The following is a 57,671-nucleotide window of genomic DNA, read 5'->3' as shown; positions in this document are numbered from 1 at the left end:
AGCAGTTGCAGCGGCGCGAACCCCGACGCCTCGCGCAACCCGACGTGCAGCACCTGCGGCAGCGTGCGCATCAGCAGTTCGCCCGCGCCGCGCGCATAGACGAAACGTCCGCACAGCAGGTCCACGCTCGCGTTGCCCGGGTCGGCCGGATCGCGATTCGACTTGACCGGGACCACCGCGCCGCCGGCGGCATCCGGTTCGCGCAGCGGCGCGACCGGTCGCGACCGGCCGCCCCCCGCATCGAGCAGGTCGTGCGCGCCGCCCGCGGGCAGCAGCACGAAATCGCCGTCGGCGAGCTGCAGCGTGCGCCCGTCGGCGGTACGCAGCCGGCACGTGCCGGCCAGCAGCAGGTGGAACGCCGCCTCGCCGGGCGGCAACGGATCGTGCGGCATTGCGAACGGCCCGTCGAGCAGGCAGCGCACGTCGAGTTCGACATGGCTGCGGCCCAGCGACAACAGTTGACTCAATGCATCCATGAGACGATCGCGCTAAAAATTGACACTCTAGCGTATCGAAACCCTCAGCGCGAACGATCAGAATAGCCCTGCATCGCCCGAGATCGCGGCGCCCGCCGCCCTCCTCACCTCTACTCGAAAGGACGCATCATGCTGAACTGGAACGAATACCGGAAGGAACTCTCGACGCGCATCGGCGATATCGCCAAGCTGTCGCCCGATACGCTGGCCGGCTACCAGGCGCTGGCAGGGGCCGGCGCCAAGACGGGCCATCTCGACGCGAAGACGCGCGAACTGATCGCGCTCGCGGTGGCCGTCACGACGCGCTGCGACGGCTGTATCGCCGTGCACACGGCCGAAGCGACGAAGCATGGCGCGACCAGGGAGGAAGTGGCGGAAGCGCTCGGCGTCGCGATTGCACTGAATGCGGGCGCGGCACTCGTCTATTCGGCCCGCGTGATGGACGCGCTCGGCGACTGAGCGTGTCGGCCGAGGCGGCGCCATCGCGTGCCGCCTCGCTGCGTGGCGCCCGGCCGCCTGGCCGGGCGGTTGCGCATCGCGCGTACGGATGCGTTACGTACGAGTATTGGACAGCGCGCTCGCACGGACAACCGTGCCGGCAGGCCGCAGACGCAGCCGCGCGGTGAAGTCGGCTACCATGCGCGAACGATTCATCGTGAAGGAGCGCACCATGTGCCGCTGGCTCGCCTATACGGGCAATCCTATCCATCTCGAGACCGTGCTGTTCCGCGCGAAGCATTCGTTGATCGACCAGAGCCTGCATTCCGAGCTCGGCGCCACGACCACCAATGGCGACGGTTTCGGCATCGGCTGGTACGGGCACCCCGACGAACTGCCGTTCCGCTACCGCTCCGTGCATCCCGCGTGGAACGACCGCAACCTGCGCGAAGCCGCGCGCGCGATCCGCTCGCGGATGTTCATCGCGCATATCCGCGCGGCGACCGAAACGCCGGTGCAGGAAACCAACTGCCACCCGTTCCGCCACGGCCGCTGGCTGTTCGCGCACAACGGGCTGATCCGCGGCTTCCACAAGCTGCGCCGCGACCTGACGATGAAGGTCGATCCCGCGCTGTTCCCGACGCTCGAAGGCTCGACCGATTCCGAGCTGATGTTCCGCCTCGCGCTGACGTATGGTCTCGAGCAGACGCCGCTGCAAGCGCTCGAACGGATGGCCGGCGTGGTCGAGGAAACCGCTGCGCGGCATCGCGTGGCCGACCCGCTCAACATGACGGTCTGCGCGACCGACGGCGAACGGATCATCGCGGTGCGCTACTCGAGCGAACGGCAATCGCGTTCGCTGTTCCACAGCACGTCGTTCAAGCACCTGCACGAGCTGTATCCGCATGACCCGCGCATCGCCGAAGTCGGCAACGACGCGTTCATGGTCGTATCCGAGCCGCTCGTCGATCTGTGCGGCGCGTGGGAAGAAGTGCCGGAGAGCATGGCGATCGTCGCGCACGGGGCGGACGTGCAGCAGCGGCCGTTCGAGCCGCGGCAGAAGTAGCGGCCGGCACCGTTCGCGCCGTCACGCGCGGCGCATGAACCGCAAATGGAGAGAGGCAAAGAATCGTTGCGGATCGCGGTGTCCGGCGAGCGTTGACCAACGCGCCGACCGCCAGGCCCGTTGTCTCGTGGCGCCGTGTCGGCTATAAAGGGCCAATCGATCGAGCCCCCTTACGTTCGATCGTCACCCGCCCCCTTCCCACTCCCCGGAGACTCCATGCTCGATCTCGCCACCGCCCAGCAATTCCTGATGACCCGCGGCCTCGATTTCGGCCTCAACCTCCTCGCCGCGATCGCGTTGTGGTTCATCGGCCGCTGGGCGATCCGCATCGGCACCCGCCTGCTCGGCAAGGTCGTACGCCGCAGCGGCAAGGTCGACCCGACGCTCACCGACTACCTGACCTCCGTCGTCGGCGTGCTGCTGACGATCCTGCTGATCCTCGCGATCCTGCAGATCTTCGGCGTGCAGACGACCTCGTTCGCCGCATTGCTCGCCGGCCTCGGCCTCGCGATCGGCACGGCCTGGGGCGGCCTGCTCGCGCACTTCGCCGCCGGCGTGTTCATGCAGGTGCTGCGCCCGTTCAAGATCGGCGACGTGATCAACGCGGGCGGCGTCACGGGCACGGTCAAGGAGCTCGGCCTGTTCGGCACGACGATCATCACACCCGACAACATCGTGACGATCGTCGGCAACAACAAGATCTTTTCGGACAACATCGCGAACTACAGCGCAACGTCGCACCGTCGCGTCGACCTGACCGCGAAGATCGCGAACAGCGTCGATGCGGTCGATGCGATCAACCGCCTGAAGACGTCGATCCAGCAGATCCCGAACGTGCTGACCAACCCTGCGCCGGACGTCGGCGTGCTGCAGTTCACGCCGGAAGGCCCGCTGCTGTTCGTGCGCCCGTCCACGGCACCCGAGAACTACTGGCAGGTGTACTGCGACACGAACCGCGTGATCCTCGATACGTTCCGCGACGCGCAATACCCGACGCCCGAAACGCCGGTCTCGCATCGCAACGCTTAACCGCGTCGCCGGACGAAAAAAAAGCGTGGCAATTCAAATTGCCACGCTTTTTTCATTGCACCGAAAAGGAAGCGAAGCGCCCCGCTCAGCGCCCACCCGTCTTCTGCGCATGGTCCGACCGCCGCCCGCGCACGAGCTTCCAGACCGCGCCGAGCGCGACCGGCACGATCGCCGCGCCGATGCCGACCAGCACGATCACGTTCAGGTACTGGCGGATGAACGGGATGTTGCCGAAGAAATAGCCGAGCAGCACCAGCAGCAGCACCCAGACCAGCGCGCCGATCACGTTGAAGAGCTGAAAGCGCGTGGCGCTCATCGACGACGCGCCCGCGACGAACGGCGCGAACGTACGCACGACCGGGATGAAGCGTGCGAGCACGATCGTCTTGCCGCCGTGCTTGTCGTAGAACGAGTGGGTCTTCTGCAGCGCGGCGCGATCGAGGAAGCGCTCGAGCACCGGAATATGCGTATTGAACACCTTCGGGCCGACCCAGCGGCCGATCAGGTAGTTCACGGTGTTGCCCGAGATCGCCGCGACGAGCAGCAGCACGATCAGCGCGCCGACGTTCATTTCGCCTGTCGCCGCGAACGCGCCGCCGATGAACAGCAGCGAATCGCCGGGCAGGAACGGGAACACCACGAGCCCCGTCTCGCAGAACACGATCAGGAACAGGACGAGATAGACCCATGCGCCGTACTGCCGGATGAAATCGCCGAGGAATGCGTCGATATGCAGGACAAGGTTGACGAAATGAAGCAGCGTATCCAAATGCGATTCCTCGAAGGCGAAAGGGCGAAAGGGCCGGAATGGTCGGAAAAGGCGGAAGCACCCGCCGGCCAAGGCGGCGCGCGCGACGGAGCCATCATACCGAAACTACCTTAAGGCTCCGTGAAAAAACGTAACCGCCGGTCGCCCCGGCACGCATCCGCCGCCTCGCTATAATTCGGCCATGTCCGATATCACCGAAACGGCCGCGGGCGCCGCGCCCGCCCCCGCTCCGCGCCCGCTGCGCGCGATCCAGCCCCTGCCCGATCAGCTGATCAGCCAGATCGCCGCGGGCGAGGTCGTCGAACGTCCGGCGTCGGTCGTCAAGGAGCTGCTCGAGAACGCAATGGATGCCGGCGCGACGACGCTGCGCATCGTGCTGGAAGAAGGCGGCGTCAAGCGCATCTCGATCACCGACGACGGTTGCGGGATTCCGCCCGACGAGCTGGCGCTCGCGCTGATGCGCCATGCCACCAGCAAGATCCGCTCGCTCGAGGAGCTCGAGGCGGTCGCGACGCTCGGGTTCCGCGGCGAAGCGCTCGCGTCGATCGCGTCGGTCGCCGAGATGTCGATCACGAGCCGGACGACCGATGCCGCGCATGCGATGAAGATCGATGCGCAGACCGGCGTGCTGTCGCCCGCCGCCGGCTCGACCGGCACGACGATCGAGGTGCGCGAGCTGTACTTCAACACGCCCGCGCGGCGCAAGTTCCTGAAAAGCGAGCAGACCGAGTTCGGCCACTGCCTGGAAATGATCCGCCGCGCGGCGCTCGCGCGGCCGGACGTCGCGATCTCGGTGCTGCACAACGGCAAGGCCGTCGAGCACTGGAATGCGACCGAGCCCGCGCAGCGCGTCGCGAAGATCCTCGGCGACAGCTTCGCGACCGCGCACCTGCCGCTCGACGAACAGGCCGGCCCGCTCGCCGTCTACGGTTGCGCAGGCCTGCCGACCGCGAGCCGCGGGCGCGCCGACCAGCAGTATTTCTTCGTCAACGGCCGCTTCGTGCGCGACAAGCTGCTGACGCACGCGGTACGCGCGGCCTACGAGGACGTGCTGCACGGCGACCGCTACCCGTCGTACGTGCTGTTCCTCGACCTGCCGCCCGAAGCCGTCGACGTGAACGTGCATCCGTCGAAGATCGAGGTGCGCTTCCGCGATTCGCGCTCGATCCACCAGTACGTGTTCCACGCGGTCCAGCGCGCGCTCGCGCGCCACGCGGGCGCGTCGCCGGAAACCACCGCGGGCGGGCATGCCGCGCATATCGAACCCGCGCCGCGCGGGCCCGCGTCGTTCCTGGACACACCGCTCGGCCAGGGCCACGGCCCGGCCACCGGCGGCAGCGGCTTCTCGTCGCCGTCGTCGTCGGCGGCGGGCAACACCTGGATGCGCCAGGCACGGATGACGCAGGGCACGCTGCCCGTCGCGCAGCCGCTCGCCCTCTACGACGCGCTGTTCGGCCGCAAGGACAGCGGCGCGGGCACGCCGGACGGCACGACGACCGTTACCCGCGATTCGGCCGACGCGCCGGGCGCGCCGCTGCCGGGCTTCGCCGCATCGCCGATCGCCGCCACCGCGCACGACGAGCAGCCGCTCGGCTTCGCGCTCGGCCAGATTCACGGCATCTACGTGCTCGCGCAGAACGCGCACGGGCTCGTGATCGTCGACATGCACGCGGCGCACGAGCGGATCCTGTACGAACAGTTCAAGAACGCGCTCGCCGATCGCTCGGTCGCCGTGCAATCGCTGCTGCTGCCGGTGTCGATGACGGCCACGCCGATCGAGATCGGCACGGTCGAGGAGGAACGCGACACGCTCGAATCGCTCGGCTTCGATCTCGCGGTGCTGTCGCCGACGACGCTCGCGATCCGCGCGGTGCCGGCGCTGCTGAAGGATGCGGACCTGCAGTCGCTCGCGCGCGCGGTGCTCGCCGACCTGCACGCGTTCGGCGGCTCGCGCGTGCTCACCGAGCGCCAGCACGAACTGCTCGGCACGCTCGCGTGCCACCACGCGGTGCGCGCGAACCGGCGCCTGACGCTCGACGAGATGAACGCGCTGCTGCGCCAGATGGAGGCGACCGAACGCGCGGACCAATGCAATCATGGCCGGCCGACGTGGTATCAGCTCACGCTGAACGATCTCGACCGCCTGTTCATGCGCGGCCAATGAGCGCGGTACCGCCCTCCACCCCGACGACGATCGCCTGCCTGCTCGGCCCCACCGCTTCGGGCAAGACGGCCGCGGCGCTGGCGCTCGCCGCGCGCCGCCCGATCGAGATCGTCAGCGTCGATTCGGCGCTCGTCTACCGCGACATGGATATCGGCACCGCGAAGCCGACTCGCGAAGAGCGCGCGAGCGTGCCGCATCACCTGATCGACATCATCGACCCGGCCGATGCGTATTCGGCCGCGGAATTCCGCGCGGATGCGCTCCGCCTGATCGGCGAGATCGCCGCGCGCGGCCGCACGCCGCTGCTCGCGGGCGGCACGATGCTGTACTACAAGGCGCTGACGCAGGGGCTCAACGACCTGCCGGGCGCCGATCCGGACGTGCGCGCGCAGCTCGACGCCGACGCCGCGCGCGACGGCTGGCCCGCACTGCACGCGCGGCTCGCGCAGGTCGATCCCGACACGGCCGCGCGGCTCGCGCCGAACGATTCGCAGCGGATCCAGCGTGCGCTCGAAATCTTCATGCTGAGCGGGCAGCCGATGTCGGCGCTGCTTGCCGCGCCGCGCCGCGCGAACGATGCGGCCGCCGCTTACCGCTTCGTGCCGGTCGCACTCGAACCGTCGGATCGCGCGGTACTGCACGCACGGATCGCGCAGCGCTTCGACGCGATGCTCGACGCGGGCTTCATCGACGAAGTCGAACGGCTGCGCCGTCGCGACGACCTCCATCCCGACCTGCCGTCGATGCGCTGCGTCGGCTACCGGCAGGCGTGGGAATTCCTCGACGGCGACACCGACTACCGGACGATGCGCGACAAGGGCATCTTCGCGACGCGCCAGCTCTGCAAGCGCCAACTCACGTGGCTGCGCTCGATGCCGGAGCGGATCGTCGTCGACTGCATCGCGCCGGACTCGACGGCCCGCGCGCTCGACGCACTCGAACGCGTGCTCGACGGCCGCATGCCGGGCTGAGCGGCCCGCCGGCAGCCCGCGTCAGCCGTGCCGGCGCGCTGCCAGATGCGCGCGGGCGCCGTCGACGAACAGCGCGACGCCGCGCTCGAACGCTTCTTCGCCGCCGCGCTCGCGCAGCGCGGCCCAGCCCTTCGCAAGCAGCGGATACTCGGCCGCGTCCGGCAGCGGCGCATCGGCCTCGCCGTCCTGCTCCGCCTGTTCTTCCAGCACCCATCCGACCACGAAGCGGCCGAGCGCATACATCACGTCGACGGCTTCGTCCGGCGCGAAGCCCGCTTCGCCGAGCAGCGCGACCTTGCGTTCGATCGAACCGAAATGCAGCGCACGCGGCCGTGTACCGGCATGCAGGCGTGCACCGTCGCGATAAGCGAGCAGCGCGTGGCGGAAACTGCGCGCGTTGTCGGCAAGCCACGCATCCCACGCTTCGCCCGGCCGCGGCAGCGACGCGCCGTGGCGCTCGAGCATGATCGCTTCGGCCATCGCGTCGAGCAGTTCGGCCTTGTTCTTGAAATGCCAGTAAAGCGTTGGCGACTGCACGCCGAGCCGCTCGGCGAGCCGCCGCGTGGACAACCCGTCGATACCGACTTCATCAAGCAGTTCGAGCGCCGCGCGCAATACCGTGTCGCGCGTCAATCGCGCCCCTGTGTCCTTCATCTCTATCACCGATAGGGAAACCATGGAATAATCACCACTCTATCACCGATAGAGTCACCCTCTTGAATCCGTCCCTGATTGCCATCCTGGCAACGGTCCTGCTCGACGCGATCGGCGTCGGGATCGTGATGCCGATCCTGCCCGGCCTGCTGCACTCGCTCGCCGGCGCGGGCAGCACCGACACGCACTACGGCGTGCTGCTCGCGCTGTACGCGTTCGCGCAGTTCCTGTGCGCGCCGCTGCTTGGCGCGCTGAGCGACCGTTTCGGCCGCCGGCCGGTGCTGCTCGCGTCGCTCGCGGGCGCCGCGCTCGACTACCTGCTGATGGCGCTCGCGCCGACGCTCGCGTGGCTTTACGCGGGGCGGCTGATCGCCGGCATCACGGGCGCCAACGTCGCGGTCGCGACCGCGTACGTCACCGACGTCACGGCCGAACCCGACCGTGCACGGCGCTTCGGCCAGCTCGGCGCGATGATGGGTATCGGCTTCATCGCGGGCCCGTTGATCGGCGGGCTGCTGGGCGCGCTGCACCTGCGCGCGCCGTTCGTCGCGGCCGCGCTGCTCAATGCGCTGAATCTCGTGCTCGTATGGCGCGCGCTGCCGGAATCGCGGCCGCGTTCGGCCCTCGCAGGCCGCGCGGTCGCCGCGCTCAACCCCTTCGCGAGCCTGCGCCGGCTGAGCGGCGCACCCGCGCTCATGCCGCTGATCGGCATCTACGTGATCGTCGCGCTGGTGTCGCAAGCGCCCGCGACGCTGTGGATCCTGTACGGCCAGGAACATTTCGGCTGGTCGACGCCGATCGCGGGGCTGTCGCTCGCGGGCTACGGCGCGTGCCACGCGCTCGCGCAGGCGTTCGCGATCGGGCCGCTGATCGCGCGGCTCGGCGAGCGCCGCGCGCTCGCGCTGGGCCTCGCGGGCGACGCGCTCGGGCTCGCGGCGATCGCGTTCGCGACCGCCGTATGGGTGCCGTTCGCGCTGCTGCCGCTGTTCGCGGCGGGCGGCATGACGCTGCCGGCGCTGCAGGCGATGCTCGCGCGGCAGGTCGACGATGCGCGTCAGGGCGAACTGCAGGGCACGCTCGCGAGCGTGGCCAGCCTGATCGGCGTGGCGGGCCCGCTGGTCGTCACCGCGACCTATGCGGCGACGCGCGCGACCTGGCCGGGGCTCGTATGGGCCGCAGCCGCGCTGCTCTATCTGCTCGTGCCGCCGTTGCTGGCCGGCACGCGGCCGGCGGGCGCACCGCGGCCGTCCGCTTGAGCGGCGGCGGACGCCGCCTCGCTCATCGCCGTGCTCGTCGCCGAACTCAGTGCGCGAGCGTCACGAGATTCGCATCGCGCACGAGCTGCCAGCGGCCGTCGGCCTTGCGGAGGATCGTCAGCGTATGGCCCGAGCGGCGGATCGTTTCGCCGCCCGGCGGCGTCGCGTCGATCTCGAGGAAATTGCGCATGTACGCCCAGTCGCCGATCACGCGCAGCTCGTCGATCCGGTAGCGGCCGTCGACCTTCGGTGCGTGCTCCGCACCCGCACCCGCATTCGCTTCGCGCGACGCGGCCGCGAACGCCGCCTTGTCGAACGGCGGCTTGCCGGCCACCATGAAGATCGCGTCGTCGGCGATCAGGTCGAGCACGGTCGCCAGATCGCCGCGCCGGCTCGACACGAACCAGTTTTCCACGAGCTCGCGGATCGCACGTTCGTCTTCGGTCATCGTCGTCCCTCCTTCATCGGCGCCGCGCGGCGCCCCAAAAAAAAGCCGCCCGGATCGACTCCGGGCGGCTTTCCCTGCTGCATCTGCTGCTGGCGGTGCGTCAGACCACAACCGTCTGCGCCTCGCCTTCGCGGGTCGCACGCACGGTGCCGATCTTCCACACTTGTTCGCCGGCGGCGGTCAGGTCGGCGATCGCTGCGTCGGCATCGGCCGCCGCGACGATCACGGCCATGCCGATCCCGCAGTTGAACACGCGGTGCATTTCCGCGTCGGCGACGCCGCCGTGCTCCTGCAGCCACTTGAACAGCGGCGGCAACGGCCAGGCCTTCTGGTCCAGCTCGGCGGTGAGGCCTTCGCGCAGCACGCGCGGAATGTTCTCGACGAGGCCGCCGCCCGTGATGTGCGCCATGCCCTTCACCGACAGCTTCTGCATCAGCGCGAGCAGCGGCTTCACGTAGATGCGCGTAGGTGCCATCAGCGCGTCGGCGAGCGAGCGGCCGTGGAAATCGGCCGACAGGTCGGGGTTCGCGCGCTCGATGATCTTGCGCACGAGCGAGAAGCCGTTCGAGTGGATGCCGCTCGATGCGAGGCCCAGCACCACGTCGCCTTCGGCGATCGTGCTGCCGTCGATGATCTTGCTCTTCTCGACCGCGCCGACCGCGAAGCCGGCCAGATCGTATTCGCCGTCCGGGTACATGCCCGGCATTTCGGCCGTTTCACCGCCGATCAGCGCGCAGCCCGACAGTTCACAACCCTGCGCGATGCCCTTGACGACCGTCGCGGCCGTGTCGACGTCGAGCTTGCCGCACGCGAAGTAGTCGAGGAAGAACAGCGGCTCGGCGCCCTGCACGAGGATGTCGTTCACGCTCATCGCGACCAGATCCTGGCCGACCGTGTCGTGTTTGTTCAGATGAAACGCCAGCTTGAGCTTGGTGCCCACGCCGTCGGTGCCCGACACGAGCACGGGCTCGCGATACTTCTTCGGCACTTCGAACAGCGCGCCGAACCCGCCGATGCCGCCGAGCACGCCGTCGCGCAGGGTTTTCTTCGCAAAAGGCTTGATCTTGTCGATGAGCGCGTCGCCTGCGTCGATGTCGACGCCTGCGTCGCGATAGGACAGACCCTGAGCGTCGGGAGCGGATTTCGGAGGATTCATGGGGGAATGCGAGAAGGTCGGTAAAATGCGATTTTACCCGAAGCCGGCCCGTTGGCCGGAATTCCCAGCACCGAATCGTCAGGGATTGCATCTTGGTCAACACGTCCCCGTTTTCATCGCCCAGCGAGCCGCGCCGAAACCGGCATGCCGCCGTGCGTGCGGTCGCGCGTGCAGCCCACGGAGTTGCAGTCCCCGGCGCGTGCCCGGCGTACGGCACGCGTATTCTCAACCGACCCGCATTGTGACTGTGTCCCGTCAACTGACGCTCGATCTCGGCACGCCGCCGCCGGCCACGTTCGACAACTTCATCATGAGCGAGGAGAACGACGAGCTCGTCACGCGGCTGCAGAAGCTCGACCTCGCGCTCGCGGCAGGCCCCGTGCCGGACCGGTCGTTCTACATCTGGGGCGAGCCCGGCAGCGGCCGCAGCCACCTGCTGCAGGCGCTCGTGAGCGACGCGTCGTACGGCTACGCGCGTTATCTGACGCCGCAGAGCCCGCTCGGCGCGTTCACGTTCGACCCGCGCATCGGCATCTACGCGATCGACGACTGCGACCGGATGACCGACACGCAGCAGGTCGCGCTGTTCAACCTGTTCAACGAAGTCCGCGCACATCCGTCGAGCGCGTTCGTCGCGGCGGGCCCCGCGGCGCCGCTCGCGCTCGACGTGCGCGAGGATCTGCGCACGCGCCTCGGCTGGGGGCTCGTGTTCCACCTGTCGCCGCCGTCCGACGCCGGCAAGATCGCCGTGCTCAAGCTCGCGGCGAAGGAGCGCGGGATCGCGCTCACCGACGACATCGCCGCCTACCTGCTGACCCATTTCCGCCGCGACATGCCGAGCCTGATGGCGCTGCTCGACGCGCTCGACCGCTTCTCGCTCGAGCAGAAACGCGCCGTCACGCTGCCGCTGCTGCGCCGCATGCTCGCGCGTCCCGGCGACGACATCACACCACCGGGCACGGGCCCGAACCGCTTCGAGTAAAATGCGCTTCCATGACTAATCTGGCACTCTTTGACCTCGATCACACGCTGATCCCGACCGATAGCGACCACGAATGGGGTCGCTTCATGGTGAAGCTCGGCATCGTCGACGCGGAAAGCTTCTCGCGTCAGAACGATCAGTTCTTCGCCGACTACAAGGCCGGCAAGCTCGACATCCACGCGTACCTCACGGCGATGCTCACGCCGCTCGCGAAGTATTCGCGCGCGCAGCTCGCCGAATGGCACGAGCAGTACATGCACGAGGTGATCCGGCCCGCGATGACGCCCGCCGCGCTCGAACTCGTTCGCAAGCACCTCGACGCGGGCGACCTGTGCTGCGTCGTGACGGCGACCAACGAATTCATCACGCGCCCGATCGCGACCGCGTTCGGCGTCGACACGCTGATCGCATGCGAGGTCGAAACGACCGACGGGCATCCCGATTCGCCGTACACGGGCCGACCGACCGGCACGCCGAGCTATCGTGAAGGCAAGATCGTGCGTACCGAAGCATGGCTCGCGTCGCTCGGCAAGCACTGGGACGACTTCGCGCACAGCTACTTCTACAGCGACTCGCACAACGACATCCCGCTGCTCGAGAAAGTCACCGACCCGATCGCGACCAACCCTGACGACACGCTGCGTGCGCATGCAAGCAACCGCGGCTGGCGTATCCTCGATTTATTCTGAACGTCGTGATCAAAAAATTCATCCGCAAGCTGCTCGGCCAGGACGAAGCCCAGCAAACGCCCCCCGAAGCGGCTCAGGCCGACGAAGCGGCCCCTGCTGCCCTGCGCCCCGCAAAAGGCACCCGCGGCGGCGGCGCGAAGAAACCGCGCAGCAACCATGAGCCGACCGTCGTGCCGGCCAGCGTGCACCAGATCGATCCGTCGCTGATCTCGAGGAATGCCGTGCGCGTGACCGACACGCTGCAGCAGGCAGGCTTTCGCGCGTTCATCGTCGGCGGCGCGGTTCGCGACCTGCTGCTCGGCATCGCGCCGAAGGACTTCGACGTCGCGACCGACGCGACGCCGACCGAGGTGCAGCGCCTGTTCCGCCGCGCGCGCCTGATCGGCCGCCGCTTCCAGATCGTCCACGTGCAGTTCGGCCAGGAACTGATCGAGGTATCGACGTTCCGCGCGCTGGTCGACGCGCCGCCCGAGGCTGCCGCGTCGGCCGAGCCGCCGAAGCGCCTGAAGCGCGACGAACTCGATCGCCGCACGCACGCCGTCGACGCGAGCGGCCGCGTGCTGCGCGACAACGTGTGGGGCGAGCAGCACGAAGATGCCGCGCGCCGCGACTTCACGATCAACGCGATGTACTACGACCCGTCGACGCAGACGGTGCTCGACTACCACGACGGGATGGCCGACATGCGCGCCCGCCTGCTGCGGATGATCGGCGATCCGGCCACGCGTTTCCGCGAGGATCCGGTGCGGATGCTGCGCGTCGTGCGCTTCGCGGCGAAGCTCGGCTTCGAGATCGAGCCGCACACGCGCGAGCCGATCAACGCGCTCGCCGACCTGATCAACAACGTGCCGGCCGCGCGCCTGTTCGACGAAATGCTGAAGCTGCTGCTGTCGGGCCACGCGCTCGCGTGCCTGAAGCAGTTGCGCAAGGAAGGCCTGCACCACGGGCTGCTACCGCTGCTCGACGTCGTGCTCGAACAGCCGCAGGGCGAGAAGTTCATCACGCTCGCGCTGAACAATACCGACGCGCGCGTGCGCGCCGGCAAGACGGTATCGCCGGGCTTCCTGTTCGCGACGCTGCTGTGGCACGACATGCGCCAGCGCTTCGAGCAATACACGGCCGAAGGCGAGATCCCGGTGCCGGCGCTCCATCGCGCGATGGACGACGTGATCGACATGCAGACCGAGAAACTCGCGATCCACAAGCGTTATTCGGCCGACATGCGCGAGATCTGGGGCCTGCAGTTGCGCCTCGAGAAACGCTCGGGCCGCAGCGCGATGCGGCTGCTGGAACACCAAAGGTTTAGAGCGGGGTATGATTTCCTCCTGTTACGCTGCGAATCCGGCGAGCTCGATGCGGAAGTCGGACAGTGGTGGACGGATTTCATCGAAGGCGACGCGGCTGCCCGCGAGGCATTGCTGACGCAGGGCGGCTCGAAGGAAAAATCGCCCCGCAAGCGGCGCCGCCGCGGCGGTGCGCGAAACCGCAAGCCGGGTGAAGGTGCCGCCGAGCAGGCGCCGGACACCGCGGGCGGTGCCGACGACTGACGCGCGCGCCGGCGAACGACGTAGGAAGTGATGCCATGACGGTTGCATATATCGGACTGGGGGCGAATCTCGGCGATGCACGCCAGACCCTGAAGGACGCGGTGGTGTGCCTCGCACAGCAGCGCACCATCTCGATCCTCGGCAAATCGAGCCTGTATCGCACCGCGCCGTTCGAAGCGGGCGGCGACGACTACTACAACTGCGCCGTCAAGCTCGACACGACGCTGTCGGCTCGCGAGCTGCTCGCGCTCTGCCAGAAGATCGAACATCACTTCGGGCGCGAGCGCCCGTATCGCAATGCGCCGCGCACGCTCGACCTCGACATCCTGCTGTTCGGCGCCGACTCGATCGACGAACCCGACCTGATCGTCCCGCACCCGCGCCTCACCGACCGCGCGTTCGCGCTCGTGCCGCTCGTCGAGATCGAGCCGGCGCTCGACATCCCCGCGCGCGGCCGCGCCGATGCGTTCCTCGCCGCCGTCGCGGACCAGCGCGTCGAAAAGGTGCAGACCTGCCAGTGCCTGATGCAAAAGGCGCTCGCGGCCGGCGACGACACCGACAAGAACCGCTGCCGATGAACCCGACTCCGCTGACCGTCACCGCACCCGACCTGCGTGCCCCGTACCGCTATCTCGTGATCGAAGGGCCGATCGGCGTCGGCAAGACGACGCTCGCGCGCCTGCTCGGCGAGCGCTGGTCGATGCAGACGCTGCTCGAACGCCCGCAGGACAACCCGTTCCTCGAACGCTTCTATCGCGACACCGCGCGCTACGCGCTGCCCGTGCAGTTGTCGTTCGCGCTGCAGCGCGCGCAGCAGGCGCGCGAGCTGGTCGGCGCACTGGAAACGGGCCGCCCCGTGATCGCCGATTTCATGCCGCAGAAGAACGACATCTTCGCGCGGCTGAACCTGCCGGAAGACGAATGGCAACTCTATCGGTCGATCGCGACGCACGTGGACTTGCCGCAGGCGCCGTCGCCCGATCTCGTCGTCTATCTGCAGGCCAGCCCCGAAGTGCTGTTCTCGCGCATCCAGAAGCGCGGGCTGCCGATGGAGCTGCAGATCAGCGACGCGTACCTGCGCTCGCTCGTCGACGCGTACAACGAATTCTTCTACCACTACGACCGCACGCCGGTGCTGACGGTCGCCGCGGAACACCTGAACCCGCTGGATTCCCCCGAAGATCTTGCGCTGCTGATCGAGCGCATCGAGACGATGCGCGGCCGCAAGGAATTCTTCGTCAAGGGCGAGACGACGCGCTGACGCGTCCCGCCTGTCGTTCTTCACCCATCGAACCGGATTTCCCATGACCTATCTCCAGGAATCGAGCCGGCCTGCCGTGACGGTACCCAAGCTGCAGGCAATGCGCGACGCCGGCGAGAAGATCGCGATGCTGACCTGCTACGACGCGAGCTTTGCCGCGCTGCTCGATCGCGCGGGCGCCGACGTGCTGCTGATCGGCGATTCGCTCGGCAACGTGCTGCAGGGCCACACGACCACGCTGCCCGTCACGCTCGACGACATCGCGTATCACACGGCCTGTGTCGCACGCGCGCAGCCGCGCGCGCTGATCATGGCCGACCTGCCGTTCGGCACGTACGGCACGCCGTCCGACGCATTCGCGAGCGCCGTCAAGCTGATGCGCGCGGGCGCGCAGATGATCAAGCTCGAAGGCGGCGAATGGCTCGCCGACACGATTCGTTTCCTCGTCGAGCGCGCGGTGCCCGTGTGTGCGCACGTGGGCCTCACGCCGCAATCGGTGCACGCGTTCGGCGGCTTCAAGGTGCAGGGCAAGACCGAGGCTGGCGCGGCGCAGTTGCTGCGCGACGCGCGCGCGGTCGAAGCGGCCGGCGCGCAGGTCGTCCTGCTCGAGGCCGTGCCGACCCTCGTCGGGGCCGAGGTCACGCACATGCTGCGCGTTCCGACGATCGGCATCGGCGCTGGCGCGGACTGCTCGGGGCAGGTGCTCGTGCTGCACGACATGCTCGGGATCTTCCCCGGCAAGCGGCCGCGCTTCGTGAAGGATTTCATGCAGGGCCAGCCAAACATCCAGGCGGCCGTCGAAGCGTACGTGCGCGCGGTGAAGGACGGTTCGTTCCCCGGTCCGGAACATTCGTTCTGACGTGTACGGCAGGCGGCGCGTTCGCCGGCACCCGGATATGAAAAAAGCGCGGCGCCCTTTGCGGGGCGCCGCGCTTTTCGTTGCTACGCTGCATCGGCGAAAAGCATCGCGGCACCGGCGCGAGCGCGGTGCCCGTTCCATCGCTTCGTTACTTCAATACCGCGTCGAGCGCGCCGCGCAACGCATTGGTCAGCAGCAGCGCCTGCGCGCGCGCAAGATCGTCGCAAGTCACGACGCGCTCCGTCGCACCGAACGCGCGATCATCGAGCAGCACGCCGCGCATCACGCCCGGCAGCACGCCGGACGCCAGCGGCGGCGTCACCCACTGGCCGTCGAGCTTCACGAACAGGTTCGAGCGCCCGCCTTCCGTCACCTCGCCGCGCTCGTTGACGAACAGCATGTCGAAACCGCCGAGCGCCTCCGCCGCCTGCCACGCGCGGTCGTATTCGGCGCGGCGCGTCGTCTTGTGCAGCAGCAGCGCATCGCTCGCGCGGGTCGGCGCGAATCCGTGCGCGGACGCCAGCAGCACGCCGACCGGCCCCGCCGGCAGCGGCTTGAGCGGCACCGCGACGATCTCGACCGTGCCATCCTTCGCGAGCGAGAGCTTCATCCGGTAAGCGCCGTCGCCGTCGAGCGCCGCGCAGCGCGCGTCGATCTCGCGGCGCAACGCATCAACGTCGAAGCGGAAGCCGAACGCCTCCGCGCTGCGCTGCAGCCGCGCGAGATGCCGATCGAGATGCCGGATGCCGTCCGCATGCGTGGCGGCGGTCGTTTCGAACAACTGGAAGCCGGGATCGGCGTCCGTCAGGAATCGCGCCTTCAATTCGCACTCCGCATATTCGTCGGCAGCGACGCTGTCGAGCACGATGCCCGCGCCGACGCCCATCGTGCCGCGCCGCCGGCCGGCGGTTGCAGTTGCCGGATCGCGTGCTCCGGTATCGGCGGCGGCCACGCCTTCGCCGGTAGCATCCAGCGTCAGCGTGCGGATCGCGACCGACAGGCAGAAATCGCCGCAACCGGCAGCGTGATTGCCGGGCGCATCGGAGCCGGCGCCTTCCTTCGGCGCGTCGAGCCAGCCGATCGCGCCCGTATAGAGCCCGCGCGGCGTCGACTCGATCGCGTCGATCAACTGCATCGTCATGTGCTTCGGCGCGCCCGTGATCGATCCGCACGGAAACAGCGCGCGCAGCATCTGCGCGAACGTCGTGCCGTCGCGCCAGCCTGCCTCGACCGTCGACGTCATCTGCCACACCGACGCATACGGTTCGACGGAGAACAGCGCCGGTACGCTGACCGTACCGGTGCGCGCGATCCGCGACACGTCGTTGCGCAGCAGGTCGACGATCATCACGTTTTCCGCGCGGTTCTTCGGATCGCTCGCGAGGAACGCGGCAGCCGCCGCATCTTCGCGGGGATCGGCCGAACGCGGCGCGGTGCCCTTCATCGGCCGTGCGCGCAGCACGTCGCCGTGCTTCTCGACGAACAGTTCCGGCGAGCACGACACGACCCACGCGCCGCCGGGCAGCGCGATCAGCGCGCCATAACGCACGGGCTGGCGCGCGCGCAGCCGCCTGTACAGCGCAAGCGGCGTGCCGAAGACGTCGAAATTCAGCCGATACGTGTAGTTGATCTGGTATGAATCGCCCGCGCGCAGCGCGTCGTGCACCGCTGCGATCGCCGCATCGAACGCGTCGCGCGACACACTCTTCGCGACATGCGCGACGCCCGCGATCGACGGCGTGCCGCCGCCGTCCTGCTGCGCGAGCCACGTGTCGACTTCGTCGCGCGACAGGTGCTCGCAGCGCGCGTACAGCAAAAAGCGCAGCGGGGCATTGCCCGGCTGCGCCCGTTGCAGGTTGCGTCCGAATTCGTAATCGCCGACGACTACCGCATGCAGCCCGTCGCGCAGGTCCTGCGCGACCGCTGCGTCGATTTCGTCGAGCCGCGCCGGATCCGTGCACACGCGTTCGCGCACGAAGCCGGAATACAAACGACTCGACCGCGCGGACGCGGTCGAGTCGCAATCGTCCAAGAGCGCGAACGACGCGCTCTCGTTGCCTTCAGTCATGCCATTACTCGAAGAAGCTCTTCACACGGTCGAACCAGCTCTTGCTCTGAGGGCTGTGACGCGCGCCGCCCTCGGCCAGCGACTTCTCGAACTGCTTGAGCAGTTCGCGCTGGTGGTCGGTCAGCTTCACGGGCGTCTCGACCTGCACGTGCACGTACAGATCGCCCGCGATGCTCGAACGCAGCCCCTTGATGCCCTTGCTGCGCAGGCGGAACGTCTTGCCCGACTGCGTGCCTTCCGGCACCGGGAACGACGCACGGCCTGCCAGCGTCGGCACCTCGATCTCGCCGCCGAGCGCGGCGGTCGTGAACGGAATCGGCATCTGGCAGTGGAGATCGTCGCCGTCGCGCTCGAACACCGCGTGCGGCTTGATATGGATCTCGACATACAGGTCGCCCGGCGGCCCGCCGTTGATGCCCGGCTCGCCGTTGCCGGCCGAGCGGATCCGCATCCCGTCGTCGATCCCGGCCGGGATCTTCACTTCGAGCGTCTTGGTTTCCTTCACCTTGCCCGAGCCGTGGCAGTGCACGCACGGTTCGGGGATGTAGGTACCCGTGCCATGGCACTTCGGGCAGGTCTGCTGGATGCTGAAGAAACCCTGCGACATGCGCACCGTGCCCTGGCCGTGACAGGTCGGGCAGCTTTCCGGCTTCGTGCCGGGCTTCGCGCCCGACCCGTGGCAGACCTCGCACGACACCCAGCTCGGCACGCGGATCTGCGTGTCGTAACCGTGCGCAGCCTGCTCGAGCGTGATTTCCATGCTGTAGCGCAGATCGGCGCCGCGGTATACCTGCGGGCCGCCGCGGCCGCCGCGCGCGGCGCCGCCCGCGGCCTGGCCGAAGATGTCGCCGAAGATATCGCCGAACGCATCCGCGAAGCCGCCGAAGCCCTGTGCGCCCGCACCGCCCATGTTCGGATCGACGCCCGCGTGGCCGTACTGGTCGTACGCGGCCCGCTTCTGGCTGTCCGACAGCATTTCATAGGCTTCCTTCACCTCCTTGAAATGCTCTTCCGCATCCTTGTTGTCCGGATTGCGGTCAGGGTGATACTTCATCGCAAGCTTGCGATATGCCTTCTTGATTTCGTCGTCGCCCGCATTCTTCGCGACGCCCAGAACCTCGTAGTAATCCCGTTTCGCCATATCGATTCACTGTGCCGCCACGCATCGCGCACGCGGCGGCTCCTTTCGCCTGCAGTAAAGTCTCTCGACTCGTCTGGCGCTGCGCCCGTCCGCGGACGGCTCGCGCAGCACCCGCCAAAAAACAAATGTGCCCGGAGGGCCGCGAAGCCCGCCAGGCGTGGAGTCGATCCGGCCATCCGGAAGGAAAGACAGACCGCTTTTCAGCCGCTTGTCGGCAACGCCGCGCGCATTTGAGCGCGCGGCGTGCGGTGCCATTGCAACCCGGCTTAGTCCTTCTTCACTTCCTTGAACTCGGCGTCGACGACGTCGTCGGCAGCCTGCTGCGCACCGCCCGCGTGGGCCGCGCCTTCCGCTGCACCCGCCGCGCCGGCGGCACCCGCCTGCTGGGCCTGCATGTCGGCGTACATCTTCTCGCCGAGCTTCTGCGAAACCTTGCCGAGCTCCTCGACCTTCGCGTCGATCGCAGCCTTGTCGGCCGACGTGTCCTTCAGCGCTTCCTCGAGCGACTTCAGCGACGCTTCGATCGCTTCCTTCTCGCCCGCGTCCAGCTTGTCGCCGTACTCGGTGAGCGCCTTCTTCGTGCTGTGGACCAGCGCGTCGCCCTGGTTGCGCGAATCGGCCAGCTCGCGCAGCTTGTGGTCTTCCGCTGCGTTCGCTTCCGCGTCCTTGATCATCTGGTCGATTTCAGCCTCGGACAGACCCGAGTTGGCCTTGATCGTGATCTTGTTTTCCTTGCCGGTCGCCTTGTCCTTCGCGCCGACGTGCAGGATGCCGTTCGCGTCGATGTCGAAGGTCACTTCGATCTGCGGCACGCCGCGCGGTGCCGGCGGGATGCCTTCGAGGTTGAACTCGCCGAGCAGCTTGTTGCCTGCCGCCATTTCGCGTTCGCCCTGGAACACCTTGATCGTCACGGCGCCCTGGTTGTCGTCCGCCGTCGAATACACCTGCGCGTGCTTCGTCGGGATCGTCGTGTTCTTGCTGATCATCTTCGTCATCACGCCGCCGAGCGTCTCGATACCGAGCGACAGCGGGGTCACGTCGAGCAGCAGCACGTCCTTGCGGTCGCCCGACAGGACCTGGCCCTGGATCGCCGCGCCGACCGCGACGGCTTCGTCCGGGTTCACGTCACGGCGCGGATCCTTGCCGAAGAACTCCTTCACCTTCTCCAGGACCTTCGGCATGCGGGTCTGGCCGCCGACCAGGATCACGTCGTCGATGTCCGACACCTTGACGCCCGCGTCCTTGATCGCGATGCGGCACGGTTCGATCGTGCGCTCGACGAGGTCTTCCACCAGCGCTTCCAGCTTCGCGCGGGTGATCTTCAGGTTCAAGTGCTTCGGGCCCGACGCGTCCGCCGTGATGTACGGCAGGTTGATTTCGGTCTGCTGGCTCGACGACAGCTCGATCTTCGCCTTTTCGGCGGCTTCCTTCAGGCGTTGCAGCGCGAGCACGTCCTTCGACAGGTCGACGCCCTGCTCCTTCTTGAACTCGCCGATGATGTAATCGATGATGCGCTGGTCGAAATCTTCGCCGCCGAGGAACGTGTCGCCGTTGGTCGACAGCACTTCGAACTGCATTTCGCCGTCGACGTCCGCGATCTCGATGATCGACACGTCGAAGGTGCCGCCGCCGAGGTCATACACGGCGATCTTGCGGTCGCCCTTCTCGGCCTTGTCGAGACCGAACGCGAGCGCGGCTGCCGTCGGCTCGTTGATGATCCGCTTGACTTCGAGGCCCGCGATGCGGCCGGCGTCCTTGGTCGCCTGGCGCTGGCTGTCGTTGAAGTACGCCGGCACCGTGATCACGGCTTCCGTGACCGGCTCGCCGAGGTAGTCTTCGGCCGTCTTCTTCATCTTGCGCAGCACTTCCGCCGAAACCTGCGGCGGCGCGAGCTTTTCGCCATGTGCCTCGACCCACGCATCGCCGTTGTCGGCCTTGACGATGGCGTACGGCATCAGGCCGATGTCCTTCTGGACTTCCTTCTCTTCGAAGCGGCGGCCGATCAGGCGCTTCACCGCGAACAGCGTGTTCTTCGGGTTGGTCACCGACTGACGCTTGGCCGGCGCGCCGACGAGCACTTCGTTGTCGTCCATGTAGGCGATGATCGACGGCGTGGTGCGCGCGCCTTCCGAGTTCTCGATGACCTTGACCTGGTTGCCTTCCATGATGGCAACGCACGAGTTCGTGGTGCCGAGGTCAATACCGATGATCTTTCCCATTTTTCCTAATCTCCAGAAATGCCTGTTTGCTGCGCGAAACCCCGCCTTTTTGGGCGGTTTCGCGCGCCAGAATTCAACTCTGTTCCCGAAATGCGTCCGTCCGGCCCGTTTTCAAGACCCGACAAGCGATGCGGATATTAAATTTTTTCAATCGCCGCCGGCTACCGGATCGCCGGCCGCCGGATCGCCGGCCGCCGGTTCTTGGCTCGCCGCCAACGCGATCTTCGCGCGCGCCGCCGAAACGGCCGCCTGGAACTGCGCGAGGCCATGCCAGCCCGTCGCGCGGCCGAGACGCTTGCCGCGGTGGAAGAAGAACCACGTCGGCACGCCGTGCAGCCCGAAGCGGCGCCCGAGCTGATGGTGTTCGTACACGTTGCAATGGAACCACTTCAGGTCCAGCGCGCGAATCGCGTCGGGCTGGGCGAGCATCGCCTTCTTCGCGATCTCGCAGTTGAAGCAGTCGACGCCCCAGAAGAGCACCACCGCGAGCGCATCGCCCGCGCCTTCGATCCCCGCATCGAACGTGTCGGCGGCCAGCGCCTGCATGTCGAACGCGACGAACGCGGCCGGATCGACGCCGGCGGGAACCATCGCGGCTGCCTTACTTCGGCTGCGCGACGGTGACGAGCGCCGGACGCAGCACGCGGTCGGCGATCGTGTAGCCCTTTTGCAGCACCGCGACGACGGTGTTCGGTTCCTGCTCGGCCGGCACCATCGAAATCGCCTGGTGCTGATGCGGATCGAACTTCTCGCCGACCGGGTTGATCGCGACGACGCGGCCCTTCTCGAGCGCGCTCGTCAGCTGGCGCAGCGTCAGTTCGACGCCTTCGCGTACCTTCGCGATGTCACCGGACGTATCGCTGACAGCCGCTTCCAGGCTGTCCAGCACCGGCAGCAGGTGCTCCGCGAAGCTCTCGATTGCAAACTTGTGCGCCTTCGAGACGTCATCCTGTGCGCGGCGGCGCACGTTCTCGGTCTCGGCCTTCGCCCGCAGGAAGCTCTCCTGCAGCTCGGCGACCTTTGCTTGAGCCTCCGCGAGCGCCGCGTCGGCTGCTTCGGCGGCGGGAGCGGCGCCTTGCGCCGCCTGCTTCTCGCTGCCGATGTCTTCGGCCGATCGGGTAGCCGGGTTCTCTTGCGTATTTTCCATGTCGCTGAAAGTCGATTAGAGGTTGAAGCCAAATCGGCAACCGCCCGGCCGTATACCCGGCGGCACCGCACATTGCTGGTGCAAATAAGGACGAAAACTGCGATTTCAAGAGGGTTATTCGCCGGCATTCTCCAATGCCGCGAAACAACCGCGCGTCTCGCCGGTGCATGCCCGCAGAGTTCGCCAGACCGGGAGAAACGAGCTGTAACAACGCTTACCAGGCAAGTACTAGCTGCGCACAGCGCGGCTGCACTACACTCCACTCAAGCGTCGAAAAAGCGTGTTTACCCTAGCTGACCGTCGCCTTACATCCACCTGGCGCCGTTTTCACCCGTCTTCTCGAGGGGAGTACCGTGAAACTGACCTTTGCGATATCGGTGGTCGCGCTGGTACTCATTGCCGGCACCACCACCATCTGCCTGTCGGGAGCCGTTACCGACCGCACGACCGAATACGGAAGCGCGCGGGCGACATTCGACCAGATGTTCAGCTCCCACCAGAAAATCTGTCGATGATGCGCCGGTCGCGCTTCGTCGGCCGGCCGTGCAGTTCGGCCGCCGGCTCGCGATACGTGCGCCGCCGCTCCAGTTCGGCGAGCCGCGCGGCCCGCCCCGCTTCCGTTTCCTCGTAAAGCGTCTGCGCGACGCTCGCGGGCCCGCGCACGTCGCACACGCCCAGCACGGCAATGTGCCAGACGATGCCGTCGATCGCAATCTCGACCTCGTCGCCGACGCGCACCTCCTTCGCCGGCTTGATCGCCGCACCGCCGATCTTCACGTGCCCCTTGTCGACCGCGTCGGTCGCGAGCGAGCGCGTCTTGAAGAACCGGGCCGCCCACAGCCATTTGTCGATGCGCAGCTTCGCGCCCGGTTCCGTGGAAATCTTGTAGTTCATGTCAGCCTCCGCCGGGCCGCCCCGATGAGGCCGACCGCCTCCGCGGGGCGCAGCGAATGAAGTGAGCGCGGGAGTCGCTCCATGTCAGCTCACCGTTTCGGGCTGCGCGGCCCTGACGGGCCAGCCCTGCAGGTTCTCGGCGACGATCTCGCCGATCGCGCCGAGCCACGCGGGCGCGCCGTTCAGGCACGGAATGCGGTGGAATGTCTTGCCGCCGCCGGCGAGGAATTCGTCGCGCACTTCCATACCGATCTCCTCGATCGTCTCCAGGCAATCTGCCGTGAAGCCGGGGCAGAACACGTCGGCCCGCCGCACGCCGGCCTCGCCGAACCCCCGCAGCGTCGGCGCCGTGTAAGGCTGCAGCCATTCGGCCTTGCCGAAGCGCGACTGGAAGGTGACGCGGCATTCGGTCGTCGACAGTCCGAGCGCGGCCATCAGCAGCGCGCCCGTCTGCTGGCACTGGTCGTGATAGGGGTCGCCGAGGTCGAGCGTGCGCTTCGGCACGCCGTGAAAGCTCAGCACGAGCTTGTCGCCGGCCGCGAAGTCGGGCCGGCCGTGCTGCGCCCAGTACTGGCGCACCTGCTCGGCGAGCGCGTGGATATAGGCCGGATGGTCGGCGTAGTGCCGCACCGTGCGCACCTCCGGCTGGTTGCGCATGCGCGCGAGCGCGTCGAATGCGGCATCGAATGCGGTGGCCGTGGTCGACGCCGAATATTGCGGATACATCGGCATCAGCAGCACGCGCTCGACGCCCGAGCGCTTGAACTGCGCGAGCGCGTGCGCAATGTTCGGGCTGCCGTAGCGCATCGCGTAGTCGACCAGCACGTGATAGCCGTTCGACACGAGCAGGTGCCGCACGCCGTCGGTCTGGCGCTCGGTGTGCACACGCAGCGGCGAGCCCTCGGGCAGCCAGACGGCCGCGTATTTCTTCGCGGACGCGCGGCCGCGCAGCGGCAGGATCAGCGTGCGCAGCAGCACCTGCCAGACGGCCTGCGGGATTTCGACGACCCGCGGATCCGACAGGAATTCGGCCAGATAGCGCCGCACCGCGCGCGGCGTGGGGGCGTCGGGCGTGCCGAGATTGATCAGCAGCACACCGATGCGATGGGCAGCCGCGGTGCTCGAAGGCGGCTCAAGATCGAAACGCATGGGCAAGTACGTGCTCGGGGCACGGGACCGGACGGCTCTCAATTATAGCGGGCCGCCCCGCGCCGTTCGGCCGACTGTCGGCGCAGGCGGCGCCGCGGCACGATGACGGGGCGGGATCGGGGTGGCTACTGCTGGCTCAGCGTGAGCGACAGCAGGCGCGCGGTGATGTCGACGATCGGTATCACGCGGTTGTACGCCATGCGGGTCGGCCCGATCACGCCGAGCGTGCCGACGATCTGTCCGTTCACCTCGTAAGGCGCGGTGACGACGCTCATTTCCTCGATCGGCACGAGCGTCGATTCGCCGCCGATGAAGATCTGCACGCCCTGGGCGTGGCTCGACACGTCGAGCAGTTGCAGGAGGCCCGTCTTTTGGTCGAACACGTCGAACAGCTTGCGCAGCCGCGCCATGTCGGAGGAAAGATCCGCCACCTCGAGCAGGTTGCGCTCGCCGGAAATCAGCACGGTGTCCTCGGTGTCGGGCACCTCGGTGCTGGCCGTCACGGCCGCGTGCATCAGCGTGGTCATGTCGCCGCGCAACTGGTCGATCTCGTCGCGCAGGCGACGGCGCACCTCGTCGAACGACAGGCCGGCGAAATGCGCGTTGATGTAATTGGACGCCTCGGTCAGTTGCGACGGCGAGTAGTCGCGCGGCGTCGCGAGCATCCGGTTCTGCACGTCGCCCTCGGGCGTGACGATGATCAGCAGGATGCGCTTGTCCGACAGGCGCATGAACTCGATCTGCTTGAACACGTGGCTGCGGCGCGGCGTCAGCACGACGCCCGCGAACTGCGACAGGTTCGACAGCACGCTCGCGGCGGCCGCGACCACCCGCTGCTGCGGCTCGCCGGCCTGCAGCGTGTTCTGCACCTGCCGCGCGACAGCCTCGGCGTCGATCGGCGCCTCGACCGTCAGCATCGTGTCGACGAACAGCCGGTAGCCGCGCGGCGTCGGCACGCGGCCGGCCGACGTGTGCGGGCTCGACACGAGGCCGAGCTCCTCCAGGTCGGACATCACGTTGCGGATCGTCGCCGGGCTCAGCTCGAGCCCGGAATAACGGGACAACGTGCGCGATCCGACTGGCTGACCGTCGGCGATATACCGTTCGATCAGGGTTTTCAGGAGGGTTCGTGCGCGAGGATCTAGCATGGTGGAAAATTTTAGCGCAACCGCGCGACCGCGGCGAGTGGCGTCGGCCAACGTTGCGCGGGCCGGCCCGATCCGGCCCCGTCGTCGCACAGCCGGTTCTTTTCGTCAACGAGCTATGGTGTAATGCCGGCATGAAAACCGGTAATCAGTTCAATACTGTCGCGCTCGTCGGCCGGAGCAACACGCCTGGCATCGCCGAGCCGCTCGCCACACTGGCCGCCAGCCTAGCGAAGCTTGGCTTCGAGGTCGTCTTCGAAGGCGATACCGCGCGCGAGTTCGGCATCACCGGCTATCCGGCGCTCACCCCGGCCGAAATCGGGGCGCGTGCGGACGTGGCGGTCGTGCTGGGCGGCGACGGCACCATGCTCGGCATCGGCCGCCAGCTTGCGCCGTACCGGACACCGCTGATCGGGATCAACCACGGGCGGCTCGGCTTCATCACGGACATCGCGGCGGCCGACATGCACGCGCTCGTCCCCGTGATGCTGGCGGGCAAGTTCGAGCGCGAGGAGCGCTCGCTGCTCGAGGCCAGGATCATGCGCGACGGCGAACCGATCTACCACGCGCTCGCGTTCAACGATGTCGTCGTGAACCGCAGCGGCTTCTCCGGGATGGTCGAGCTGCGCGCGTCGGTCGACGGCCGGTACATGTACAACCAGCGTTCGGACGGCCTGATCGTCGCCACGCCGACGGGCTCGACCGCGTATGCGCTGTCGTCGGCCGGTCCGATCCTCCATCCGCAGCTTCAGGGCATCGTGCTCGTGCCGATCGCGCCGCACGCGCTGTCGAACCGGCCGATCGTGCTGCCGGACGATTCCAAGATCGCGATCCAGATCGTCGGCGGGCGCGATGTCAACGTGAACTTCGACATGCAGTCGTTTACCTCGCTCGAACTGAACGACACGATCGAGGTGCGCCGCTCGAAGCACACGGTGCCGTTCCTGCACCCGATCGGCTACAGCTATTACACGACGCTGCGCAAAAAGCTGCACTGGAACGAACACGCGTCGAACGAAGACGACGACACGGCGTCCTGACGCCCCACCGCCCGACACCATGCTCCGCCACCTCTCGATCCGCGACTTCGTCATCGTGGCCGCGCTCGATCTCGAATTCGACAGCGGCTTTTCCGTCTTTTCCGGCGAAACCGGCGCCGGGAAATCGATCCTGATCGACGCCCTCGCCCTCGCGCTCGGCGAACGTGCCGACGCAAGCGTCGTGCGCACCGGCTGCGGCCGCGCCGACATCACGGCCGAATTCACGCCGCACGACCGCGTCGCGCGCTGGCTCGACGAACACGCGTTCGACGCCGAGGACACCGTGATGCTGCGCCGCGTGATCGACGCGAACGGCCGTTCGCGCGCGTTCATCAACGGCACCAGCGCGACACTCGCGCAACTGCGCGAACTCGGCGAGATGCTCGTCGACATCCACGGCCAGCACGCGCACCAGTTGCTGATGCGGCCCGATGCGCAGCGCGAGCTGTTCGACACGCACGCGGGGCTCGTCGCCGATGCCGCGAACGTCGCGCGCGCGTGGCGCGTCTGGCGCGACGCGACGCAGGCGATCGACGCCGCGAAGGCGCACGAGCGCGAGCTGCAGCTCGAACGCGAAAAGCTCGCATGGCAACTCGCCGAACTCGACAAGCTCGCGCCGCAAGCCGGCGAATGGGACGAAGTCAGCAACGAGCACAAGCGCCTGTCGCATTCGGCAAACCTGATCGAAGGCGTGCGCGGCGCGCTCAACGCGCTGTCCGAATCCGACGACGCGATGCTCGCGCAGCTCGGCGCGATCGTGTCGAAGCTGCGCAGCCTCGCCGACTACGACACCGCGCTCGGCGACGCGCTCGCGTCACTCGAACCGGCCGAGATCCAGCTGCAGGAAGCCGTCTATTCGCTGTCGCACTATGCGCAGCGCGTCGATCTCGATCCCGAGCGGCTCGCGCAGGTCGAAACGCGTCTCGATGCGCTGCATTCGACCGCCCGCAAGTTCCGGCTGCCGCCCGGCACGCTGCACGAAGAACACGCGGCACGCCGCGCGCAGCTCGCCGCGCTCGACGCGGCCGCCGATCTCGGCGCGCTCGAGGCAGTGCAGGCCAAGGCGCGGGAAGCGTACCTGGCCGACGCAAAACACCTGTCGAAGGCGCGCGCGCAGGCTGCCAAGGCGCTGGGTACGGCCGTCACGGCCGGCATGCAGGAACTGTCGATGGCGGGTGGAAGTTTCGAAGTCGCGCTCGTGCCGCTCGCCGACGGCGGCCCGCACGGGCTCGAGCAGGTCGAGTTCCGGGTCGCCGGGCACCCCGGCGTGCCGCTGCGGCCGCTCGGGAAAGTCGCGTCGGGCGGCGAGCTCGCGCGGATCAGCCTCGCGCTCGCCGTGATCGCGAGCGCGGCGAGCCCGACGCCGACGCTGATCTTCGACGAAGTCGATACTGGGATCGGCGGCGGCGTCGCCGAAGTGGTCGGCCGCCTGCTGCACCAGCTCGGGCGCAACCGCCAGGTGCTGTGCGTGACGCACCTGCCGCAGGTCGCCGCGCGCGGCGACCACCACTTCCAGGTCGCGAAAGGCGCCGACGACCGCGGCGGCACGGTGTCGACGGTCGTCGCACTCGACCGGGCCAACCGGATCGAGGAAGTCGCGCGGATGCTCGGCGGGCTCGAGATCACGGCGACGACGCGCAAGCACGCGAAGGAAATGCTGGCGGCCTGACGCGGCCGTCAGACTGTCCCGCCCACGCCGAACGGGCTCGCACCGTTCGGCTTTCAGCGCGGAGCGCCTGCGGATGAAGCGCCCGCAACCCGCCCCGCCCTCGTTCAAACGTTCGTTTCAACCGCCCCGAACACACGCGTCCACAGCGCGGTCACGGCCGTCCGCTCGTCGGCCACCTCGGCCGGATCGACGCGTGCCTTCTCCATCCCGTCGAGCCGCAGCTTGTGCTGCAGCTTCCGGTACTTGCGGTAGGCCGCGCCGACGCGTTCGGCTTCGTCTTCGCCCATCAGCCCGAAGCGCGCGACCTCGCGCAGCAGCGCGATGTTGCCCGTGTTGCGGATCAGCTCGGCGTCGCTCGATGCGTGCAGCAGCACCCAGTACTGGACGATGAACTCGATGTCGACCATCCCGCCGCGATCGTGCTTCAGGTCGAACAGCTCGGTCTGGTTCGGATGGCCGGCAAACACCTTGCCGCGCATGTCGACGATCTCCTTCGCGAGCACGCCGCCGTCGCGCGGCGTCGTCAGCACCTGCTGCCGGATCGCCTCGAAGTCCGCGCCGATCTGCGCGTCGCCCGCGCTGTAGCGGGCGCGCGTCAGCGCCTGGTGCTCCCACACCCACGCGGTGTTCGCGGCGTCGCCCTCGCGCAACTGGTAGCGGCGGAACGCGTCGAGATCGGTGACGAGCAGCCCGGCCTCGCCGTTCGGCCGCAACCGCAGGTCGATGTCGAACAGCGCGCCCGCGCCGGTCGCCGTCGTGAGCCACGTGATGAGTCGCCGCGTGAAGGTCGTGTAGACGTCCGCCGAACGCTCGTCGGGGTCGTCGTACAGGAAGATCAGGTCGAGATCCGATGCGTAGCCGAGCTCCTTGCCGCCCAGCTTGCCGTACGCGATCACCGCGAATTTCGGCACGTCGCGATGGCGCTTCGCGAGCTGCGACCAGACGACCTCGATCGTCACGTCGAGCACCGCATCGGCCAGCTCGGACAGCCGGTCGCTCACGTGCTCGACCGAAAGCTGCCCGGCAAGATCGATCAGCAGGATCCGGAACACCTCGGCGTGTTGCGCGTGCCGCAGCAGGTCCATCTGTTGCTCGGGGCCGTCGGCTGCCGCGAGGCGCGCGCGCAGCGCATCCTTGAACACGGGCCAGTCGAACGGGCTCGCGATCGCCTCGTCGTCGAGCAGTTCGTCGAGCAGCTGCGGGTGGCGGATCAGGTAACCGCCGCCCCAGCGCGTCGCGCCGAGCACCGACAGCACGCGGTCGAGCGCGGCAGGATATTCGGTCAGCAGCGCGAGATAGACGCCGCGCCGGCTGACCGTCTCGAGCAGGTCGAACAGGCGCACGATCGTGTCGTCGCGGCGCGCGGCGTCGATCCGCGGCGCGGCCTCGAGCGCCCGCTGCGCGACACGGTCGAAGCGGTGCCGGCTCTTTTCCGGCAGGCCCGTGTAGCGCGACGATTGCCAGATCGCGCGCAGCCGCGCGAGCACCGCCGCCGGATCGGCGAAGCCGAGGCCGTCGAGGCGGGCCGCGAGCGCGTCGTCCTCGCCGTCGTCGGCGAGCGCGCCGCTCCAGATCCACGCGGCGGCCGTCTCTTCGCCCGCGCCGCACGGCGCACCGTTCACCTTGTCGGCGAAGATCTGGTCGAACTGCGCCTCGACGAAGTTCCGGTACTCGTCCAGCACCGTCATCAGCGCCGCATAGTCGGCAAAGCCGAGCGACGCGGCCAGCGCCGCGCGTTCATCGGGCTCGACCGGCATCGCGTGCGTCTGCGCGTCGTTGCGGTACTGCAGCCGGTGCTCGAGCGTACGCAGGAAGTTGTAGGCGTCGGTCAGGCCGGCGCGCACGTCCTCGCCGATCAGCCCGCGCGCCTGCGCATGGCGCAGCACCGCGAGCGTCGGCCGCACGCGGAACTCCGCATCCTGGCCGCCGCGGATCAGCTGGAACACCTGCGCGCTGAACTCGATCTCGCGGATCCCGCCGCGGCCGAGCTTGATGTCGTCGGCCTTGTCGGGCCGCATCGACGCACGGCGCGCGGCTTCCTGCCGAATCTGCTGGTGCAGCGAACGGATCGCGCCGATCACGCCGAAATCGAGATAGCGGCGGTACACGAACGGCTTGACGATCGACTCGAGCTGCGACTCCAGCCGCCGCGCCGCGCCGCTGTCGCCTTCCGACACGAGCCGCCCCTTGATCCACGCATAGCGCTCCCACTCGCGCCCCTGCACGTAGAAATATTCCTCGAGCATCCCGAGGCTGCACACGAGCGGCCCCGAATCGCCATTCGGGCGCAACCGCATGTCGACGCGAAACACATAGCCGTCGGCCGTGACCTCGGACAGCACGCCGATCAGGCGCCGGCCGAGCCGCGTGAAGTATTCCTGCGTGGACAGCGGCGCGCGCGCGCCGCCGGTCGTCTCGCCGTCGTCCTCGTATACGAAGATCAGGTCGATGTCCGACGACACGTTCAGCTCGCGGCCGCCGAGCTTGCCCATCCCGACCACGCCAAGCACGACGCGCTGGCCGTCGGCGCCGCGCGGCTCGCCGTACTGCGCCTCGAGTTCAGCCGACAGCAGCGCGAGCGAGCGCTGCACGGCCACTTCGGCGAGATCGGTCATCGCGCCCGTCACCTCGGCGACGTCCGCCAGCCCGCGCAGGTCGCGCTCCGCGACCGCGCCGAACGCCTCGGCGCGCAGTTGCCGCAGCGCGCGCTTCAGTTGCTCCTCGGACGGCGCGGCCGCGCCGTCCGGCATCGCGAGCAGTTCGGTGAGGCGCGCATCGAGCTGCGCGCGGGCGAGCGGCGCGGCGGCCCACGCGGCGACCTGCTCGGCCAGCGCGGGCCGCGCGGCGGCCGCGCGCGCGATATAACGGGAATAGGACGTGCTGATCAGGGCGGAAGCGTCGGTCATCGAGAAGCGGGCCTGGCGGTAAGGCCGGCCGGCGCGGGCATACGCGTGCGCGCCCCGCTGCCGGCCGGCCCCATGGACTCGGCGCGGCATCGCGGGACGCGCTTGCGTCCGCCGCGAAACCGCGCGCCGGAAAGCCCGTGCCGTGCTGCCGCAACGGCCGCCGGCACGAACCCATGTGATACATTTCAACGTCAATCTGCAAAACTACCATATCGCCGCCCGTCCGCCGCATGTCCGACCGTCAGGAATCCGCCGTAGCTGCGCCCGAAGCGGGACCTCCGAAGCACGATCATCCGGTCCTGCGTCGCGTGTTCAAGGTGACGCTGGCAGTCGGGATCGGCACTTACTTCGTTGCGGCCGGCGCGTTCCTCGGGCTGCGCTACGTGCTGCTGCCCCGCATCGACGAATTCCGCCCGCGCATCGAGCGCGTCGTGTCCGACAAGCTCCACGCGCAGCTTTCGATCGGCAAGCTTTCCCCGAACTGGTCCGGCATGCAGCCGGGCGTCGAACTCACGAACCTGACAATCCGCGGCCGTGACGGCAAGGTCGCGCTGTCGGTGCCGCACGCGACGGCCGCGCTGTCGTGGATGTCGCTGTTGCGGCTGTCGCCCGCGCTGTCGAGCCTGATCGTCGACCAGCCCGACCTCGTCGTCGCGCGTGCGGCCGACGGCTCGCTGAGCGTCGCGGGCGTCGGCGTGGCGACCACCCACGGCGGCAACGACACGTTCGGCACGTGGCTGCTGAAGCAGGAAGCGATCGTGCTGCGCGGCGGCGTGCTGCGCTGGCGCGACGCGCAGCACGCCGCACCGGAGCTCGTGCTGTCGGGCATCCGGATCGCGGTGCTCAACGACGGCCGCGTGCACCGGGCCGCGCTGCAGGCGCCCGCGAACGGCACGCTGCTGCTCGGCCCGCTCGATTTCCGCGCGCGCTTCACGCACAAGGCGCTCGCGCCGGTCGGCAAGCCGTCGAACTGGACCGGCGACGCGTACCTGTCGACCGGCCCGGTCGACCTGCAGACGCTCGCCCGCTACCTCGACATACCGCTCACGATCCATGCGGGCCGAATCGACAACGCGATCTGGGCAACCTTCCGCGACGGCCGGCTGCGCTCGGCGGGCGGCGACCTGCAGGGCGCCGACGTCACGCTGCGCGTGCGGCCGACGCAGCCGCGGCTCGACGTGCCGGCGGTCGGCTTCGGCTGGGACATGGCGATGGACACGGGGCACGACTACACGCTGCACCTGTCGCGCTTCCACGCGGAACTCGGCCAGCCGCCGCTGCCGGACGGCACGCCGCTCGCCCGCTCGCTCGCGCTGTCGACGCTGACGGCCCGCTACCGCGTGCCGACGGCCAGCCAGGGGCAACTGATCAGCGTCGTCGGCGACCGCGTCGATCTCGGCATCCTCAGCGAGTTCATCCGCGGGCTGCCGCTGCCGGCGCGCCTGCGCAACGAGCTGATCAAGCTCGACCCGCGCGGGATGGTGTCGAACTATCACATCGAGGTCGAGCGCGCGAAACCCGCGCGGGCCGAGCTCGCCGACGAGGAGCGGCGCACCGGCGCCGCGCCGATCGTCCGCTACCGCTTCCTCGGCGACCTGCAGGGCATCAGCTTCGCCGCGCAGGAGCCGCCGCCCGGCCTGTCGCCGCGCGGCCACCCGCGTGCCGGCTGGCCGGGCGTCGAGAACCTGTGGGGCCGCGTCGATGCGAACGAGACGGGCGGCGCCGCGCATTTCGACACGGTCAACGCGGCCGTCACGGTGCCCGGCGAATTCGACGAACCGCGCCTGACGTTCGACCGGCTGCGCGGCAACGCCAAATGGGTAATCACGCCCGCGCCAGGCGACAAGCACGCACGCGTCGACGTGACGCTGCCCGATCTGCTCGTCTCGAACCCCGATGCGGAAATCGCGGTGTCAGGCTCGTACACGAACCCCGGCCACGGCCGCGGCTCGCTCGACCTGCGCGCCGATTTCACTCGCGCGTCGGTGGCGCGCATTCCGCGCTACCTGCCGACCGGGATGTCCGAGCATCTGCGCGACTATCTCGGCCACGCGCTGCAGGACGGCAAGGTGACCAAGGGCGCGTCGATCGTCGCCCGCGGCCCGCTCGAGAAATTCCCGTTCGAACACGAGCCGGACGCCGGCGTGTTCCACATCGTCGCGCCGTTCACCGGCGGCCGCTTCGAACCGACGCCGTACCCGCCGCGCAAGCTCGCGAACGGCACGCCGAGCGTCTGGCCGGCGCTCGACGGGATCGACGGCGTGTTCGAGCTCGCACAGAACAAGCTGCGCTTCGACATCGATCGCGCGCACTACAAACGCGTCGCGATGACGAAGGTTGCGGGCCGCATCGACGATCTCGGCCGCCCGGCCGATTCGCCGCTCGTGATCGAAGGTCATGCGAACGGCCCGCTCGCCGACTTGCTCGATTACGCGGACAACAGCTCGCTCGGCGCGATGAGCGGCCACCTGGCGCAGCGGATCGACGCGCAGGGCTCCGCGGCGCTGTCGCTCATGCTGACGATTCCGCAGCGCATCGCGCACAAGCACACGGCCATCGAAGGCGCGCTCGCGTTCGGCGGCAACACGCTGTCGACCAGCGGCGTGCCGCCGTTGTCCGCGCTGCGCGGCAGCGTCCGGTTCACCGAGGCCGGCGCTTCGCTGCACGACCTGTCGGGGCGCTTCCTCGGCGGCCCGGTGCGCGCGAACGGCAGCTTCCAGTCGCACGGCCCGTACGCGGTGGACGTCGACGGCAAGCTCGCGCTCGACGCCGCGCGCGGGTTGAACCTGCACGGCGCGGCCGCGGCGCTGCTCGAGCATGTGGTCGGCGACGCGCCGTACAAGGTCGCGGTGCGCGGCGCGCCGGGCCGCCTGCCCGACGTCACCGCGCGCTCCGACCTGACGGGCGTCGCGCTGAACTTCCCGGCGCCGTTCGCGAAGGCGGCCGGCACGCCGATGCCGTTCAGCTTCACGCTGCAGCCGGCGCCGCAGGCCGACGGCAAGCGCCTCGAGCACGCCGACCTGACGCTCGGCCCCGTGACGGCGACCTACCTGCTCGACGCGACGCGCGGCCAGCCGCTGCGCGCGGTGCGCGGCGCGATGGGTATCCACCGGATGCCCGACATGCCGCAGGAAGGCGTGAGCGCGGCCGTCGACGTCGACGAACTCGATGCCGACGCGTGGCTTGCGCTCGCCCGCACGCTGAAGCCCGACACGCCGCGTGCGCCGGAGCCGCAGGCACCGGCGCGCGTCGATCTCGCGAGTTTCGCGCCGAAGCGCTTCGCGCTCCACTTCGGCACGCTGAAGCTGCTCAAGCGCAACTGGGAAAACGTGATCGTCGGCGCGTCGCACGTCGACGAGCTGTGGCAGGCGAACATCGCGTCGAACCAGGTGTCGGGCTACCTGTCGTGGGCGCCGGGCGGCGGCCACAACGGCGCGGGCGTGTTGAACGCGCGGCTCGCGAAGCTCGTGATTCCGGACAGCGCGCAGCACGACCTCGTCGGCCGCGCGATGAACCTGCCGACGCCGACCGATCGTCCGATACCGTCGATCGACCTGATCGTCGACCAGGTCGTCGCGCGCGACCACGACATCGGCCGCCTCGTCGTCAACGCGCGCAACATCGACGAAGACGGCACGCCCGTGTGGCAGCTCGACAAGCTGGAGCTGTCGAACCCCGCCGCGAAACTGACGGCCACCGGCAACTGGCGCACGTCGCGCCGCGCGCTCGCCCGCGGCGCCGACGAAAACGATGCGCCGCGCCGCACCGTGTTCGACTTCAAGCTCGACATCGACAACGCGGGCGCGCTGCTCGACCGCGTCGGCCTGCCACGCACGCTCGCGGACGGACACGGCACGGTAACGGGCAAGGTCGGCTGGCGCGGCGGCCCGACCGCGGTCGACTTCCCGTCGCTCGGCGGCCAGGTCTCAGTCGACCTCGAACACGGGCAGATCCTGAAGGTCGATCCGGGCGCCGCGAAGCTGCTCGGCGTGCTGAGCCTGCAAAGCCTCGCGCGCTTCCTGACGCTGAATTTCCGCGACGTGGTCGGCAAGGGGCTGCCGTTCGACAAGATCACGGGCACCGGCCGGATCTCGAACGGCATCGCGCGCACCGACGACTTCTCGATGACGACGGCGCCCGCGAACGTGACGGTGCGCGGCGCGGTCGACCTCGGCACCGAGACGCAGGATCTGCACGCGCACGTCGCACCGAAGATCGGTGCCGGCACGGCGGCGATCGCGGCCGCGATCATCAATCCGCTGCTCGGCGTCGGCGTGCTGGCCGCGAACTACGCGCTGTCGGAAACGCTGTCGCACGCGTTCGCGCTCGACTACGCGATCACGGGCTCGTGGGCGCACCCGCACATCGAGCGGGTGCGGGGCGATCAGGGTAAGATGAATCACGGTCCGGCCGATGCGACGAGCCACTGAGTTTCGCGCGCTGCCGGGCCGCACCCCATTTATGACGCAACCGATCCCGCGATGACCGACCACACCCGTTCCGCCACGTCCTTTCGGGTCGCCGCGCTGCAGATGGTGAGCACGCCGGACGTCACGCGCAATCTCGCCGAAGCCCGCCGCCTGATCGCGGAAGCGGCCGGCGAAGGCGCGCAGCTCGTGCTGCTGCCCGAGTATTTCTGCTTCATGGGCCACCGCGATACCGACAAGCTCGCACTCGCCGAACCCTACCAGGACGGCCCGATCCAGCGCTTCCTCGCGGACGCCGCGCGCCGCCACGGCATCTGGGTGATCGGCGGCACGCTGCCGCTGAAGGCGCCGGAACCCGATCGCGTGCTGAACACGACGCTCGTGTTCGATCCGTCCGGCAACGAGGCCGCGCGCTACGACAAGATCCACCTGTTCAACTTCGAGAAAGGCGACGAGTCGTTCGACGAGGCGCGCACGATCCGCGCGGGCGATACGGTCGTCACGTTCGACGCGCCGTTCGGGCGGGTCGGCCTGTCGGTCTGTTACGATCTGCGCTTTCCCGAGCTGTATCGCAGGATGGGCGACTGCGCGCTGATCGTCGTGCCGTCGGCGTTTACGTATACGACGGGCCGCGCGCACTGGGAAACGCTGCTGCGCGCGCGGGCCGTCGAGAACCAGTGCTACGTGCTCGCGGCCGCACAGGGCGGCAAGCACGAGAACGGCCGGCGCACTTGGGGCCACAGCGTGCTGATCGACCCGTGGGGCGAGATCGTCGCGGTCCGCGACGTGGGCGCGAGCGTCGTGTTCGGCGCAATCGATCCGCAGCGCATCGCCGACGTGCGCCAGAGCCTGCCCGCGTGGCGGCACCGCGTGCTGACCTGAATTCGCCGCACCGCTTGAAACGCCGCGCGGCCAACCCATCTGCCCAGAAGCACCCGACAACTTTTTGAGAAACCCCGATATCCGCATGAACATCATCGAACCCGGCATCCGCAACCTCGCGCTGGCGAAGGACATCCTGCTCACGCCGTACGGCCTCGACGAAAGCCTGCTCACGCGCACGATCGCCGACATCTTCACGCATCGCGTCGACTATGCGGACCTGTACTTCCAGGCGACCCGCAGCGAAGCGTGGAGCCTCGAGGAAGGCATCGTCAAGTCGGGCAGCTTCAGCATCGACCAGGGTGTCGGCGTGCGCGCGGTCGCGGGCGACCGCACCGCATTCGCGTATTCGGACGACCTGTCGCCGGAAGCGATCGCGCAGGCGGCCGCGGCCACCAAGGCGATCGCGGCGGCCGGCGGCGGCCGGCAGAAAATCAAGGCGGCGACGTCGCTGAAGGGCATCTCGGGCCGCGACCTGTACCTGCCGTCCGATCCGCTCGCGTCGCTCGACGCGACGGCCAAGGTCAAGCTGCTCGAGCGCATCGAGCAGATGGCGCGCGGCCGCGACCCGCGCATCACGCAGGTGATGGCCGGCCTCGCGGGCGAATACGACGTCGTGCTCGTCGCGCGCAGCGACGGCGCGCTCGCGGCCGACATCCGCCCGCTCGTGCGCGTGTCGGTCACGGTGATCGCCGAACAGAACGGCCGCCGCGAGATCGGCTCCGGCGGCGGCGGCGGCCGCTTCGACTACGGCTACTTCACCGATGAAGTCCTGTCGCGCTACGTCGACGACGCCGTGCACGCGGCACTCGTCAACCTCGACGCACGCCCCGCGCCGGCCGGCGCGATGACGGTCGTGCTCGGGCCGGGCTGGCCGGGCGTGCTGCTGCACGAGGCAATCGGCCACGGCCTCGAGGGCGACTTCAACCGCAAGGGCTCGTCGGCATTCGCGGGCCGGATCGGCGAACAGGTCGCCGCAAAGGGCGTAACCGTCGTCGACGACGGCACGCTGCCGAACCGCCGCGGGTCGCTGAATATCGACGACGAAGGCAACCCGACGCAATGCACGACGCTGATCGAGGACGGCATCCTGAAGGGCTACATCCAGGACACGCTGAACGCGCGCCTGATGAAGATGCCGATCACGGGCAACGCGCGGCGCGAGTCGTACGCGGCGCTGCCGATGCCGCGCATGACGAACACGTACATGCTGAATGGCGACAAGGATCCGCAGGAAATCATCGCGTCGGTGAAGAACGGCCTGTACGCGGTGAACTTCGGCGGCGGTCAGGTCGACATCACGAACGGCAAGTTCGTGTTTTCGGCGTCCGAGGCGTACATGATCGAAAACGGCAAGATCACGTACCCGGTGAAGGGCGCGACGCTGATCGGCAGCGGCCCCGAATCGCTGAAGTACGTAAGCATGATCGGCAACGACATGTCGCTCGACACGGGCGTCGGCGTGTGCGGCAAGGAAGGCCAGAGCGTGCCGGTCGGCGTCGGCCAACCGACCCTGCGGATCGACAAGATGACGGTCGGCGGTACGGCGTAACCGCATCGCGGCGCAGACAATCCGCGCATTTTGAAGAAAACACGCGGATTGTCCGCATTTTTGACCTCTCCCGGTTGCCAGCCGCTCGGCGACGGGGTATAAACTGCGAATCAACTTTTTTGACGAACCGAATCTCCGTCATGTCCGCCAAGTTTTATTTTTACTTTTTTTGGTATCTCAGACCGCTGGCGGATCGAGAGGGTTGATGGCGCGTAAAGCGCAACCGAAATTCCCGAAAAAACCGCCGGCGAACCCGGCGGTTTTTTTTCGCCCTTCGCCAGCCGGTCGCCGCAGCAGCAGTCCTGCGGCCCCGACCGAAATCACTGAATCGCTTGAATTGATGAATCTGCCGCACACGCACTGACCGAACGGCGCCCGCAAAATTAGGAGAAACAGCATGCCCCCGCACAATACCGACGACGTCCGCATTCGCGAACTCAAGGAACTGACGCCGCCCGCCCACCTGATCCGCGAATTCGCGTGCTCCGAAGCCGCGTCCGAGCTGATCTACAACTCGCGCCAGTCGATGCACCGCATCCTGCACGGGATGGACGACCGGCTGATCGTCGTGATCGGGCCGTGCTCGATCCACGATACGAAGGCGGCGATCGAATACGCGGGCCGGCTCGTGAAGGAGCGCGAGCGCTTCAAGGGCGAACTGGAAATCGTGATGCGCGTGTACTTCGAGAAGCCGCGCACGACGGTCGGCTGGAAGGGGCTCATCAACGATCCGCACCTCGACAACAGCTTCAAGATCAACGAAGGGCTGCGCACCGCGCGCGAGCTGCTGCTGCAGATCAACGAGATGGGGCTGCCGGCTGCGACCGAATACCTCGACATGATCAGCCCGCAGTACATCGCCGACCTGATTTCGTGGGGCGCGATCGGTGCGCGCACGACCGAGTCGCAGGTGCACCGCGAGCTCGCGTCGGGGCTGTCGTGCCCGGTCGGCTTCAAGAACGGCACCGACGGCAACGTGAAGATCGCAGTCGACGCGATCAAGGCCGCGTCGCAACCGCACCATTTCCTGTCGGTGACGAAGGGCGGCCACTCGGCGATCGTGTCGACGGCCGGCAACGAGGATTGCCACGTGATCCTGCGCGGCGGCAAGACGCCGAACTACGACGCGGACAGCGTGAACGCAGCCTGCGCGGACATCGGCAAGGCCGGCCTCGCCGCGCGCCTGATGATCGACGCGAGCCACGCGAACAGCTCGAAGAAGCATGAGAACCAGATCCCGGTGTGCGCGGACATCGGCCGCCAGATCGCGGCGGGCGACGAGCGGATCGTCGGCGTGATGATCGAGTCGCATCTCGTCGAAGGCCGTCAGGACCTGAAGGAAGGCTGCCCGCTGACCTACGGCCAGAGCATCACCGATGCGTGCATCGCGTGGGACGACAGCGTGAAAGTGCTCGAAGGGCTCGCGGAGTCGGTCAAGGCGCGGCGCGTGGCGCGCGGCAGCGGCAACTGATCACTGGCGTCGCAACGAAAATGCCCGGCTCGCGCCGGGCATTTTTTATTGGCCGGAGACCACCCGTCAGCGCATCACTCGAGCGCGCCCGAGCCGAAGATTTCGGTATTGATGCGCTCCGGCGCGACGCCGAGCGCGACCAGCGCATCGCGCTGCGCCTTCATGAACGCGATCGGGCCGCAGATGTAGTAGTCGGCGTCCGGCACCAGCGCGAATCCCTTCACGCGTTCGGGCGTGAGCCGCCCTTCGAGGTCATGGTCGAGCCCTGCGCGATCGTCCGGGCCGACCAGTTCGTACAGCACCGTGCGCTTGACGTTCGCATGCTCGCGCGCCGCATCGTTCAGCCAGTCGCGGAACGCGTGCACCGCGCCTGAACGGCATGCATGGATGAAGCGCACCTCGCGCTTGCTGCCTTCCGACACCAGCGTCGACGCCATCGACACCATCGGCGTCAGGCCGACGCCGCCGGAGATCAGCACGACCGGCGTATCGACGCCGCGCTTCAACGAGAATTCGCCCATCGGCGCGGTCACTTCGACGATCGCGCCCTCCTCCACGCCGTCGTGCATCAGCGTCGACACCTTGCCGGCCGGGATCGCCTCGGCTTGGCCCGACTCGCGCTTCACCGAGATACGCAGCCACTTGCCGTGCGGCGCGTCGGACAGGCTGTACTGGCGCGGTTGGTCGACGCCGAGATCGCCGACGAAGCGCTTCACCGTGACGTACTGGCCCGGCTCGAAGGTCGGCGCCGTGCCACCGTCGGCCGGGCTCAGGTAGAACGACGTGATCTCGTCGCTCTCGCGCACCTTGCGCGCCACCTTGAACGGACGGAAGCCGCTCCACGCTGCGCCCGCGTACAGGTCAGCCTCGGCGCCGATCAGGATCTGCGCGAGCTGGCCGTACGCGACGCGCCATGCCTCGAGCGTGTCGGCATCGACCGCGTCGCCGAGCACTTCGACGATCGACGCGAGCAGGTTCTCGCCGACGATCGGGTAATGCTCGGGGCGGATGTTCAGGCTCGCGTGCTTGTGCGCGATGTGCGACACCGCACCGCCGAGTGCGCCGAGATTGTCGATGTTCGCCGCATACGCATAAACCGCCTTCGCGAGCGTTTCCGGCTGGCTGCCGGTCTTCTGGTGCGTCTGGTTGAACAGGTTTTTCAGTTCCGGATGGCGCGCGAACATGCGCTGGTAGAAATGCTTCGTGATCGTCGCGCCGTGCACGGCGAGGACGGGGGCAGTGGCCTTCACGCGAGCCATCTGGTCAGCGGTGATCTGGGTCATGTTCGGTTCTCCGTTAAACATGCTCGTACGATACATGTTTAAAAACCTGCCTCACCCGGACAAATTGTCGCAGTGCGCAAAAGCACCACGGCGCGCTAGCGGACGCGCCCGCGCTCCCACAGCACGTCCGTCCCGCCGTCGGCACGGTTCAGCACGCGCGCCAGCACGAACAGCAGGTCGGACAGCCGGTTCACGTATCGCCGCGGCGCATCGTTGAGCGTTTCGTCGCGGCCGAGCGCGACGATCGAGCGCTCCGCGCGGCGGCATACCGTCCGGCACACGTGCGCGAGCGACGCCGCGCGCGAGCCGGCCGGCAGGATGAATTCCTTCAGCGGCGGCAGCGTCGCGTTGTAGTCGGCGAGCCACCGGTCGAGGCGCGCGAGATGCGTGTCGTCGAGCACCGCATGGCCCGGAATGCACAACTCGCCGCCGAGATCGAACAGGTCGTGCTGGATCGTGACGAGCGCGGTGCGCACGTCGTCCGGCAGCGTCTCGGCGAGCAGCACGCCGAGATTCGAGTTCAGTTCGTCGACGTCGCCGATCGCCGCGATCCGCACGTCGTCCTTGCCGATGCGTCGCCCGTCGCCGAGGCCGGTGGTGCCGTCGTCGCCCGTGCGCGTCGCGATCTTGCTCAAGCGGTGTCCCATGCGAGTGTCCTCTCGTGCGCGGCCGCGATGCGGCCCGGTTGGGTTGGAACACGATTATCGCAGCCCGCGGCGGGGCTCGCCGCGGACGTTACGGCGTAGAATGGACCGAAAGTTTGACAAGCAGTCAGGAGACATTCGTGAATCACCCCGCCCCGCCAGCCGCCACGCGTCGCCCGCTTCCCCCCGCCATGCTCGATGCGCTGCGCGCCGCCTTCGGCGAGCGCGTGTCGACCGCCGACGCGGTCCGCGAGCACCACGGCCGCGACGAATCGCCGTTCGATCCGCAACTGCCCGACGCCGTCGTGTTCGCGCACAGCGCGGACGACGTGCGCGAAGTCGTGTCGCTGTGCTCGCTCTACAGCGTGCCGCTGATCCCGTACGGCGCCGGCTCGTCGCTCGAAGGCCACCTGCTCGCGGTGCGCGGTGGCGTATCGCTCGACCTGTCGGAAATGAACCGCGTGCTGTCGATCAACGCCGAGGACCTGACCGTGACGGTCGAGCCAGGCATCACGCGCAAGGCGCTCAACGAAGCGCTGCGCGACACCGGCTTGTTCTTCCCGATCGACCCGGGCGCCGACGCCAGCATCGGCGGGATGACCGCGACCCGCGCATCGGGCACCAACGCCGTGCGCTACGGCACGATGCGCGAGAACGTGCTCGGCCTGACCGCCGTGCTCGCCGACGGCCGCGTCGTGAAAGCGGGTACCCGCGCCCGCAAATCGTCGGCCGGCTATGACCTCACGCGCCTGTTCGTCGGCTCCGAAGGCACGCTCGGCGTGATCACCGAGATCACGCTGCGCCTGCACCCTCTGCCCGAAGCCGTGTCGGCCGCAATCTGCACGTTCCCGACGATGGGCGAAGCGGTGCGCACCGTGATCGAGACGATCCAGATCGGCGTGCCGATCGCGCGCGTCGAATTCGTCGATTCGCTCGCCGTGCGCTCGATCAACCGCCACTCGAACCTGACGCTCACCGAAGCGCCGACGCTGTTCTTCGAATTCCACGGCACCGAGGCCGGCGTGAAGGAACAAGCCGAACTTGTGCAGGCGCTCGCCGGCCAGAACAACGGCCAGGGCTTCGAATGGGCGACCCGCCCCGAGGACCGCAGCCGGCTCTGGGCCGCGCGCCACAACGCATACTTCGCGATGCTGCAGTTGAAGCCGGGCTGTCGCGCGGTGACGACCGACGTCTGCGTGCCGATCTCGCAGCTCGCCGCGTGCGTCGAGGAAACCGAAGTCGACCTGCGCGCGTCGTCGCTGCCCTGCCCGATCGTCGGCCACGTCGGCGACGGTAACTTCCACGTCGCGATCCTGATCGACCCCGACAAGCCCGAGGAAATCGCCGAAGCCGAGCACATCAACGACCGGATCGTCGAGCGCGCGCTGCGCCTCGGCGGCACCTGCACGGGCGAGCACGGCGTCGGGCTGCACAAGATGCGGTTCCTGCCGAAGGAGCACGGCGACAACGCGATCGACACGATGCGCGCGATCAAGCTCGCACTCGATCCGCGCAACCTGATGAATCCCGGCAAGATTTTCACGTGCTGAGCGCCTCCAGACCCGTCGCTTCGCGCCAGGCCCCCCAAGGGGACTCCCTTCGGGCGGAAAACTTGGGGCGGCCCGCCGTTTTCTTGAAAGACGGCGGCGCGACGTCGCGCCCGCTGCTGCAGGAGACCCCATGAACGCTCCCGTCGAACTGTCGAGCGCGGCACGCGCGCAGCGCCAGCGCGAAGTCGTGCAGGCCCTGATGGCCGTGCTGCCGACGCACTGCCTGCTGTACCGCGACGAAGACACGGCGCCGTACGAATGCGACGGCCTGTCCGCCTACCGCCGCCTGCCGCTCGCGGTCGCGCTGCCCGAAACGGAATCGCAGGTGCAGCGGATCGTGCAGATCTGCCGCCGCATGGAAGTGCCGATCGTGCCGCGCGGCGCGGGCACCAGCCTGTCGGGCGGCGCGCTGCCGATCGCGCTCGGCGTCGTGCTGTCGCTCGCGCGCTTCACGCGCATCGTCGAAGTCGACCCGTACGCGCGCACGGCGACCGTGCAGCCCGGCGTGCGCAATCTCGCGATCTCGGAAGCCGCCGCGCCGTACGGCCTGTATTACGCGCCCGATCCGTCGTCGCAGATCGCCTGCACGATCGGCGGCAACGTCGCGGAAAATTCCGGCGGCGTCCATTGCCTGAAATACGGGCTGACCGTGCACAACGTGATGCGCGTGCGCGCGGTGACGATCGACGGCGAGATCGTCGAGTTCGGTTCGCTCGCGCTCGACATGCCGGGCCTCGACCTGCTCGCCGTGATGATCGGCAGCGAAGGGATGTTCGCGATCGTCACCGAAGTCACGGTGCGGCTGATCCCGAAGCCGCAGACCGCGCAACTCGTGATGGCGAGCTTCGACGACGTGGTCAAGGGCGGTGAGGCGGTCGCGGCGATCATCGCGTCGGGCATCATCCCGGCCGGGCTCGAGATGATGGACAAGCCGGCCACGCAGGCCGTCGAGGCATTCACGCACGCCGGCTACGACCTCGACGCAAAGGCAATCCTGCTGTGCGAATCGGACGGCACGCCTGAAGAAGTCGCCGAAGAGGTCGTGCGGATGACGGCCGTGCTGCGCGAACACGGCGCAACGCGCATCCAGGTGTCGCGCAACGAACAGGAGCGGCTGCGCTACTGGTCGGGCCGCAAGAACGCGTTCCCGGCCGCCGGCCGCATTTCCGCCGACTATTACTGCATGGACGGCACCGTGCCGCGCCGCGCGATCGGCCCGCTGCTCGCGCGCATCGAGCAGCTCGAGACGCGCTACGGGCTGCGCTGCATCAACGTGTTCCATGCGGGCGACGGCAACATGCATCCGCTGATCCTGTACAACGCGAACGATCCGGACGAACTGCACCGCGCCGAGGAGTTCGGCGCGGAAATCCTCGAATGCTGCGTGGAATTCGGCGGCAGCGTGACGGGCGAGCACGGCGTCGGCATCGAGAAGCTCAATTCGATGTGCGTACAGTTCTCGCCGCAGGAGCGCGACGCGTTCTTCGCGGTCAAGCGCGCATTCGACCCGGCCGGGCTGCTGAACCCGGACAAGGGTATCCCGACCCGCGCGCGCTGCGCCGAATACGGCCGCCAGCACGTGCGCGGCGGGCTGCTGCCGCACCCCGACCTGCCGCGCTTCTGAGCGTCGCGCGGGGCGCGGCCCGCGCCGGCGGCCGCTCCGCACCCTGCCGCCGTGTCCGCGCGGCCCGTTCACGCGGCGATGCGGGCATGCGGCCCGCAATACGGGGCTTAGGGATAGTCGCGATGTGGAATCGCGCCACCCCGGTACAATCGACCGAACAACAAGTCGAGGCAGCAACAGAACATGGAAGAGGACGACATCGTCGCCGGATGGGCCGAGCGCATCCGTGCGGCCAGCGCCGACGGCCGGCCGCTGCGGATTCGCGGCGGCGGCACCAAGGACTGGTACGGCCAGGCGCTCGAGGGCGAAATACTCGACACGCGCGCGTTTCAGGGCATCGTGTCGTACGACCCGGCCGAGCTCGTCGTCACGGTCCGCGCGGGCACGCCGCTCGCGCAGCTTGAAACCGTCCTCGCCGAGTGCGGCCAGATGCTGCCGTTCGAGCCGCCGCACTTCGGCCGCGCGGCCACTGTCGGCGGCTGCATCGCGGCGGGCCTCGCGGGCCCGCGCCGCGCCACCTGCGGCGCACCGCGCGATTTCGTGCTCGGCGTCACGCTGATAAACGGCCGCGGCGAGGTGCTGCGCTTCGGCGGTCAGGTCGTGAAGAACGTCGCCGGCTACGACGTGTCGCGGCTGATGGCCGGTTCGCTCGGCACGCTCGGGCTGATGCTCGACCTGTCGATCAAGGTGCTGCCGATGCCCGTCGCCGAAGTCACGCTGAAGTTCGAGATGACCGCGACCGACGCGGTGCGCAAGCTCAACGAATGGGGCGGCCATCCGCTGCCCGTCAGCGCGAGCGCGTGGCGCAACGGCACGCTCGTGCTGCGCCTGTCGGGCGCCGAAGCAGCCGTGAAATCCGCGAAGACGGTGCTCGGCGGCGAAGTCGTCGACGCGGTCGAAGCCGAGCGCTTCTGGGCCGGCCTGCGCGAGCATACCGATCCGTTCTTCAACGGCATTCCGCCCGGTTATGCGCTGTGGCGCCTCGCGCTGCCGTCGATCACCGAACCGATGCACCTGCCGGGCACCCAGTTGATGGAATGGGGCGGCGCGCAGCGCTGGTGGATCACCGACGCCGATGCGCAGACCGTGCGCATGAGCGCGAAGCAGGCCGGCGGCCACGCGACGCTGTTCCGCGCGGGCGATGCGTACGACCGCAGCGCGGGTGTGTTCACGCCGCTGCCCGCCCCGATGATGAAGATCCACCGCGGGCTGAAGGCCGCGTTCGATCCCGCGCGCATCTTCAACCGCGGCCGGCTCTACCCTGATCTCTGACGATGCAAACGAACCTCGCCGATTTCATCCGCAACACGCCCGACGGCGACGAGGCCGACGCGATCCTGCGCAAGTGCGTGCATTGCGGGTTCTGCACCGCTACCTGCCCGACCTATCAACTGCTCGGCGACGAACTCGACGGCCCGCGCGGGCGCATCTACCTGATCAAGCAGATGGTCGAAGGCGCGCCCGTCACGCGCAGCACGCAGCAGCACCTCGACCGCTGCCTCACGTGCCGAAGCTGCGAGACGACCTGCCCGTCCGGCGTCCAGTATGGCCGGCTCGTCGAGATCGGCCGCAAGCACGTCGAGGCGCAGGTGCGGCGCCCGGTGCAGCAGCGTATCGTGCGCCGCGTGCTCGCGAGCTTCGTGCCGAACGCCGCGCTGTTCTCGCCGGTGATGCGGCTCGGCCAGCACGTGCGGCCGCTGCTGCCGAAGCGGCTGCGCGACAAGGTGCCGCCACGCACGCGGCTGCTCGAATGGCCGAACCGCACGCATACGCGCAAGATGCTGATGCTCGGCGGCTGCGTGCAGCCGTCGATGCTGCCGAACATCAACATCGCGACCGCGCGCGTGCTCGACGCGCTCGGCATCGAGACGGTCGTCGCGCCCGACGCGGGCTGCTGCGGCGCGATCCGCCTGCACCTGAACTATCACGACGAGGCGCTCGACGACGCGCGCCGCAACATCGACGCATGGTGGCCCCACGTCGAGCAAGGCGCCGAGGCGATCGTGATGAACGCGTCGGGCTGCGGCGCGACGGTGCTCGAATACGCGCACCTGCTGCGCGACGACCCGGCCTACGCGGAGAAGGCGCAGCGCATCGTGTCGCTGACGCGCGACATCTCCGACGTCCTGCTCGCGTTCGAGGCCGAGCTCGCGACGCTCGCGCGGCGCCGCGCGATCCATACCGTCGCGTATCACCCGCCGTGCACGCTGCAGCACGGCCAGCAGTCGCGCGGCAAGGTCGAACGCCTGCTCGAGACGCTCGGCATCGACGTGCGGCTGCCGGCCGACAGCCATCTGTGCTGCGGCTCGGCCGGCACCTATTCGCTGACTCAACCGTCGCTGTCGTACCGGTTGCGCAAGCAGAAGCTGCTGAAGCTGCAGGCGCTCGAACCGCAGATGATCGTGTCCGGCAACATCGGCTGCATCGCACACCTGCAAAGCGGCACGCAGATTCCGGTCGTCCACTGGGTCCAGCTCGTCGAGCATTTGCTGTACGGCTGACGCGGGCGGCGCGCGCGGCGTCCGTATAATGAGCGGATCGATGCGCCGCGTGCCGCGGCGCATCCGCTTCGTGCCTGCTTCCGTGCCTGCCTTCGTGCCCGTCATGTCCGATCTCGCCGCTCGTCTCGAATCCGTTCATCGCCGCATCGCCGACGCCGCCCGCGCGGCCGGCCGCGATCCCGCCACCGTGTCGCTGCTCGCCGTCTCGAAGACGTTTCCCGCCGACGACGTGCGCGCCGCGCACGCGGCCGGGCAACACGCATTCGGCGAAAACTACGTGCAGGAATCGATCGACAAGATCGACGCGCTCGCCGATCTGCGCGCGAGCCTCGAATGGCATTTCATCGGGCCGCTGCAATCGAACAAGACGCGCCCGGTCGCCGAGCGCTTCGACTGGGTCCATTCGGTCGACCGGCTGAAGATCGCGCAGCGCCTGTCGGAACAACGCCCCGCGCACCTGCCGCCGCTCAACGTGTGCGTGCAGGTGAACATCAGCGGCGAGGCGTCGAAGAGCGGCGTCGCGCCGGCCGACGTGGCCGACGTCGCGCGCGCGGTCGCCGCGCTGCCGTCGCTGCGGCTGCGCGGCCTGATGGCGATTCCCGAACCGGCCGGCGATATCGAAGCGCAACGCGCACCGCATCGCGCGCTGCGCGAACTGTTCGACGCATTGCGTGCCGGCGGCCTGCCGCTCGACACGTTGTCGATGGGCATGTCCGCCGATCTCGACGCGGCCGTGCTCGAAGGCGCGACGATCGTGCGCGTCGGCACCGCGATCTTCGGCGCGCGCGATTATTCGCACTGAACGCCGCGCCCTTTCCGCCTTTCCGTTCACTCACTCGCTCAATCGGACATCATGAAAATCGCATTCATCGGCGGCGGCAACATGGCCGCGGCCCTGATCGGCGGCCTGATCAAGCGCGGCGTCGCCGCTGAAGGCCTGTATGCCATCGACATCAACGAGGACGTGCGTGCGCGCGCCGCGCAGCAATTCGGCGTGCGCACCGGCGCAGCCGTCGACGCGACGCTCGCCGATTACGACGCGGTCGTGCTCGCGGTGAAGCCGCAGGTGCTGAAGGACGTCGCGCAGGCGCTCGCGCCGCACCTGAAGTCGCAACTCGTGATCAGCATCGCGGCCGGCATCCGCGGCACGGATCTCGCGCGCTGGCTCGGCGACTACGCCCGCGTCGTGCGCACGATGCCGAACACGCCCGCGCTCGTCGGCATGGGCGTGACGGGCCTCGCCGCACTGACGGGCGTCGACGCGGCGGGCCGCGAACTCGCGTCGAAGGTGCTCGGCGCGGTCGGCGAGATCGTGTGGTTCGACGACGAATCGCAGCTCGACGCCGTCACGGCCATTTCGGGCAGCGGCCCCGCATACGTGTTCTATTTCATCGAAGCGCTGCAGGAAGCCGCGCGCCGCCTCGGCATGAACGACGAACAGGGCCGCGCGCTCGCGGTCGCGACGTTCGCGGGCGCCGCGCAACTCGCGGCGCAATCGGGCGAACCGGCGAGCGTGCTGCGCGAGCGCGTGACGTCGAAGGGCGGCACGACGGCCGCCGCACTCGCGTCGTTCGACGCGCAGGGCGTGAAGGAAGCGATTGTGCGCGGCGCGCTCGCGGCCGAGGCGCGCGCGAAGGAAATGGGCGACGAGCTCAGCCGTGCGTAAGCGCGCCCGTGGTGCCGGCCGGCCTGGCACCTGACGTAAAAAAAGCGACCGTCAGGTCGCTTTTTTATTGGAATTGCGCGCCGGCGCGCGGCTTCGTTCAGTTGCCGGCCAGCAGGTAATGCGCGGCGATCCCCGCGAACAGCACGCCGCCGAGCCAGTTGTTGTGCCGGAACGCCGCGAAGCACGGCATCCGTTCGCGGTCCTTGATCAGCGTGTAGTGATACAGCGCGCAGCCGACCGCGGCCGCCCAGCCGGCCCAGTACGCCAGGCCGAAGGCGAGCGTCACGCCGATCCACACGTAGATGCCGAGCGTCGCCGCATAACACGCCATCACCGCCGCGACGTCGAAGCGGCCGAACGTCAGCGCGGACGTGCGGATGCCGATCTTGATGTCGTCGTCGCGATCGACCATCGCGTATTCGGTGTCGTACGCGACCGACCAGAAAATGTTCGCGATCAGCATCACCCACGCGATCGTCGGCACCGTGTCCTGCACGGCCGCGAACGCCATCGGGATGCCGAAGCCGAACGCGATGCCGAGATACGCCTGCGGAATCGCGAAGAAGCGCTTCATGAACGGATACGAGCCGGCGACGAACAGCGCGACGACTGACAATTCCTTCGTCAGCGTGTTGAGCGGCAGGATCAGCAGGAACGCGATGAACGACAGCCCGACCGCGATCGCAACGGCTTCCCATGCGCGGATCTTGCCGGACGTCAGCGGCCGGTCGGCCGTGCGCTTCACGTGGCGGTCGAAATCGCGGTCGGCGTAATCGTTCATCGCGCAGCCGGCCGAACGCATCAGCAGCGTGCCGAGCGAAAAGATCACGAGCAACGGCCAGCGCGGGTGGCCGTCCGACGCGATCCACAGCGCATTGAGCGTCGGCCAGAGCAGCAGCAGGCTGCCGATCGGCTTGTCCATCCGGACGAGCCGCAGATACAGGGGAAAGCGGGCAAGCATGGCGAAGCACCGGGAAGATAATCCCGGCATTTTAGAGCCGAGCGGCGCTCCGCGTCATGTCGGAGCGGGCCGCAATGCACGTATATTAAGGGACAGATTCGAAGCGAACGCGGATCGAACCGTTCGGCACACCGGCCGGGGTTTGCCCCGATACGGGCGGATCGGCCAGGGCCAGGGCCCGCGTTGGGCGGGCTCTACGCACCGGCATCGCAGGTCGGCCGCTGAGCCGAGTGCGTGTGCTCGTGCAACGCCCCCGGAATGACCGTCTGTTCGAGGCCGCCATCGCAGAGCCACGCGCGGGTCCGTTCGGCCGCGAGGTCGATCAACTCCTTGCACCGGGTGTAGTCGTACGGCGAGACGTCGAGCGGACATAGCGGCGGCACCACGCAAATCGTGGCGCGACTTTGGTAGAACTCGAGATCGCGCACGAGCTGGCGCGCGATCACGAGCGTCAGCGCATGCATCGCCTGCGCGATTGCGCTTCCCGGTGGCTTGCGCAACGCGCACGCGAAGCCGGCCGGCAGCACGACGATGCGCGTCGCGCCCCGCGCGACGGCAATCGAGATCGGCGTATTGTTCGCGACGCCGCCATCGACCATCAGTCGATCGTCGATCCGCACCGGCGGGAACACGCCCGGGATCGCCGCGCTGGCGAGCACGGCGTCGACGACGAGGCCCGACGAAAGCACGATTTCGTTGCCACTGAGCATGTCGGTCGCGACGACGTGCAGCGGCAGCGATGCACGTTCGACGTACCGATACCGCAGATGCCTTTCCAGCAGCATTCGCAGCGCGGTCGCCTCAACGAGGTGTGCGCGGTTCTGCAGGACCGTCCTCAACAGGCCGAGCATCGAAAACGGCATGATGTCGCGCCGGCGGATGTTGCACCACAGCGCTTCGAGCTTCGCGACGCCGTCTTCGTCGGGCTGCCCGGCGAAATACGCGGCGTTGATCGCGCCGGCGGACGCGCCGACCACGAAGTCGGGCCGTTCACCGTGATTGAGCAGTTCGCGCAGCATGCCCACCTCGATCGCACCGAGGCTGCCCCCACCTGCAAAGACGAACGCGGTCCGTTCCCGACGCGCGCTTCGATCGAGGGCCATGGTTGTCTCCCGTACCGGGCCGGTAAAGAAGGATGAATGCTGAAGTCTGCGATACAGATTCGCACAAATCGGCAGGCCGCTCAATGCAGATCGTGCCTGCTCCGGTCAACGGCATGCGAAGCCGCCGAGACACGACGCTCGTACCGACGAGCAGCCGGATGAGCAATTCCGCGACTTGCGGCCGGAACGCTGGTTTGCAGCGCTCGTCGGTAACGCAATCATGCGTACCATAAGGGGCTTCAGGTATAGCGGGAACGTATCGGCCAGCAGGCGCGACAGGCCATCCGCGATTTTCCTGCGGTCCTTGTCGCTGATGCCGATCTTGATCTGCGTGGCATTGCGTTTCCCGGCCATCGTCAGGATTCCTCACCCATCACGTTGAACCGGCGAACATGTATCCGTGTAATCCGCGTGCCGCCCGCGTACGGCATTCGCATTCGGCTCGCCTGTACAGCGTCGCGCGAAAAACCGCGCTCAGTAGCCCGCAACCGGCGCGAGCGCGTGCAGCGCCTGCGCGACCAGCACAGCCGCGCCGCCGCCGGCGATCGCAAAGCCGACGAAGCGCCGGACGATCGCGGCCGGCGCCCGTGTCACCGGCGCCGCGAGCGCGGTGCGCATGTCCAGGATCATCTGCGTCATGGTCGTCACTCCTTCGACAAAACATCGGTTCCAGAAGAAACGGCCGGTCGTTCGACCGGCCGTTTCGCGTTGCTGCGTTACCGCACTACCGCATTACCCTGCGGCCAGATTCATGCGAGGTCGAAGCGGTCGAGGTTCATCACCTTGTTCCAGGCCGCGACGAAATCGCGTGCGAACTTCTCCTTCGCATCCGCGCTGCCGTACACCTCGGCCAGTGCACGCAGTTGCGCGTGCGAGCCGAAGATCAGGTCGACGCGCGTGCCCGTCCACTTGACCTTGCCCGTCGCGCGATCGCGCCCTTCGAACACGTCGTTCGCGGCCGACACCGGCTTCCATTCCGTGCCCATGTCGAGCAGGTTCACGAAGAAGTCGTTCGTCAGCGCTTCCGGACGGTCGGTGAACACGCCGTGCTTCGCATCGCCGACGTTCGTGCCGAGCACGCGCAGGCCACCGACGAGCACCGTCATCTCGGGCGCGCTCAGCGTCAGCAGTTGCGCCTTGTCGACCAGCAGCGCCTCGGCCGGCGTCTTGTACGCATGCTTCAGGAAGTTGCGGAAACCATCCGCCACCGGCTCGAGCACGGCCATCGCGTCGATGTCGGTCTGCTCCTGCGACGCATCCGCCCGGCCCGGTGCGAACGGCACCGTCACCGCCACGCCCGCATTCTTCGCGGCCTGCTCGACGCCGGCCGCACCGGCCAGCACGATCAGGTCGGCGAGCGACACCTTCTTGCCGCCCGTCTGCGCGTCGTTGAACGCCTTCTGCACGCCTTCGAGCGTCGTGAGCACCTTCGCGAGTTCAGCCGGCTGGTTCACTTCCCAGTCCTTCTGCGGCGCGAGGCGGATCCGTGCACCGTTCGCGCCGCCGCGCTTGTCCGAACCGCGGAACGTCGCAGCCGACGCCCATGCGGTCGATACGAGCTGCGACACCGACAGGCCCGATGCGAGCACCTTCGCCTTCAGCGCCGCGACGTCGGCGTCGTCGATCAGCTTGTGGTCGACAGCCGGGATCGGGTCCTGCCACAGCAGGTGTTCCGCCGGCACGTCCGGGCCGAGATAGCGGGCGCGCGGACCCATGTCGCGGTGCGTGAGCTTGAACCATGCGCGTGCGAACGCGTCGGCGAACTCGGCCGGGTTCTCGTAGAAGCGGCGCGAGATCTTTTCGTATGCCGGATCGAAACGCAGCGACAGGTCGGTCGTCAGCATCGTCGGGCGATGTTTCTTCGACGCGTCGTACGCATCCGGAATCACGTCGCCGGCGTCCTTCGCGACCCACTGGTGCGCGCCGGCCGGGCTCTTCGTGAGCTCCCACTCATAGCTGAACAGGTGCTTGAAGAAGTCGTTGCTCCACTTGGTCGGCGTCGACGTCCACGTGACTTCGAGGCCGCTCGTGATCGCGTCCGCGCCCTTGCCGGTGCCGAACGAGCTCTTCCAGCCGAGACCCTGCTGCTCGAGGCCCGCGGCTTCCGGCTCGGGGCCGACGTTCGATGCCGGACCGGCGCCGTGCGTCTTGCCGAACGTGTGGCCGCCGGCGATCAGCGCGACCGTTTCTTCGTCGTTCATCGCCATCCGCGCGAACGTCTCACGGATGTCATGCGCGGCGGCGACCGGATCGGGGTTGCCGTCCGGGCCTTCCGGGTTCACGTAGATAAGGCCCATCTGCACCGCGGCGAGCGGGCTTTCGAGGTCGCGCTTGCCCGAGTAGCGGCTGTTCGGGCCGCCGCTCAGTTCCAGCCAGATCTTTTCCGAGCCCCAGTAGACGTCGTCCGGCTCCCACGTGTCGACGCGGCCGCCGCCGAAGCCGAAGGTCTTGAAGCCCATCGATTCGAGCGCGACGTTGCCGGTCAGGATCAGCAGGTCGGCCCACGAGATGTTGCGGCCGTACTTCTGCTTGATCGGCCACAGCAGCCGGCGCGCCTTGTCGAGGCTCACGTTGTCCGGCCAGCTGTTGAGCGGCGCGAAGCGCTGCTGCCCGCCGCCCGCGCCGCCGCGGCCGTCGGCCGTGCGGTACGTGCCGGCGCTGTGCCAGGCCATGCGGATGAACAGGCCGCCGTAGTGGCCGAAGTCGGCCGGCCACCAGTCCTGCGACGTCGTCATCAGTGCGTGCAGATCCTTCTTCACCGCCGCGAGGTCCAGCTTCTTGAATGCCTCGGCGTAGTCGAAATCCTTGTCCATCGGATCGGACAGCGCCGAGTGCCGGTGCAGGACGTTCAGGTTCAGTTGGTTCGGCCACCAGTCCTTGTTCGTCGCGCCGGCGCCGGTGGCGTGATTGAACGGGCACTTCGTTTCGTTCGACATGCGTTTTCTCCTTGGCTTGCTCGTATGCCTCCACCTGCTCGCTCCGGCAGCATGCCGGGCGGTCCGTGGAGTGTCATTGCGGGGATAGGAAACGGAACAGGTAGATCCTCCTGTCGTACTACGGGATGTCGTGCGTGGCCTGCGCCGCGCGTTCCCGCTGCGAGGCGCCGCAGGCGGGGCGCTCGGGGAACCGGCCGCCGGCACGCATCGTGCCGGTGCGCGCGGTGTTCCAGCTTTCGGACATGCGATGCTCTCTCATGGCTTGGCGGCGGGTGAAGCAGGGGCATGCAGGACCGGCATGCGCCAACGTTCATCCGCCATATGCGCGGTCCGCCAGGTATGCGAACGCAATCGGACGCAGGCGCCTAACCGCAACCCTGGCGCGATGTACGACCTCGTCGCGCGACGGGATGTTCCGCTGCGCGTGCTGCAATACCGACCGCATCATGACATCCTCCTTTGACGCTTGCATTCAGCGTGCAAATCGACCGTCGACATGACGCCGATCCATGTAGAGAATTCTAGGCAAATCTATCGATTATTTAAATTTAATTAATTTCATCTATGCGATAGAGAAAAATAAACGGAGTCGCAAGACCCCGTCCATCATGCCGCCGCGCACGCATGCCGCAGCTCGGTCAGTTCATCGTCGCCGGCATATCGAGCTTCGCGACGCCCGGCAGTTCGCATGCGGAAATCGCATCGCTGATCGCGTCGATCGCGGGCATCCGCGTGAAGCTCTTGCGCCACACGAGCACCACGCGGCGGTCGGGCACCGGTTCGTGGAACGGCACGTACGACAGCAACTCGGCATCGGGGCCGTTCGCGCGCGGGCCGACCTCGGTGACCGACATCCGCGGCAGCACGGTGATGCCGACGCCGCTCGCGACCATGTGGCGGATCGTCTCGAGCGACGAGCCCTCGAAGGTCTTCTGGATGCCGTCGGCCGTCTGCGAGAAGCGCATCAGCTCCGGGCACACACCAAGCACGTGATCGCGGAAGCAGTGGCCGTTGCCGAGCAGCAGCATGGTTTCCTGCTTCAGGTCCTCGGCGTCGATTTCCTCGCGCTTCTCCCACGGATGGCCGGCCGGCAGCGCGACGACGAACGGCTCGTCGTACAGCGGGCGCACCATCAGTCCGGTTTCCGGGAACGGCAGCGCCATGATCGCGGCGTCGATCTCGCCCTGCTTCAGCAGTTCGAGCAGCTTCAGCGTGTAGTTCTCCTGCAGCATCAGCGGCATCTGCGGGACACGCTGGATCATCTGCTTGACGAGCGTCGGCAGCAGGTACGGCCCGATCGTGTAGATCACGCCGAGACGGAACGGGCCGACGAGCGGGTCCTTGCCCTGCTTCGCGATCTCCTTGATCGCGAAGGTCTGCTCGAGCACGCGTTGCGCCTGCGTGACGATCTGGTCGCCGATCGGCGTCACGCTCACTTCGCTCGCGCCGCGTTCGAAAATCTGCACGTTGAGCTCGTCTTCGAGCTTCTTGATCGCCACCGACAGCGTCGGCTGGCTCACGAAGCATGCTTCGGCCGCGCGGCCGAAATGCCGCTCGCGCGCAACCGCGACGATGTATTTCAATTCAGTCAGCGTCATTGTGGGTCAATCAGAGATATACAGGCGATAGGTTTAATTTATACACCCTCTGGCACCGGTTCGCCAAGTTTCTCTGCATCGCGATGCGTCGATTGGCGGCTTTGGCGGTTCAGGATCCGGCCCCAAACCGGTGGATCAGGCCTTCAGGTACTGCTCGCGCGCGCCGAGCCAGCGCGCGAGATGCTGCGTGACGACGTCCGGGTACGCGGCGATCAGCCGCGTCGCGGCCTCGCGGGCCGGGTCGATCAGCCAGCCGTCGGTCTCGAGGTTCGCGAAGCGCAGCATCGCCGCGCCCGACTGGCGCGCGCCGAGGAATTCGCCGGGGCCGCGGATTTCGAGGTCGCGCCGCGCGATCTCGAAGCCGTCGGTCGTCTCGCGCATCGTCTTCAGCCGCTCGCGGCCGGTAATCGACAGCGGCCCCGTGTACAGCAGCACGCACACCGACGCCGCGGTGCCGCGCCCGACGCGGCCGCGCAACTGGTGCAGCTGCGCGAGGCCGAAACGCTCCGCGTGCTCGATCACCATCAGCGACGCGTTCGGCACGTCGACGCCGACTTCGATCACGGTCGTCGCGACCAGCAGCTGCACGTCGTTGCGCGTGAACGCCTCCATCACGGCCGCCTTGTCGGCCGGCGACAGCCGGCCGTGCACGAGCCCGACCTTCAGCTCGGGGAGCGCCGCGGCGAGCGTCTCGTAGGTCTCGACGGCCGTCTGCAGCTGCAGCGTCTCGCTCTCCTCGATCAGCGGGCACACCCAGTACACCTGGCGCCCCGTCAGCGCGGCCTCGCGCACGCGGGCGATCACCTCCTCGCGCCGCGCGTCGCCGACGAGGCGCGTCAGCACGGGCGTGCGGCCCGGCGGCAGCTCGTCGATCGTCGAGACCTCGAGATCGGCGTAGTACGTCATCGCGAGCGTGCGCGGAATCGGCGTGGCCGACATCATCAACTGGTGCGGCTGGAAATCGCGCGCGCCATTGGCCGCGTTCGCGGCCTTCGCGCGCAGCGCGAGGCGCTGCTCGACGCCGAAGCGGTGCTGCTCGTCGACGATCACGAGGCCGAGCCGCGCGAATTCGACCGTGTCCTGGATGATCGCGTGCGTGCCGATCACGAGCTGCGCGGTGCCGAGCGCGGCCGCCTCGATCGCCGCACGCTTCTCCTTCGCCTTCAGGCTGCCGGCCAGCCACGCAACCGTGACGCCGAGCGGCTCGAGCCATGCGCGCAGCTTGCGCGCGTGCTGTTCCGCGAGGATTTCGGTGGGCGCCATCAGCGCGGCCTGGTAACCGGCGTCGATCGCCTGCGTGGCGGCCAGCGCCGCGACGACCGTCTTGCCGCTGCCGACGTCGCCCTGCAGCAGGCGCTGCATCGGGTGCGCGAGCGTGAGGTCGTGCGCGATCTCGTCGACGACGCGCGACTGCGCGCCGGTCAGCGTGAACGGCAGCGCAGCGTAGAGCCGGGTAGTCAGCGCGCCGGCATCGCTCGCGGTGCGGCGCGGCATCGCGGGCGCCGCGCGCGTGCGGCGCTCCTCGTGCGCGCGCTTGAGCGACAGTTGCTGCGCAAGCAGCTCCTCGAACTTGATGCGCGTCCAGGCCGGATGCGAGCCGTCCATCAGCGCGGCTTCGTCGGAATCGACGCCCGGGTGGTGCAGGATGCGCACGGCCTGCTCGAGCGACGGCACGCCGAGCGGCCGCAGGTACGCGCGATCGATCTCGGGCGGCAGCAGCTCGGGCAGCGGCGTGCGCTCGACCGCGTTCTCGATCGCCTTGCGCAGATAGGCCTGCGACACGCCGGCCGTGCTCGGATAGACGGGCGTGAGCACCTGCGGCAGCGGCGTATCCGCGTCGACGACGCGTACCGCCGGATGCACCATCTCCATCCCGAAGAAGCCGCCGCGCACGTCGCCGCGCACGCGCAGCCGCTGGCCGACGGCCATCTGCTTGACCTGCGAGCCGTAGAAATTCAGGAAGCGCAGCACGAGTTGCTCGCCGTCGTCGTCCTGGATCTTCACGACGAGCTGGCGGCGCGGCCGGTACGCGACCTCGTTGTCGAACACGACGCCTTCGGTCTGCGCGATACCGCCCGGCAGCAGTTCGCCGATCGGCGTGAGCGTGGTTTCGTCCTCATAGCGCATCGGCAGATGCAGCACGAGATCGATCGAGCGCGTGAGACCGAGCTTCGCGAGCTTGTCGACGGTCTTCACGGGTTTGTCGGCGGCCGCCTTCTTCTTGCGCTTCGTGCCGCTTGCGCCCGCTGCGTCGCTCGCGGCGGCGCCTTCGGCGTCGGGCGCGGCGGCGGCCGGCTGCGCGAGCCGCCCGTCGGCGCCGCGCTTCGGGC

At 68.2% G+C, this 57,671-nt stretch carries 48 protein-coding genes and 1 pseudogene (1 of these 49 running past the window's edge); 25 read left to right on the top strand and 24 right to left on the bottom strand.

Annotated elements, in window-relative coordinates; genetic code table 11:
• Window positions 1-476, bottom strand: the 5' portion of a protein-coding gene (locus tag OEJ37_RS12135; protein WP_263344417.1) for a cupin domain-containing protein. It extends 472 nt beyond the left edge of the window; the window shows 476 of its 948 coding nt (coding positions 1-476); its start codon is at window positions 474-476; the stop codon falls past the left edge of the window.
• 129 nt (window positions 477-605) lie between these two features.
• Here OEJ37_RS12135 and OEJ37_RS12130 point away from each other — a divergent pair, with 129 nt between their 5' ends.
• The 3 genes from OEJ37_RS12130 (at window position 606) to OEJ37_RS12120 (ending at window position 3,009) form a co-directional block, all read left to right on the top strand.
• Window positions 606-935, top strand: coding sequence for a carboxymuconolactone decarboxylase family protein (locus OEJ37_RS12130; RefSeq protein WP_034182812.1), 330 nt, complete (start codon window positions 606-608; stop codon window positions 933-935).
• A 211-nt stretch (window positions 936-1,146) separates the two neighbouring features.
• On the top strand, window positions 1,147-1,980 hold the full coding sequence (locus OEJ37_RS12125; RefSeq protein WP_174421187.1) for a class II glutamine amidotransferase: 834 nt from the start codon (window positions 1,147-1,149) through the stop codon (window positions 1,978-1,980).
• A 216-nt stretch (window positions 1,981-2,196) separates the two neighbouring features.
• Window positions 2,197-3,009, top strand: coding sequence for a mechanosensitive ion channel family protein (locus tag OEJ37_RS12120; protein ID WP_174421175.1), 813 nt, complete (start codon window positions 2,197-2,199; stop codon window positions 3,007-3,009).
• A gap of 85 nt (window positions 3,010-3,094) precedes the next feature.
• Here OEJ37_RS12120 and OEJ37_RS12115 read toward each other — a convergent pair whose 3' ends face one another.
• Window positions 3,095-3,778 carry a DedA family protein gene (locus OEJ37_RS12115; RefSeq protein WP_174421176.1) on the bottom strand — a complete coding sequence of 228 codons (684 nt, stop codon included), beginning with the start codon at window positions 3,776-3,778 and terminating at the stop codon, window positions 3,095-3,097.
• 181 nt (window positions 3,779-3,959) lie between these two features.
• Between OEJ37_RS12115 and mutL the strand changes: the two genes are divergently transcribed.
• Both mutL and miaA read left to right on the top strand, forming a co-directional pair.
• Window positions 3,960-5,942, top strand: a complete 1,983-nt coding sequence (mutL, locus tag OEJ37_RS12110) for a DNA mismatch repair endonuclease MutL (RefSeq protein ID WP_175947291.1) — start codon at window positions 3,960-3,962, stop codon at window positions 5,940-5,942.
• The gene (gene miaA / locus OEJ37_RS12105; protein ID WP_263344415.1) at window positions 5,939-6,913 is read left to right on the top strand and encodes a tRNA (adenosine(37)-N6)-dimethylallyltransferase MiaA; all 975 of its coding nucleotides are present in this window, start codon (window positions 5,939-5,941) and stop codon (window positions 6,911-6,913) included. The genes mutL and miaA overlap by 4 nt, the downstream gene beginning before the upstream one ends.
• A gap of 21 nt (window positions 6,914-6,934) precedes the next feature.
• Here miaA and tetR read toward each other — a convergent pair whose 3' ends face one another.
• Complete coding sequence (gene tetR / locus OEJ37_RS12100) at window positions 6,935-7,567, bottom strand: tetracycline resistance transcriptional repressor TetR (RefSeq protein ID WP_174421179.1); 633 nt, start codon at window positions 7,565-7,567, stop codon at window positions 6,935-6,937.
• Window positions 7,568-7,629: 62 nt separating this feature from the next.
• On the opposite strand from tetR, the gene tet reads away from it, so the two are divergent.
• Window positions 7,630-8,823: a Tet(A)/Tet(B)/Tet(C) family tetracycline efflux MFS transporter gene (tet, locus tag OEJ37_RS12095; RefSeq protein WP_263344414.1), complete on the top strand. Its 1,194-nt coding sequence runs from the start codon at window positions 7,630-7,632 to the stop codon at window positions 8,821-8,823.
• Between the two features lie 46 nt (window positions 8,824-8,869).
• Here tet and OEJ37_RS12090 read toward each other — a convergent pair whose 3' ends face one another.
• Both OEJ37_RS12090 and purM read right to left on the bottom strand, forming a co-directional pair.
• A complete protein-coding gene (locus OEJ37_RS12090) occupies window positions 8,870-9,271 on the bottom strand; it encodes a YybH family protein (protein ID WP_263344413.1) in 402 nt (133 codons plus the stop codon).
• 100 nt (window positions 9,272-9,371) lie between these two features.
• On the bottom strand, window positions 9,372-10,427 hold the full coding sequence (gene purM / locus OEJ37_RS12085; RefSeq protein ID WP_047899877.1) for a phosphoribosylformylglycinamidine cyclo-ligase: 1,056 nt from the start codon (window positions 10,425-10,427) through the stop codon (window positions 9,372-9,374).
• A gap of 241 nt (window positions 10,428-10,668) precedes the next feature.
• Here purM and hda point away from each other — a divergent pair, with 241 nt between their 5' ends.
• Genes hda through panB form a run of 6 tightly spaced genes read left to right on the top strand, consistent with a single transcriptional unit; the run spans window position 10,669 to window position 15,765 of the window.
• The gene (gene hda, locus OEJ37_RS12080) at window positions 10,669-11,409 is read left to right on the top strand and encodes a DnaA regulatory inactivator Hda (protein ID WP_279388899.1); all 741 of its coding nucleotides are present in this window, start codon (window positions 10,669-10,671) and stop codon (window positions 11,407-11,409) included.
• 11 nt (window positions 11,410-11,420) lie between these two features.
• The gene (locus OEJ37_RS12075) at window positions 11,421-12,098 is read left to right on the top strand and encodes an HAD family hydrolase (protein WP_069746127.1); all 678 of its coding nucleotides are present in this window, start codon (window positions 11,421-11,423) and stop codon (window positions 12,096-12,098) included.
• A 5-nt stretch (window positions 12,099-12,103) separates the two neighbouring features.
• Window positions 12,104-13,645, top strand: coding sequence for a polynucleotide adenylyltransferase PcnB (gene pcnB, locus OEJ37_RS12070; protein ID WP_263344412.1), 1,542 nt, complete (start codon window positions 12,104-12,106; stop codon window positions 13,643-13,645).
• 35 nt (window positions 13,646-13,680) lie between these two features.
• Entirely contained in the window at window positions 13,681-14,223 is a 543-nt protein-coding gene (gene folK, locus OEJ37_RS12065) for a 2-amino-4-hydroxy-6-hydroxymethyldihydropteridine diphosphokinase (protein WP_034182800.1), read from the top strand.
• The gene (locus OEJ37_RS12060; protein WP_175947284.1) at window positions 14,220-14,906 is read left to right on the top strand and encodes a deoxynucleoside kinase; all 687 of its coding nucleotides are present in this window, start codon (window positions 14,220-14,222) and stop codon (window positions 14,904-14,906) included. The genes folK and OEJ37_RS12060 overlap by 4 nt, the downstream gene beginning before the upstream one ends.
• Window positions 14,907-14,949: 43 nt before the next feature.
• On the top strand, window positions 14,950-15,765 hold the full coding sequence (panB, locus tag OEJ37_RS12055; RefSeq protein WP_152861956.1) for a 3-methyl-2-oxobutanoate hydroxymethyltransferase: 816 nt from the start codon (window positions 14,950-14,952) through the stop codon (window positions 15,763-15,765).
• Between the two features lie 148 nt (window positions 15,766-15,913).
• On the opposite strand, the gene OEJ37_RS12050 is transcribed toward panB, so the two are convergent.
• The 5 genes from OEJ37_RS12050 to grpE form a co-directional block, all read right to left on the bottom strand.
• Window positions 15,914-17,833 (bottom strand): bifunctional anthranilate synthase component I family protein/class IV aminotransferase, encoded by a 1,920-nt coding sequence (locus tag OEJ37_RS12050; RefSeq protein WP_263344411.1) that lies wholly within the window; start codon window positions 17,831-17,833, stop codon window positions 15,914-15,916.
• 4 nt (window positions 17,834-17,837) lie between these two features.
• On the bottom strand, window positions 17,838-18,974 hold the full coding sequence (gene dnaJ, locus OEJ37_RS12045) for a molecular chaperone DnaJ (RefSeq protein ID WP_174421575.1): 1,137 nt from the start codon (window positions 18,972-18,974) through the stop codon (window positions 17,838-17,840).
• A 266-nt stretch (window positions 18,975-19,240) separates the two neighbouring features.
• Window positions 19,241-21,193, bottom strand: a complete 1,953-nt coding sequence (gene dnaK, locus OEJ37_RS12040) for a molecular chaperone DnaK (RefSeq protein ID WP_174421574.1) — start codon at window positions 21,191-21,193, stop codon at window positions 19,241-19,243.
• Window positions 21,194-21,340: 147 nt separating this feature from the next.
• Complete coding sequence (locus OEJ37_RS12035) at window positions 21,341-21,784, bottom strand: thioredoxin family protein (protein WP_263344410.1); 444 nt, start codon at window positions 21,782-21,784, stop codon at window positions 21,341-21,343.
• Between the two features lie 10 nt (window positions 21,785-21,794).
• The gene (gene grpE / locus OEJ37_RS12030) at window positions 21,795-22,340 is read right to left on the bottom strand and encodes a nucleotide exchange factor GrpE (protein ID WP_174421572.1); all 546 of its coding nucleotides are present in this window, start codon (window positions 22,338-22,340) and stop codon (window positions 21,795-21,797) included.
• Between the two features lie 353 nt (window positions 22,341-22,693).
• Between grpE and OEJ37_RS12025 the strand changes: the two genes are divergently transcribed.
• Window positions 22,694-22,855 (top strand): hypothetical protein, encoded by a 162-nt coding sequence (locus tag OEJ37_RS12025; protein WP_006476841.1) that lies wholly within the window; start codon window positions 22,694-22,696, stop codon window positions 22,853-22,855.
• Here OEJ37_RS12025 and OEJ37_RS12020 read toward each other — a convergent pair.
• From OEJ37_RS12020 to hrcA, 3 genes are all read right to left on the bottom strand, one after another.
• Window positions 22,827-23,234: an RNA-binding S4 domain-containing protein gene (locus tag OEJ37_RS12020; protein ID WP_069746137.1), complete on the bottom strand. Its 408-nt coding sequence runs from the start codon at window positions 23,232-23,234 to the stop codon at window positions 22,827-22,829. The two genes, OEJ37_RS12025 and OEJ37_RS12020, sit on opposite strands and share 29 nt — an antisense overlap.
• 84 nt (window positions 23,235-23,318) lie before the next feature.
• Window positions 23,319-24,383, bottom strand: a complete 1,065-nt coding sequence (gene hemH, locus OEJ37_RS12015) for a ferrochelatase (protein ID WP_175947280.1) — start codon at window positions 24,381-24,383, stop codon at window positions 23,319-23,321.
• Between the two features lie 125 nt (window positions 24,384-24,508).
• Entirely contained in the window at window positions 24,509-25,531 is a 1,023-nt protein-coding gene (gene hrcA / locus OEJ37_RS12010) for a heat-inducible transcriptional repressor HrcA (RefSeq protein ID WP_011544637.1), read from the bottom strand.
• A 131-nt stretch (window positions 25,532-25,662) separates the two neighbouring features.
• Between hrcA and OEJ37_RS12005 the strand changes: the two genes are divergently transcribed.
• Both OEJ37_RS12005 and recN read left to right on the top strand, forming a co-directional pair.
• Window positions 25,663-26,568 carry an NAD kinase gene (locus tag OEJ37_RS12005; RefSeq protein WP_174421570.1) on the top strand — a complete coding sequence of 302 codons (906 nt, stop codon included), beginning with the start codon at window positions 25,663-25,665 and terminating at the stop codon, window positions 26,566-26,568.
• Between the two features lie 19 nt (window positions 26,569-26,587).
• Window positions 26,588-28,237 carry a DNA repair protein RecN gene (gene recN / locus OEJ37_RS12000; protein WP_263344409.1) on the top strand — a complete coding sequence of 550 codons (1,650 nt, stop codon included), beginning with the start codon at window positions 26,588-26,590 and terminating at the stop codon, window positions 28,235-28,237.
• A 104-nt stretch (window positions 28,238-28,341) separates the two neighbouring features.
• Here recN and glnE read toward each other — a convergent pair whose 3' ends face one another.
• Window positions 28,342-31,143: a bifunctional [glutamate--ammonia ligase]-adenylyl-L-tyrosine phosphorylase/[glutamate--ammonia-ligase] adenylyltransferase gene (glnE, locus tag OEJ37_RS11995; RefSeq protein WP_263344408.1), complete on the bottom strand. Its 2,802-nt coding sequence runs from the start codon at window positions 31,141-31,143 to the stop codon at window positions 28,342-28,344.
• Window positions 31,144-31,373: 230 nt separating this feature from the next.
• On the opposite strand from glnE, the gene OEJ37_RS11990 reads away from it, so the two are divergent.
• From OEJ37_RS11990 to aroG, 4 genes are all read left to right on the top strand, one after another.
• Window positions 31,374-35,573 (top strand): YhdP family protein, encoded by a 4,200-nt coding sequence (locus OEJ37_RS11990; protein WP_263344407.1) that lies wholly within the window; start codon window positions 31,374-31,376, stop codon window positions 35,571-35,573.
• Window positions 35,574-35,624: 51 nt separating this feature from the next.
• A complete protein-coding gene (locus OEJ37_RS11985; RefSeq protein WP_263344406.1) occupies window positions 35,625-36,452 on the top strand; it encodes a carbon-nitrogen hydrolase family protein in 828 nt (275 codons plus the stop codon).
• An 85-nt stretch (window positions 36,453-36,537) separates the two neighbouring features.
• Window positions 36,538-38,004 carry a metalloprotease TldD gene (gene tldD / locus OEJ37_RS11980; RefSeq protein WP_174383753.1) on the top strand — a complete coding sequence of 489 codons (1,467 nt, stop codon included), beginning with the start codon at window positions 36,538-36,540 and terminating at the stop codon, window positions 38,002-38,004.
• 397 nt (window positions 38,005-38,401) lie between these two features.
• Window positions 38,402-39,475, top strand: a complete 1,074-nt coding sequence (gene aroG / locus OEJ37_RS11975) for a 3-deoxy-7-phosphoheptulonate synthase AroG (protein WP_034182785.1) — start codon at window positions 38,402-38,404, stop codon at window positions 39,473-39,475.
• A gap of 74 nt (window positions 39,476-39,549) precedes the next feature.
• On the opposite strand, the gene hmpA is transcribed toward aroG, so the two are convergent.
• Both hmpA and OEJ37_RS11965 read right to left on the bottom strand, forming a co-directional pair.
• Entirely contained in the window at window positions 39,550-40,758 is a 1,209-nt protein-coding gene (gene hmpA, locus OEJ37_RS11970) for an NO-inducible flavohemoprotein (RefSeq protein WP_174421564.1), read from the bottom strand.
• A gap of 95 nt (window positions 40,759-40,853) precedes the next feature.
• A complete protein-coding gene (locus OEJ37_RS11965) occupies window positions 40,854-41,405 on the bottom strand; it encodes a cob(I)yrinic acid a,c-diamide adenosyltransferase (protein ID WP_174421563.1) in 552 nt (183 codons plus the stop codon).
• Window positions 41,406-41,542: 137 nt separating this feature from the next.
• Here OEJ37_RS11965 and OEJ37_RS11960 point away from each other — a divergent pair, with 137 nt between their 5' ends.
• From OEJ37_RS11960 to proC, 6 genes are all read left to right on the top strand, one after another.
• The gene (locus OEJ37_RS11960) at window positions 41,543-42,952 is read left to right on the top strand and encodes an FAD-binding oxidoreductase (RefSeq protein WP_263344405.1); all 1,410 of its coding nucleotides are present in this window, start codon (window positions 41,543-41,545) and stop codon (window positions 42,950-42,952) included.
• 130 nt (window positions 42,953-43,082) lie between these two features.
• On the top strand, window positions 43,083-44,576 hold the full coding sequence (locus tag OEJ37_RS11955) for an FAD-linked oxidase C-terminal domain-containing protein (RefSeq protein WP_175919059.1): 1,494 nt from the start codon (window positions 43,083-43,085) through the stop codon (window positions 44,574-44,576).
• A 183-nt stretch (window positions 44,577-44,759) separates the two neighbouring features.
• Window positions 44,760-45,848, top strand: coding sequence for a glycolate oxidase subunit GlcE (gene glcE, locus OEJ37_RS11950; RefSeq protein ID WP_175919060.1), 1,089 nt, complete (start codon window positions 44,760-44,762; stop codon window positions 45,846-45,848).
• Between the two features lie 2 nt (window positions 45,849-45,850).
• Entirely contained in the window at window positions 45,851-47,077 is a 1,227-nt protein-coding gene (gene glcF, locus OEJ37_RS11945; RefSeq protein WP_263344404.1) for a glycolate oxidase subunit GlcF, read from the top strand.
• Window positions 47,078-47,180: 103 nt separating this feature from the next.
• Complete coding sequence (locus OEJ37_RS11940; RefSeq protein WP_174421577.1) at window positions 47,181-47,879, top strand: YggS family pyridoxal phosphate-dependent enzyme; 699 nt, start codon at window positions 47,181-47,183, stop codon at window positions 47,877-47,879.
• Between the two features lie 51 nt (window positions 47,880-47,930).
• On the top strand, window positions 47,931-48,743 hold the full coding sequence (proC, locus tag OEJ37_RS11935; protein ID WP_263344403.1) for a pyrroline-5-carboxylate reductase: 813 nt from the start codon (window positions 47,931-47,933) through the stop codon (window positions 48,741-48,743).
• Window positions 48,744-48,840: 97 nt separating this feature from the next.
• Here proC and ubiA read toward each other — a convergent pair whose 3' ends face one another.
• The 8 genes and pseudogenes from ubiA to recG all read right to left on the bottom strand — a co-directional run.
• Complete coding sequence (gene ubiA, locus OEJ37_RS11930) at window positions 48,841-49,704, bottom strand: 4-hydroxybenzoate octaprenyltransferase (RefSeq protein ID WP_263344402.1); 864 nt, start codon at window positions 49,702-49,704, stop codon at window positions 48,841-48,843.
• A gap of 194 nt (window positions 49,705-49,898) precedes the next feature.
• A complete protein-coding gene (locus OEJ37_RS11925) occupies window positions 49,899-50,807 on the bottom strand; it encodes a patatin-like phospholipase family protein (RefSeq protein ID WP_175919061.1) in 909 nt (302 codons plus the stop codon).
• A gap of 237 nt (window positions 50,808-51,044) precedes the next feature.
• Window positions 51,045-51,161, bottom strand: a pseudogene (locus OEJ37_RS11920) (DNA starvation/stationary phase protection protein); the annotation flags it as partial.
• Between the two features lie 120 nt (window positions 51,162-51,281).
• Window positions 51,282-51,446, bottom strand: a complete 165-nt coding sequence (locus OEJ37_RS11915; RefSeq protein ID WP_175919062.1) for a hypothetical protein — start codon at window positions 51,444-51,446, stop codon at window positions 51,282-51,284.
• Window positions 51,447-51,556: 110 nt separating this feature from the next.
• Complete coding sequence (gene katG / locus OEJ37_RS11910; protein ID WP_263344401.1) at window positions 51,557-53,743, bottom strand: catalase/peroxidase HPI; 2,187 nt, start codon at window positions 53,741-53,743, stop codon at window positions 51,557-51,559.
• Between the two features lie 118 nt (window positions 53,744-53,861).
• Window positions 53,862-53,987 (bottom strand): hypothetical protein, encoded by a 126-nt coding sequence (locus OEJ37_RS11905; RefSeq protein WP_263344400.1) that lies wholly within the window; start codon window positions 53,985-53,987, stop codon window positions 53,862-53,864.
• 394 nt (window positions 53,988-54,381) lie between these two features.
• Window positions 54,382-55,341 carry a LysR substrate-binding domain-containing protein gene (locus OEJ37_RS11900; protein ID WP_034182776.1) on the bottom strand — a complete coding sequence of 320 codons (960 nt, stop codon included), beginning with the start codon at window positions 55,339-55,341 and terminating at the stop codon, window positions 54,382-54,384.
• Window positions 55,342-55,476: 135 nt separating this feature from the next.
• On the bottom strand, window positions 55,477-57,671 hold a 2,195-nt coding region (gene recG / locus OEJ37_RS11895), incomplete at its 5' end, for an ATP-dependent DNA helicase RecG (RefSeq protein ID WP_263344399.1).

Source organism: Burkholderia sp. BKH01, from assembly GCF_025685725.1.
Classification (GTDB): Bacteria; Pseudomonadota; Gammaproteobacteria; order Burkholderiales; family Burkholderiaceae; genus Burkholderia; species Burkholderia pyrrocinia_C.
The sequence above is the reverse complement of the archived record's forward strand: the minus strand, read 5'-3'. Positions and strand labels throughout refer to the sequence as shown.

Excerpts from the sequence above, each read along its gene's own strand:
- OEJ37_RS12050 (WP_263344411.1), bottom strand. The coding sequence starts at position 17,833 with ATGACTGAAGGCAACGAGAGCGCGTCGTTCGCGCTCTTGGACGATTGC.
- miaA (WP_263344415.1), top strand. The coding sequence starts at position 5,939 with ATGAGCGCGGTACCGCCCTCCACCCCGACGACGATCGCCTGCCTGCTC.
- OEJ37_RS11990 (WP_263344407.1), top strand. The coding sequence starts at position 31,374 with ATGTCCGACCGTCAGGAATCCGCCGTAGCTGCGCCCGAAGCGGGACCT.
- katG (WP_263344401.1), bottom strand. The coding sequence starts at position 53,743 with ATGTCGAACGAAACGAAGTGCCCGTTCAATCACGCCACCGGCGCCGGC.
- OEJ37_RS12130 (WP_034182812.1), top strand. The coding sequence starts at position 606 with ATGCTGAACTGGAACGAATACCGGAAGGAACTCTCGACGCGCATCGGC.
- recN (WP_263344409.1), top strand. The coding sequence starts at position 26,588 with ATGCTCCGCCACCTCTCGATCCGCGACTTCGTCATCGTGGCCGCGCTC.
- mutL (WP_175947291.1), top strand. The coding sequence starts at position 3,960 with ATGTCCGATATCACCGAAACGGCCGCGGGCGCCGCGCCCGCCCCCGCT.
- folK (WP_034182800.1), top strand. The coding sequence starts at position 13,681 with ATGACGGTTGCATATATCGGACTGGGGGCGAATCTCGGCGATGCACGC.
- proC (WP_263344403.1), top strand. The coding sequence starts at position 47,931 with ATGAAAATCGCATTCATCGGCGGCGGCAACATGGCCGCGGCCCTGATC.
- OEJ37_RS12120 (WP_174421175.1), top strand. The coding sequence starts at position 2,197 with ATGCTCGATCTCGCCACCGCCCAGCAATTCCTGATGACCCGCGGCCTC.
- OEJ37_RS11955 (WP_175919059.1), top strand. The coding sequence starts at position 43,083 with ATGAACGCTCCCGTCGAACTGTCGAGCGCGGCACGCGCGCAGCGCCAG.
- hrcA (WP_011544637.1), bottom strand. The coding sequence starts at position 25,531 with ATGCTAGATCCTCGCGCACGAACCCTCCTGAAAACCCTGATCGAACGG.
- dnaK (WP_174421574.1), bottom strand. The coding sequence starts at position 21,193 with ATGGGAAAGATCATCGGTATTGACCTCGGCACCACGAACTCGTGCGTT.
- OEJ37_RS12005 (WP_174421570.1), top strand. The coding sequence starts at position 25,663 with ATGAAAACCGGTAATCAGTTCAATACTGTCGCGCTCGTCGGCCGGAGC.
- aroG (WP_034182785.1), top strand. The coding sequence starts at position 38,402 with ATGCCCCCGCACAATACCGACGACGTCCGCATTCGCGAACTCAAGGAA.
- OEJ37_RS11985 (WP_263344406.1), top strand. The coding sequence starts at position 35,625 with ATGACCGACCACACCCGTTCCGCCACGTCCTTTCGGGTCGCCGCGCTG.
- OEJ37_RS11915 (WP_175919062.1), bottom strand. The coding sequence starts at position 51,446 with ATGACGCAGATGATCCTGGACATGCGCACCGCGCTCGCGGCGCCGGTG.
- OEJ37_RS11940 (WP_174421577.1), top strand. The coding sequence starts at position 47,181 with ATGTCCGATCTCGCCGCTCGTCTCGAATCCGTTCATCGCCGCATCGCC.
- grpE (WP_174421572.1), bottom strand. The coding sequence starts at position 22,340 with ATGGAAAATACGCAAGAGAACCCGGCTACCCGATCGGCCGAAGACATC.
- ubiA (WP_263344402.1), bottom strand. The coding sequence starts at position 49,704 with ATGCTTGCCCGCTTTCCCCTGTATCTGCGGCTCGTCCGGATGGACAAG.
- glcE (WP_175919060.1), top strand. The coding sequence starts at position 44,760 with ATGGAAGAGGACGACATCGTCGCCGGATGGGCCGAGCGCATCCGTGCG.
- OEJ37_RS12090 (WP_263344413.1), bottom strand. The coding sequence starts at position 9,271 with ATGACCGAAGACGAACGTGCGATCCGCGAGCTCGTGGAAAACTGGTTC.
- OEJ37_RS12020 (WP_069746137.1), bottom strand. The coding sequence starts at position 23,234 with ATGAACTACAAGATTTCCACGGAACCGGGCGCGAAGCTGCGCATCGAC.
- tldD (WP_174383753.1), top strand. The coding sequence starts at position 36,538 with ATGAACATCATCGAACCCGGCATCCGCAACCTCGCGCTGGCGAAGGAC.
- OEJ37_RS12035 (WP_263344410.1), bottom strand. The coding sequence starts at position 21,784 with ATGGTTCCCGCCGGCGTCGATCCGGCCGCGTTCGTCGCGTTCGACATG.
- tetR (WP_174421179.1), bottom strand. The coding sequence starts at position 7,567 with ATGAAGGACACAGGGGCGCGATTGACGCGCGACACGGTATTGCGCGCG.
- dnaJ (WP_174421575.1), bottom strand. The coding sequence starts at position 18,974 with ATGGCGAAACGGGATTACTACGAGGTTCTGGGCGTCGCGAAGAATGCG.
- glcF (WP_263344404.1), top strand. The coding sequence starts at position 45,851 with ATGCAAACGAACCTCGCCGATTTCATCCGCAACACGCCCGACGGCGAC.
- panB (WP_152861956.1), top strand. The coding sequence starts at position 14,950 with ATGACCTATCTCCAGGAATCGAGCCGGCCTGCCGTGACGGTACCCAAG.
- OEJ37_RS11900 (WP_034182776.1), bottom strand. The coding sequence starts at position 55,341 with ATGACGCTGACTGAATTGAAATACATCGTCGCGGTTGCGCGCGAGCGG.
- OEJ37_RS11925 (WP_175919061.1), bottom strand. The coding sequence starts at position 50,807 with ATGGCCCTCGATCGAAGCGCGCGTCGGGAACGGACCGCGTTCGTCTTT.
- OEJ37_RS12060 (WP_175947284.1), top strand. The coding sequence starts at position 14,220 with ATGAACCCGACTCCGCTGACCGTCACCGCACCCGACCTGCGTGCCCCG.
- OEJ37_RS11905 (WP_263344400.1), bottom strand. The coding sequence starts at position 53,987 with ATGTCCGAAAGCTGGAACACCGCGCGCACCGGCACGATGCGTGCCGGC.
- OEJ37_RS11965 (WP_174421563.1), bottom strand. The coding sequence starts at position 41,405 with ATGGGACACCGCTTGAGCAAGATCGCGACGCGCACGGGCGACGACGGC.
- OEJ37_RS12075 (WP_069746127.1), top strand. The coding sequence starts at position 11,421 with ATGACTAATCTGGCACTCTTTGACCTCGATCACACGCTGATCCCGACC.
- hmpA (WP_174421564.1), bottom strand. The coding sequence starts at position 40,758 with ATGACCCAGATCACCGCTGACCAGATGGCTCGCGTGAAGGCCACTGCC.
- purM (WP_047899877.1), bottom strand. The coding sequence starts at position 10,427 with ATGAATCCTCCGAAATCCGCTCCCGACGCTCAGGGTCTGTCCTATCGC.
- OEJ37_RS12125 (WP_174421187.1), top strand. The coding sequence starts at position 1,147 with ATGTGCCGCTGGCTCGCCTATACGGGCAATCCTATCCATCTCGAGACC.
- hemH (WP_175947280.1), bottom strand. The coding sequence starts at position 24,383 with ATGCGTTTCGATCTTGAGCCGCCTTCGAGCACCGCGGCTGCCCATCGC.
- glnE (WP_263344408.1), bottom strand. The coding sequence starts at position 31,143 with ATGACCGACGCTTCCGCCCTGATCAGCACGTCCTATTCCCGTTATATC.